At 33.7% G+C, this 57,671-nt stretch carries 56 protein-coding genes (2 of these 56 only partly in view); 26 read left to right on the top strand and 30 right to left on the bottom strand.

The genetic code is table 11. The features are described from left to right. The 6 genes from GIY83_RS22190 to GIY83_RS22165 form a co-directional block, all read right to left on the bottom strand. On the bottom strand, window positions 1-114 hold the 5' portion of the coding sequence (locus GIY83_RS22190) for a DUF1800 domain-containing protein (RefSeq protein WP_208683487.1). It extends 1,284 nt beyond the left edge of the window; the window shows 114 of its 1,398 coding nt (coding positions 1-114); the start codon lies at window positions 112-114; its stop codon lies off the left edge, out of view. Between the two features lie 173 nt (window positions 115-287). Next, entirely contained in the window at window positions 288-560 is a 273-nt protein-coding gene (locus GIY83_RS22185; RefSeq protein WP_194617772.1) for a hypothetical protein, read from the bottom strand. A gap of 394 nt (window positions 561-954) precedes the next feature. Next, a complete protein-coding gene (locus GIY83_RS22180; protein ID WP_208683485.1) occupies window positions 955-1,449 on the bottom strand; it encodes a hypothetical protein in 495 nt (164 codons plus the stop codon). Window positions 1,450-1,653: 204 nt separating this feature from the next. After that, window positions 1,654-4,050, bottom strand: coding sequence for a ribonucleoside-diphosphate reductase subunit alpha (locus GIY83_RS22175; protein WP_194617769.1), 2,397 nt, complete (start codon window positions 4,048-4,050; stop codon window positions 1,654-1,656). Window positions 4,051-4,316: 266 nt separating this feature from the next. After that, window positions 4,317-5,294, bottom strand: a complete 978-nt coding sequence (locus GIY83_RS22170; protein ID WP_029270611.1) for a ribonucleotide-diphosphate reductase subunit beta — start codon at window positions 5,292-5,294, stop codon at window positions 4,317-4,319. A 336-nt stretch (window positions 5,295-5,630) separates the two neighbouring features. After that, a complete protein-coding gene (locus GIY83_RS22165; protein WP_208683483.1) occupies window positions 5,631-6,200 on the bottom strand; it encodes a DUF3109 family protein in 570 nt (189 codons plus the stop codon). 307 nt (window positions 6,201-6,507) lie between these two features. On the opposite strand from GIY83_RS22165, the gene GIY83_RS22160 reads away from it, so the two are divergent. From GIY83_RS22160 to GIY83_RS22150, 3 genes are all read left to right on the top strand, one after another. Next, window positions 6,508-7,086 carry a MarC family protein gene (locus GIY83_RS22160; protein WP_194617767.1) on the top strand — a complete coding sequence of 193 codons (579 nt, stop codon included), beginning with the start codon at window positions 6,508-6,510 and terminating at the stop codon, window positions 7,084-7,086. Between the two features lie 107 nt (window positions 7,087-7,193). After that, window positions 7,194-7,394: a hypothetical protein gene (locus GIY83_RS22155; protein WP_017496183.1), complete on the top strand. Its 201-nt coding sequence runs from the start codon at window positions 7,194-7,196 to the stop codon at window positions 7,392-7,394. A 1-nt stretch (window position 7,395) separates the two neighbouring features. Then, window positions 7,396-8,001 carry an FAD-dependent oxidoreductase gene (locus tag GIY83_RS22150; protein WP_194617766.1) on the top strand — a complete coding sequence of 202 codons (606 nt, stop codon included), beginning with the start codon at window positions 7,396-7,398 and terminating at the stop codon, window positions 7,999-8,001. Between the two features lie 274 nt (window positions 8,002-8,275). Here the strand turns inward: GIY83_RS22150 and GIY83_RS22145 are convergent, their stop codons facing one another. The 5 genes from GIY83_RS22145 to GIY83_RS22125 form a co-directional block, all read right to left on the bottom strand. Continuing rightward, entirely contained in the window at window positions 8,276-8,587 is a 312-nt protein-coding gene (locus GIY83_RS22145) for a hypothetical protein (RefSeq protein WP_194617765.1), read from the bottom strand. Between the two features lie 76 nt (window positions 8,588-8,663). Further along, window positions 8,664-9,029 (bottom strand): nuclear transport factor 2 family protein, encoded by a 366-nt coding sequence (locus tag GIY83_RS22140; protein WP_194617764.1) that lies wholly within the window; start codon window positions 9,027-9,029, stop codon window positions 8,664-8,666. A gap of 19 nt (window positions 9,030-9,048) precedes the next feature. Then, window positions 9,049-10,626 (bottom strand): S41 family peptidase, encoded by a 1,578-nt coding sequence (locus GIY83_RS22135; RefSeq protein WP_194617763.1) that lies wholly within the window; start codon window positions 10,624-10,626, stop codon window positions 9,049-9,051. Then, window positions 10,626-11,057 (bottom strand): dCMP deaminase family protein, encoded by a 432-nt coding sequence (locus tag GIY83_RS22130; RefSeq protein ID WP_065448582.1) that lies wholly within the window; start codon window positions 11,055-11,057, stop codon window positions 10,626-10,628. Before GIY83_RS22130 ends, GIY83_RS22135 begins: the two co-directional genes overlap by 1 nt. Window positions 11,058-11,062: 5 nt before the next feature. Then, window positions 11,063-11,656, bottom strand: coding sequence for a HupE/UreJ family protein (locus GIY83_RS22125; RefSeq protein ID WP_208683482.1), 594 nt, complete (start codon window positions 11,654-11,656; stop codon window positions 11,063-11,065). Between the two features lie 169 nt (window positions 11,657-11,825). Between GIY83_RS22125 and GIY83_RS22120 the strand changes: the two genes are divergently transcribed. Next, window positions 11,826-12,257 carry a TerB family tellurite resistance protein gene (locus GIY83_RS22120; protein ID WP_173971414.1) on the top strand — a complete coding sequence of 144 codons (432 nt, stop codon included), beginning with the start codon at window positions 11,826-11,828 and terminating at the stop codon, window positions 12,255-12,257. Between the two features lie 131 nt (window positions 12,258-12,388). Here the strand turns inward: GIY83_RS22120 and fbp are convergent, their stop codons facing one another. Further along, window positions 12,389-13,396, bottom strand: coding sequence for a class 1 fructose-bisphosphatase (gene fbp / locus GIY83_RS22115; protein ID WP_194617761.1), 1,008 nt, complete (start codon window positions 13,394-13,396; stop codon window positions 12,389-12,391). Between the two features lie 263 nt (window positions 13,397-13,659). Between fbp and GIY83_RS22110 the strand changes: the two genes are divergently transcribed. Together GIY83_RS22110 and GIY83_RS22105 are read left to right on the top strand one after the other, a co-directional pair. Then, the gene (locus GIY83_RS22110) at window positions 13,660-14,148 is read left to right on the top strand and encodes a GNAT family N-acetyltransferase (RefSeq protein ID WP_208683480.1); all 489 of its coding nucleotides are present in this window, start codon (window positions 13,660-13,662) and stop codon (window positions 14,146-14,148) included. A 197-nt stretch (window positions 14,149-14,345) separates the two neighbouring features. Continuing rightward, on the top strand, window positions 14,346-15,608 hold the full coding sequence (locus tag GIY83_RS22105) for an aspartate kinase (protein ID WP_194617759.1): 1,263 nt from the start codon (window positions 14,346-14,348) through the stop codon (window positions 15,606-15,608). Between the two features lie 76 nt (window positions 15,609-15,684). On the opposite strand, the gene GIY83_RS22100 is transcribed toward GIY83_RS22105, so the two are convergent. From GIY83_RS22100 to GIY83_RS22090, 3 genes are all read right to left on the bottom strand, one after another. Then, complete coding sequence (locus GIY83_RS22100) at window positions 15,685-17,862, bottom strand: TonB-dependent receptor domain-containing protein (RefSeq protein WP_208683478.1); 2,178 nt, start codon at window positions 17,860-17,862, stop codon at window positions 15,685-15,687. A 113-nt stretch (window positions 17,863-17,975) separates the two neighbouring features. After that, the gene (locus GIY83_RS22095) at window positions 17,976-19,037 is read right to left on the bottom strand and encodes an AraC family transcriptional regulator (RefSeq protein ID WP_208683476.1); all 1,062 of its coding nucleotides are present in this window, start codon (window positions 19,035-19,037) and stop codon (window positions 17,976-17,978) included. A 38-nt stretch (window positions 19,038-19,075) separates the two neighbouring features. After that, on the bottom strand, window positions 19,076-19,366 hold the full coding sequence (locus GIY83_RS22090) for a helix-turn-helix domain-containing protein (protein ID WP_229029153.1): 291 nt from the start codon (window positions 19,364-19,366) through the stop codon (window positions 19,076-19,078). Between the two features lie 420 nt (window positions 19,367-19,786). Here GIY83_RS22090 and GIY83_RS22085 point away from each other — a divergent pair, with 420 nt between their 5' ends. The 5 genes from GIY83_RS22085 (at window position 19,787) to GIY83_RS22065 (ending at window position 25,663) form a co-directional block, all read left to right on the top strand. Beyond that, window positions 19,787-20,017, top strand: a complete 231-nt coding sequence (locus tag GIY83_RS22085) for a DUF5808 domain-containing protein (protein WP_194617755.1) — start codon at window positions 19,787-19,789, stop codon at window positions 20,015-20,017. Window positions 20,018-20,062: 45 nt separating this feature from the next. Next, window positions 20,063-20,233 carry a hypothetical protein gene (locus tag GIY83_RS22080; protein ID WP_194617754.1) on the top strand — a complete coding sequence of 57 codons (171 nt, stop codon included), beginning with the start codon at window positions 20,063-20,065 and terminating at the stop codon, window positions 20,231-20,233. 90 nt (window positions 20,234-20,323) lie between these two features. Next, window positions 20,324-23,755, top strand: coding sequence for a hypothetical protein (locus GIY83_RS22075; protein WP_208683474.1), 3,432 nt, complete (start codon window positions 20,324-20,326; stop codon window positions 23,753-23,755). A gap of 64 nt (window positions 23,756-23,819) precedes the next feature. Then, window positions 23,820-24,365, top strand: coding sequence for a hypothetical protein (locus GIY83_RS22070; protein WP_194617752.1), 546 nt, complete (start codon window positions 23,820-23,822; stop codon window positions 24,363-24,365). Window positions 24,366-24,592: 227 nt separating this feature from the next. Continuing rightward, a complete protein-coding gene (locus GIY83_RS22065; protein WP_194617751.1) occupies window positions 24,593-25,663 on the top strand; it encodes a glycosyltransferase in 1,071 nt (356 codons plus the stop codon). Between the two features lies 1 nt (window position 25,664). On the opposite strand, the gene GIY83_RS22060 is transcribed toward GIY83_RS22065, so the two are convergent. From GIY83_RS22060 to GIY83_RS22050, 3 genes are all read right to left on the bottom strand, one after another. Further along, a complete protein-coding gene (locus GIY83_RS22060) occupies window positions 25,665-26,960 on the bottom strand; it encodes a porin (protein ID WP_194617750.1) in 1,296 nt (431 codons plus the stop codon). Window positions 26,961-27,130: 170 nt separating this feature from the next. Beyond that, complete coding sequence (locus GIY83_RS22055; RefSeq protein ID WP_194617749.1) at window positions 27,131-28,210, bottom strand: cell wall metabolism sensor histidine kinase WalK; 1,080 nt, start codon at window positions 28,208-28,210, stop codon at window positions 27,131-27,133. Between the two features lie 277 nt (window positions 28,211-28,487). Continuing rightward, entirely contained in the window at window positions 28,488-29,171 is a 684-nt protein-coding gene (locus tag GIY83_RS22050) for a response regulator transcription factor (protein ID WP_041518469.1), read from the bottom strand. Between the two features lie 233 nt (window positions 29,172-29,404). Between GIY83_RS22050 and GIY83_RS22045 the strand changes: the two genes are divergently transcribed. From GIY83_RS22045 to GIY83_RS22030, 4 genes are all read left to right on the top strand, one after another. Beyond that, the gene (locus tag GIY83_RS22045; RefSeq protein WP_194617748.1) at window positions 29,405-32,179 is read left to right on the top strand and encodes a TonB-dependent receptor; all 2,775 of its coding nucleotides are present in this window, start codon (window positions 29,405-29,407) and stop codon (window positions 32,177-32,179) included. A gap of 203 nt (window positions 32,180-32,382) precedes the next feature. Further along, a complete protein-coding gene (locus tag GIY83_RS22040; RefSeq protein WP_194617747.1) occupies window positions 32,383-33,516 on the top strand; it encodes a hypothetical protein in 1,134 nt (377 codons plus the stop codon). Window positions 33,517-33,676: 160 nt separating this feature from the next. Beyond that, complete coding sequence (locus GIY83_RS22035) at window positions 33,677-34,015, top strand: T9SS type A sorting domain-containing protein (RefSeq protein WP_194617746.1); 339 nt, start codon at window positions 33,677-33,679, stop codon at window positions 34,013-34,015. 140 nt (window positions 34,016-34,155) lie between these two features. After that, window positions 34,156-35,136, top strand: a complete 981-nt coding sequence (locus GIY83_RS22030; protein ID WP_194617745.1) for an acyl transferase — start codon at window positions 34,156-34,158, stop codon at window positions 35,134-35,136. Between the two features lie 79 nt (window positions 35,137-35,215). On the opposite strand, the gene tyrS is transcribed toward GIY83_RS22030, so the two are convergent. Then, window positions 35,216-36,511 (bottom strand): tyrosine--tRNA ligase, encoded by a 1,296-nt coding sequence (gene tyrS, locus GIY83_RS22025; RefSeq protein WP_194617744.1) that lies wholly within the window; start codon window positions 36,509-36,511, stop codon window positions 35,216-35,218. A gap of 221 nt (window positions 36,512-36,732) precedes the next feature. On the opposite strand from tyrS, the gene GIY83_RS22020 reads away from it, so the two are divergent. Beyond that, window positions 36,733-37,725, top strand: a complete 993-nt coding sequence (locus tag GIY83_RS22020) for an NAD-dependent epimerase/dehydratase family protein (RefSeq protein ID WP_194617743.1) — start codon at window positions 36,733-36,735, stop codon at window positions 37,723-37,725. 8 nt (window positions 37,726-37,733) lie between these two features. Here GIY83_RS22020 and GIY83_RS22015 read toward each other — a convergent pair whose 3' ends face one another. Genes GIY83_RS22015 through GIY83_RS22005 form a run of 3 tightly spaced genes read right to left on the bottom strand, consistent with a single transcriptional unit; the run spans window position 37,734 to window position 40,302 of the window. After that, a complete protein-coding gene (locus GIY83_RS22015; RefSeq protein WP_194617742.1) occupies window positions 37,734-38,213 on the bottom strand; it encodes a DUF4296 domain-containing protein in 480 nt (159 codons plus the stop codon). 9 nt (window positions 38,214-38,222) lie between these two features. Beyond that, entirely contained in the window at window positions 38,223-39,563 is a 1,341-nt protein-coding gene (locus tag GIY83_RS22010; protein WP_194617741.1) for a dihydroorotase, read from the bottom strand. A 13-nt stretch (window positions 39,564-39,576) separates the two neighbouring features. Continuing rightward, entirely contained in the window at window positions 39,577-40,302 is a 726-nt protein-coding gene (locus tag GIY83_RS22005; RefSeq protein WP_194617740.1) for a polyprenol monophosphomannose synthase, read from the bottom strand. A gap of 106 nt (window positions 40,303-40,408) precedes the next feature. Here GIY83_RS22005 and GIY83_RS22000 point away from each other — a divergent pair, with 106 nt between their 5' ends. The 3 genes from GIY83_RS22000 to GIY83_RS21990 all read left to right on the top strand — a co-directional run bounded on the left by GIY83_RS22000 (window position 40,409) and on the right by GIY83_RS21990 (window position 42,793). Next, window positions 40,409-41,101: a DUF4271 domain-containing protein gene (locus GIY83_RS22000; protein ID WP_194617739.1), complete on the top strand. Its 693-nt coding sequence runs from the start codon at window positions 40,409-40,411 to the stop codon at window positions 41,099-41,101. A gap of 14 nt (window positions 41,102-41,115) precedes the next feature. Next, window positions 41,116-41,865, top strand: coding sequence for a uroporphyrinogen-III synthase (locus GIY83_RS21995; RefSeq protein ID WP_194617738.1), 750 nt, complete (start codon window positions 41,116-41,118; stop codon window positions 41,863-41,865). Between the two features lie 457 nt (window positions 41,866-42,322). Then, window positions 42,323-42,793 (top strand): Lrp/AsnC family transcriptional regulator, encoded by a 471-nt coding sequence (locus GIY83_RS21990; protein ID WP_035681816.1) that lies wholly within the window; start codon window positions 42,323-42,325, stop codon window positions 42,791-42,793. A gap of 401 nt (window positions 42,794-43,194) precedes the next feature. Here GIY83_RS21990 and GIY83_RS21985 read toward each other — a convergent pair whose 3' ends face one another. The 3 genes from GIY83_RS21985 to GIY83_RS21975 all read right to left on the bottom strand — a co-directional run bounded on the left by GIY83_RS21985 (window position 43,195) and on the right by GIY83_RS21975 (window position 46,626). Then, window positions 43,195-43,881, bottom strand: a complete 687-nt coding sequence (locus GIY83_RS21985; protein WP_194617737.1) for a zinc metallopeptidase — start codon at window positions 43,879-43,881, stop codon at window positions 43,195-43,197. A gap of 104 nt (window positions 43,882-43,985) precedes the next feature. Continuing rightward, window positions 43,986-44,621 (bottom strand): response regulator transcription factor, encoded by a 636-nt coding sequence (locus tag GIY83_RS21980; protein WP_194617736.1) that lies wholly within the window; start codon window positions 44,619-44,621, stop codon window positions 43,986-43,988. Further along, on the bottom strand, window positions 44,614-46,626 hold the full coding sequence (locus GIY83_RS21975; RefSeq protein ID WP_194617735.1) for a sensor histidine kinase: 2,013 nt from the start codon (window positions 46,624-46,626) through the stop codon (window positions 44,614-44,616). The genes GIY83_RS21980 and GIY83_RS21975 overlap by 8 nt, the downstream gene beginning before the upstream one ends. 167 nt (window positions 46,627-46,793) lie before the next feature. Here GIY83_RS21975 and GIY83_RS21970 point away from each other — a divergent pair, with 167 nt between their 5' ends. Next, entirely contained in the window at window positions 46,794-47,192 is a 399-nt protein-coding gene (locus GIY83_RS21970) for an MmpS family transport accessory protein (RefSeq protein ID WP_208683473.1), read from the top strand. A 70-nt stretch (window positions 47,193-47,262) separates the two neighbouring features. On the opposite strand, the gene GIY83_RS21965 is transcribed toward GIY83_RS21970, so the two are convergent. The 4 genes from GIY83_RS21965 to leuS all read right to left on the bottom strand — a co-directional run bounded on the left by GIY83_RS21965 (window position 47,263) and on the right by leuS (window position 52,418). Beyond that, window positions 47,263-47,856: a hypothetical protein gene (locus GIY83_RS21965; protein ID WP_208683471.1), complete on the bottom strand. Its 594-nt coding sequence runs from the start codon at window positions 47,854-47,856 to the stop codon at window positions 47,263-47,265. Then, a complete protein-coding gene (locus tag GIY83_RS21960; RefSeq protein ID WP_208683468.1) occupies window positions 47,843-48,316 on the bottom strand; it encodes an RNA polymerase sigma factor in 474 nt (157 codons plus the stop codon). Before GIY83_RS21960 ends, GIY83_RS21965 begins: the two co-directional genes overlap by 14 nt. A gap of 3 nt (window positions 48,317-48,319) precedes the next feature. Further along, entirely contained in the window at window positions 48,320-49,168 is an 849-nt protein-coding gene (locus tag GIY83_RS21955; RefSeq protein ID WP_208683466.1) for an alpha/beta fold hydrolase, read from the bottom strand. Window positions 49,169-49,550: 382 nt separating this feature from the next. Further along, the gene (gene leuS / locus GIY83_RS21950; RefSeq protein WP_208683464.1) at window positions 49,551-52,418 is read right to left on the bottom strand and encodes a leucine--tRNA ligase; all 2,868 of its coding nucleotides are present in this window, start codon (window positions 52,416-52,418) and stop codon (window positions 49,551-49,553) included. 315 nt (window positions 52,419-52,733) lie between these two features. Between leuS and GIY83_RS21945 the strand changes: the two genes are divergently transcribed. The 5 genes from GIY83_RS21945 to truB all read left to right on the top strand — a co-directional run bounded on the left by GIY83_RS21945 (window position 52,734) and on the right by truB (window position 56,246). Next, window positions 52,734-52,988: a winged helix-turn-helix domain-containing protein gene (locus GIY83_RS21945; protein WP_229029152.1), complete on the top strand. Its 255-nt coding sequence runs from the start codon at window positions 52,734-52,736 to the stop codon at window positions 52,986-52,988. A 466-nt stretch (window positions 52,989-53,454) separates the two neighbouring features. Further along, window positions 53,455-54,330: an ABC transporter permease gene (locus GIY83_RS21940; RefSeq protein ID WP_194617729.1), complete on the top strand. Its 876-nt coding sequence runs from the start codon at window positions 53,455-53,457 to the stop codon at window positions 54,328-54,330. A gap of 77 nt (window positions 54,331-54,407) precedes the next feature. Further along, entirely contained in the window at window positions 54,408-54,665 is a 258-nt protein-coding gene (locus tag GIY83_RS21935; RefSeq protein ID WP_194617728.1) for a DUF3098 domain-containing protein, read from the top strand. Between the two features lie 88 nt (window positions 54,666-54,753). Next, window positions 54,754-55,551, top strand: a complete 798-nt coding sequence (locus GIY83_RS21930; protein WP_194617727.1) for an undecaprenyl-diphosphate phosphatase — start codon at window positions 54,754-54,756, stop codon at window positions 55,549-55,551. Then, on the top strand, window positions 55,551-56,246 hold the full coding sequence (gene truB / locus GIY83_RS21925) for a tRNA pseudouridine(55) synthase TruB (RefSeq protein WP_194617726.1): 696 nt from the start codon (window positions 55,551-55,553) through the stop codon (window positions 56,244-56,246). The genes GIY83_RS21930 and truB overlap by 1 nt, the downstream gene beginning before the upstream one ends. 366 nt (window positions 56,247-56,612) lie before the next feature. On the opposite strand, the gene GIY83_RS21920 is transcribed toward truB, so the two are convergent. Further along, window positions 56,613-57,230 (bottom strand): thioredoxin family protein, encoded by a 618-nt coding sequence (locus GIY83_RS21920; protein WP_194617725.1) that lies wholly within the window; start codon window positions 57,228-57,230, stop codon window positions 56,613-56,615. A 189-nt stretch (window positions 57,231-57,419) separates the two neighbouring features. Here GIY83_RS21920 and pyrH point away from each other — a divergent pair, with 189 nt between their 5' ends. Continuing rightward, a protein-coding gene (gene pyrH / locus GIY83_RS21915) for a UMP kinase (RefSeq protein WP_194617724.1) crosses the window boundary here: on the top strand, window positions 57,420-57,671 show its 5' portion. 456 nt of this gene lie beyond the right edge of the window; the window shows 252 of its 708 coding nt (coding positions 1-252); its start codon is at window positions 57,420-57,422; its stop codon lies beyond the right edge, outside the window.

Raw genomic sequence — 57,671 nt, 5'->3', positions numbered from 1 at the left:
GAATTTTGAATCATAGGAGTGTTTTAGAAATTTTTCTAATCCTAGTTTTTCAATTTTATCGGATTCTTTTCCGGAAAAACCCAACCGTAACGACCAAAGATTGCTTTTTTTCATAACACAGGAATCTGTTTAGCAATAAGACTCTAGTTTCTCTTAAAGGTTTAATTGAGAAAGGCTCTGAGTTATTTAGATGCTAAGGTGCTAAGTTTTAAAAATCTTTGGTAATAATTAGAACGGGGAATTTTTGGGGATATTGTTCTATTTATATTAACACGAAACGGACGGAATTAATATATTATAAGAAATTCATCAATAAATTCCTTTTCCTCGTTGATGTATAAAAAATAGTCTCCAACTTCTTTTTGATTTTGAAGAATATTCAATTTAATTTCAATACATTGAGTTGGAATAAAATCGTGATCTATTACAATAGAAATAGACTTTGGAAAGATTATAGAAAGATCATTAATCTCTAATTCATCAGAATCTAGTTGATTAAAATAATCATTAGCCAAATTATAATAATCATCTTTATTCTTGTAAATAATATTTAAGTCCATAAAATATTTCAATTTTCTATTTTTCTCCAATAATATTTGGACTGATCTACATTATCAAACAAAAAAGTAATTTTCTCATCACTTAGAATTATATACCTACTTTCTCTCTTATTCTGATCTTCGATAAGCTTTAATGTATCCTTGATAATAGTCCAATTTCCATATTCTTTTGAAGTTCTTAATGGAATATTTTTTCTCGCCATTTTTCTTGACGAAAATTTTTGATTTATTAAGCAATATCTCGAATCTTCTTCTAACATTAAAACATTAATATCATAAGAATAACCAACTGCGGATAAGAATCATAAGTAATTCTATAAATAATATCCTTTTTTTGAGCATAAAGAGAGCCAACCATCAAAAGCAAAAATAACACAATCTTCTTCATTCGAAACTATCTTTTTATTGCATCAAAATCTTTTTTTGTCATCATCTTTTTATCAAGCATAAGTTTTAACCAATTTTCAATTGGCTTCTTAGAAACTTTGTCTAGCTTGCTAATATCATTTTTTGAGGAATTAGAATAATCGACACCATACTTCTCGTACAATGCTTGAAGATAATCATAATATCCTCTTTCATTATTGTGTTTTAAAGCCATGATTTTGGCGTAAGTCATCAAAGTATCTGTACGTACTTCTATACTACATTCTTTAAAATTATAAAAAAGCTCTAAGTAAGCATCTTCATCGCCCTTCTTTTTAACTCTATTAACCAAGGTATCATAATTAGTCCTTATAGCATTCATCGTAACAACCTCGTCCTGATCAACATCACTAGAATCGTTTTCCTGCTTTGCAATCTTGACTTCTTTTATATCTTTAGTTTCTTTCTTTTTGCATGAAACAAAAAAGAGCACTAACAATATAAAGATAATTCTACTTTTCATAAATTTCTATTGAATAATGATTAGCCCGCGATTGAAGTGGAAATCCTTTTTATTTTTTTCTTTAAAAAATAAAAAGATTGCAACGAAAAGCGGGAAATAGCTCCTAAAAAAAAAGCAGCTATCATTACAATAACTGCTTTCTATAAATTTAAAGATATAAATCTTTCTTCTTTATTCTATTTTCTTTATTCTAATAAAAAAAATTTAAGACCCACACATTTCACAATCATCAGGCTCTGCTGCTTGTGCTTTCAAAAGCATTGCTTTGTAATCCTCAACGCTGATTGCTTCTGTTTCCGGAACTAAAGTTACCGGTGCATCTTCTTCTTTTTTATCGTTGTTTAATGTGAATTTAATCGCATCAACCGCAGATTTTGTTCTTAAGTAATACATTCCTGTTTTCAAACCTGATTGCCAAGCGTAGAAGTGCATTGACGTCAATTTAGAATAGTTGGCATCTTGCATGAACAAGTTCAATGATTGCGATTGGTCAATAAAATAACCTCTCTGACGTGACATATCGATAATGTCTTTCATCGACATTTCCCAAACTGTTTTGTATAATTCTTTCAGGTCTTGCGGAATCACATCAATATTTTGAACTGATCCGTTATGACGCATGATTTCTTGTTTCAATGTTTCGTTCCATAAACCTCTGTCTACTAAATCGTGAAGTAAATGTTTGTTTACTACGATGAATTCTCCAGACAATACACGACGTGTATAAATGTTTGATGTATAGGGTTCGAAAGCTTCGTTGTTTCCAAGAATTTGCGAAGTCGAAGCAGTTGGCATTGGCGCAACTAATAGTGAGTTACGAACTCCGTGTTCCATTACTTCTTTTCTTAATGAAGCCCAGTCCCAACGTCCTGATAATTCTTCATCTTTCATTCCCCACATATTGTATTGGAATTCTCCTTGTGACATTGGAGATCCTGCAAATGTAGAATATGGCCCTTCTTCTTTCGCCATTTCCATAGAAGCAGTTACAGCTGCGAAGTATAATGTTTCGAAAATTTCCTGGTTTAATGCTTTTGCTTCATCGCTTGTAAACGGCATACGCAACATGATAAAAGCGTCTGCTAATCCCTGAACTCCTAATCCTACCGGACGGTGGCGTAAGTTAGAATTTTCAGCTTCTTTTACCGGATAGTAGTTTCTGTCGATTACTTTGTTCAGGTTACGGGTTACACGTTTTGTAACATTGTAAAGCGCTTCGTGATCGAATTTCCCGTTTTCAATGAACATTGGTAACGAGATAGAAGCTAAGTTACAAACTGCAATTTCATCTTTAGAGGTAAACTCCATAATCTCTGTACACAAGTTGGATGAACGGATAGTTCCTAAATTCTTGTGGTTCGATTTACGGTTTGCCGCATCTTTGTACAACATATAAGGCGTTCCTGTTTCGATTTGTGACTCAAGGATTTTCTCCCATAATTCACGTGCACGAATGGTTTTTCTACCTTTTCCTCTAAATTCATAATCAAGGTACATGGTTTCGAATTCTTCTCCGTAAACATCGTATAATCCAGGGCATTCGTTTGGACACATTAAAGTCCAGGACGCATCTTCCTGTACACGTTTCATGAATAAATCCGATGTCCACATGGCGAAGAATAAATCTCTTGCACGCATTTCTTCTTTTCCGGTATTTTTCTTTAAATCCAAAAAATCGAAGATATCCGCATGCCATGTTTCGATGTAAATCGCAAAACTTCCTTTACGTTTTCCACCACCCTGATCTACATAACGAGCCGTATCGTTGAAAACCCTCAACATTGGTACGATTCCGTTTGAAGTTCCGTTTGTACCACGAATGTAAGATCCTGTCGCACGAACGTTATGAATAGAAAGACCAATCCCTCCCGCTGATTGCGAGATTTTAGCCGTTTGTTTTAATGTATCATAAATACCATCGATACTATCATCCTGCATTGCCAAAAGGAAACAAGAAGACATTTGTGGTTTTGGAGTTCCTGCATTAAACAACGTTGGCGTTGCATGCGTGAAGAACTTTTTAGACATTAAATCGTAAGTTTCGATTACCGATTTTAAATCGTCAAGGTGAATACCAACCGAAACACGCATCAACATATGTTGTGGTCTTTCGACGATTTTTCCGTTTATCTTTAACAAATACGAACGCTCTAAGGTTTTGAACCCAAAGTAATCGTAATTAAAATCTCTTGTATAAATGATATGTGAATCTAAGAATTCTGAATTTTCCTGAATTACCTTGAATACTTCATCCGAAAGTAACGGAGCATCTTGCCCGTTTCTTGGATTTACGTAATGGTACATATCTTTCATCGTTTCTGAGAACGATTTTTTTGTATTTGAATGTAGGTTCGAAATTGCCACACGCGCTGCTAATTGTGCATAATCAGGATGCGCAATTGTCATAGAAGCCGCCGTTTCTGCCGCAAGATTATCCAGTTCAGAAGTTGAAACCCCATCATACAATCCTTCGATAACTCTCATGGCTACCTTAACAGGATCTACAAGTTCATTTAAACCGTAACACAATTTTTTGATTCTTTCTGTAATCTTATCAAACATTACGGGCTCTCTGTGGCCATCTCTTTTTACTACATACATAAGCTTACTAATTTTAGTTATTGAAAAAATGAAAGACACTGGAATAACGATTCCCAGTGCTTAAACATTGCGTGTTTTTAAATTATTTTTTGAGAATTGCAGGATTCTCAATAGTTATCTGTTCCAGCCTAAAAAATAGACCGAAAAGGCATTAAAAATTGTTATTGAATCTGCGATTTGGGAAAGAGATTCAATCGAAAAATGTTCTGTTATAAAATTTTATTCTTTTTAGCGTTTCGAGGTAACGCCAAAATTATTTTTGTTGTCTAAAAATCTGCATCGAATGAAATTTTCTGAGCATCACTATCGGTGTTCATCACACCTGATTTTTGATACTCGGCAACACGTTTTTCAAAGAAATTGGTTTTTCCCTGAAGTGAGATCATGTCCATGAAGTCAAACGGATTCGCTGACCCATATACACGCTCGCAACCTAATTCTACTAATAATCTATCGGCAACAAATTCTAAGTATTGCGTCATTAAAGCAGCATTCATACCTATTAAACTCACCGGAAGTGATTCTGTAACAAATTCTCTTTCGATATCTAAGGCATCAACAATGATTTCTTTAATTCTGTCTTTTGGCACTTTGTTGATCAGGTGATGATTGTGTAAGTGCACTGCAAAGTCACAGTGTACACCTTCGTCACGGGAAATCAACTCGTTAGAAAAAGTTAAACCTGGCATTAAACCACGTTTTTTCAACCAATAAATAGAACAGAAAGCACCTGAAAAGAAAATTCCTTCAACTGCGGCAAAAGCAATTAGTCTTTCGGCGAACGAATCAGATTCAATCCACTTTAAAGCCCAGTCTGCTTTTTTCTTAATTGCAGGAAAAACTTCTAATGCATTAAACAATTCTGCTTTCTCCGCTTCATCTTTCACGTAAGTGTCAATTAATAAAGAGTAAGTTTCGCTGTGAATGTTTTCCATCATGATCTGGAAACCATAGAAAAACTTCGCCTCAGCATACTGCACTTCGTTTACAAAGTTCTCAGCAAGGTTTTCATTTACAATTCCGTCAGAGGCAGCAAAGAATGCCAATATGTGTTTAATGAAATATCTTTCGTCGTCACTAAGTTTATTGTTCCAATCTGTCAAGTCCTGGTGTAAATCGATTTCTTCAGCAGTCCAGAAACTAGCCTCCATTTTCTTATACCATTCCCAAATATCATGATGTTTGATAGGAAAAATAACGAAACGATTTTTATTTTCTTGTAATATTGGCTCGACTTGTGACATGGTAATTTTTATTTAATTTTTGTACTGAATTTTTACTAATTCAATAGACTACAAAGATTGTCAATTATCGCTAAAAAAGAAAGCCAAACTTATTCACAATTCGACGTAGTTTTTAACAAAGGGAAAAAAATGAGATATTTTTCAGACAATAATTAATTTACTGTAAATGAATGTTTTAAAAACGAATAAACGACCTAAAAGCCCGTAAAATATAGACTTTTTATCATAAAAAGCAAGAAATTTTGAATTGTTTTTAAAAGTTTTTTTTTGAGTTAAAACTATATTTTTTGAGTTAAAATATATCACCCAAAAGCAGTAACTAGAGCGCTTGGATTTTTAAGATTTTTTAAGCTCTTCGGCCACTTTTTCAAGCTCCAAATACCAATCTTGACCAAAACGGCGAATTAATGCTTCTTTGACAAATTTATAAACAGGAACTTCGAGTTCTTTACCTAAAGAACAGGCATCATCGCAAATATCCCATTTATCATAATTGACTGCAGCAAATTCCGTAAAGTCTTTTACACGAATTGGGTATAAATGACAAGAAACCGGTTTTTTCCAGTCTACGATTCCTTGGTTATAGGCTTGCTCGATTCCGCAAAGAGCTGTTTTTCCGTCAAAAATAACGTAAGCACAATCTTTTTCATCGATTAATGGTGTTTCAAGATCTCCATCTGTTCCCTTTACCCAAGTCCCTTGCGCTTCGATAGCAGCAATTCCTTCTTTGCGTAAAAATGGTTTAACTCTAGGGTAAATCTCTTCCATGATTTTAGTTTCAGCTTCACTCAAAGGCGCACCGGCATCTCCGTCAACACAGCAAGCTCCTTTACAAGCTGACAAGTTGCACACAAATTCTTTTTCAAGAATATCTTCTGAAATAATTGTTTTTCCTAATTGAAACATGATACTAAAATACTGAAATTTATAAAGTGCAAAGATAGACAAAGAAAACAGATAAAACACTCTTAATATTTAACCGCAAGGCACGCAAAGATTTACGCAAAGATTCGCAAAGCTTTATCACTTTTTATCCCTTGCGTACTTTACGTAAATCTTTGCGAATCTTTACGGTTAAATTATCTTTTGTTACAAATATCACTTTTTCAACAATCAAAACGTGTTTTTATAACAAAAATACATCGTATTAAAAAAACACCTACCTTTATTATCTACCTTTGCAAAAATTTTAAACGCTTAAAATCAAAGTAATATGCTAGAAATCGACTTTAAAGAAATAATTACTGTTGGGATGGTACTTTTTGCGGTTATCGATATCGTGGGATCAATTCCTATTATTGTGAATTTAAGATCTAAAGTTGGACATATCGAATCTGAGAAAGCTTCGATTGTTGCAGGACTTATTATGATTGTGTTTCTTTTTGTTGGAGAAGGTTTCCTGAGTCTTATAGGTATCGATGTGCATTCGTTTGCCGTTGCGGGTTCTTTTGTATTATTCTTCCTGGCTTTAGAGATGATTTTAGGAATCAGAATCTATCGTGACGAAGAACCGGGATCGGCTTCTATTGTTCCATTGGCGTTTCCGTTAATTGCCGGAGCAGGAACAATGACCACTTTATTATCGTTACGATCTCAATTTCACACCATTAATATTATTATTGCTATTTTACTCAATATCATATTGGTTTACATCGTTTTAAAATCTTCTAAGAAAATAGAAACTTTATTAGGAGAAAACGGACTTGGCGTGGTTCGTAAGACATTTGGAGTGATACTTTTAGCGATTGCTGTTAAATTATTTGCTGCTAATGTTAAAGGTTTGTTCGTCTAACAATTATTTTTATAAATTTACCCCATAAAATTTCTAAAATACAACTTTAGGACATTTTTTAGGTCAAAGAGTTTTACTTTATTATTTTAGGCAAACAAACAACCATTATGAAAATTTTCACTTCAATCTTAGTGCTTTTAGCATTAGCTTTAATTGTATTTAATATTACGTTGCTAGACTTTAAAAATCCTTTTCAGGGAGACAGTGTAGTTGCTTTTATTGGAATTGCAGCTTCATTTTGTGCCGTTTTGATTCTTTTAATCTTTAGAATTTCTAAAAGAATCGAAGAGAAAACAAACGGACGATAATATGTTTGACGTTTTAATTATTGGCGGAGGAGTGTCAGGCATGTCTTGTGCCCTTGTTTTAGGCTCAGCCAAAAACAAAGCTTTTGTTACCGATAAAAAAATCGGAATTTTTACACATCAAAAAAATTCTTCGTTACAAGAAGCAATTTTCTACAATGCTTACGGCATAACACCAGGCAAACTAGGTTCTGAGTTACTAGAAGAAAGTACACAGGATTTAGCGACAACGTATCCGCATATTACCCAGATTGCAAATGAAAAGGTAATTAAAGTAGAAGGCTCATATCCTGAATTCACGGTTACTACAAACAAAAACTCATACCAAACAAAAAATATCGTTGTTGGGATTGGTTCTGCCAATACTTTTGACATCGAAGGTTTGACACAATATGTAGAATCTCACAAAAAAGCATTACCCGAAAAACAACGTATTCAGCTTAAAAACGACGATCATAAAGTAACCGACGGTATTTATGTCATTGGAACTTTAGCAGGCTGGAGAAGTCAATTGGCAATTGCTGCCGGAAGTGGCGCTGCTGTCGCCACAGATATTCTTACTTTATGGAATAACGGCGTGCAAACTCATTCGCACGATAGCATTCGATAGTTTTTTTTTATTTTTACCATTAAGATATTAAGAAAATTAAGTTTTGGCTGAAATAAATTTAGTCCTTTACAAACGAAATCTAAAACATAAGTTTTTATATATTGAACCATTAAGAGATTACCAAAATTAAGCTTTGAGACTTAATAAACTTAATATCTTAATGGTTTAAAAATTTTATCATTTCAAGTCTTACGTTCTAAAAAAGAAAAACCATCAAGAATCAAGCTTAATAACTTAATATCTTAATGGTTTAAAAATTTTAATGTTTCAGATCTTACTTAACCGAAACAATTTCTTTTACTGTGATATGTTTTTCAGTATCTGTTTTCCAGATTTCTCCTTTTACTGATACCTCATCGCCTTCTTTAAACCTTTTGTAGTTTTGTGGCCCTCCAACATTTACAATGCTTACAGTCGCAAAATAAACCTCATTTTTATCAGTATTGATTTTGGCTGTGTAGCCGTCTTTTCCGTTTTCTATAGATTCGACTTTTCCTGAAATGGTATTTTTATCTTTCATACACGCGCAAGAAATTACAAAAGTCGTTAGTAATATTAAGAAACTTATTCTTTTTAGATTTTTCATGTTTATATTTTAAATGTAAATCTCGCTCTTTATAAGTGAAACTTATTACATTATATTTTAAAAAATTATTATTATTTTATTGTAGCGCAACGCAACTTCCTGCTATTACTTTTAGGCTTTCGCCGAATTGTTTCCAGACTCTTATATAACGAAACGAATTAGCAATGGGATTATTATCATAAGTGCCTTTTAATAAAATGATGACGCTAACTACTGCCGTATCCTCAATTATATTAATAATTTGATCTGCAGCTTCTAATGTTTCGATTTTCACTTTGCCTGAGCGATACGTTTCTAAATCAAATTCTTTTGTGATGGTTTGTCCGTCCGATAAATTAAAAAGTAAATCATCGTGCAATAATTTATCCAACGCTGCAACATCGGCAGTTTTAATTACCGTTAAAAGTTCGATTTCAGCATTTACAATAGTTTCTATTTTCATCTGATACAAAATTTAAGGATTACTTTTTCGGATTCAAAACGGCTTTTATCATGGCATCGTCTTTTAAAATAACATCATAATAATACAATTCGCCGTACAATTGTCGGGCAAACTCTGCGGTAATGTAACGGTTTACCAAAGCTTTAGTTTTATCTAATTTCAGATCTAAGCCTGTCATTAAAATATAATTTCTGAACTTTCTAAAATAAGCATCAGAGCTTTTCATCTTAGCCAAAAATTCATTAAAATGAAGTCCGGCAAAAGCATCTCTGTTTTTGTCTAATTCTTCAAAAACAAAGTGCCCCACGATTCCGGTTTGCATTAAATACGCCACATTTTCATTTCCGTGTTCGGCTTCAATTGGTACAAAAACGTCGGGAACAATTCCGCCGCCGCCATAAACAATTTTACCTTTTGGAGTTTTAAATTTTAGAGAATCCGCTACTTTTATGCTGTCTTTTGCATAAAGTTCACCTGATTTTATACGCGATTCTGATTCTTTATAATATTCTTCGTTTCCTTTTTTATACGGTTTCTGAATCGATCTTCCCGTTGGTGTATAATATCTCGCCACGGTTAATCTTACAGCAGATCCGTCGTTGAAATCCATTTCACGCTGCACCAATCCTTTACCAAAAGAACGACGACCTACAATCGTTCCTCGATCACTATCCTGAATTGCTCCGGCCAGGATTTCGCTTGCTGAGGCGCTATTTTCATTAATTAAAACATAAACTTTTCCGGTTTCAAAACTTCCTGCTTTTGTAGCAAAAGTTTTTTCGGTGGTTCCGTTTTTATTTTTTGTAAAAACAATCAGCTGTTTGTCTTTTAGGAATTCATCCGCAATTGCAATCGCTTCTTCCATATAACCACCGCCATTATCACGAAGGTCAATGATAAGTGATTCAATCCCGTTTTGTTTTAATCTGGTTAAACCGGTTTTGAATTCGTTAAAAGTAGTTTCGGCAAAACGGTTAATTTTTATATAACCTGTTTTATTATCCAACAATAAAGAAGCATCAACACTTTTTATAGGGATAATATCTCTTTTTACTTTAAATTTAAGTTTCTTTTGTTCTGATTTTCTAAAAACGGTCAATTCAATTTCAGAACCTTTTATTCCTTTTAATTTCGAAAACAAACTGTCTGATGGCAATCTTCTGCCATATAATTTCGTTTTTCCTGCAAATAGAATTCTATCTCCCGATTTTAATCCGGCTTTTGCCGAAGGTCCGTTTTCGACAGGCTTTATAATCGCAACAGAATCTTTATACATATAAAAATTAATCCCGATTCCCACGAAATCACCTTTCATACTTTCAGCCACTTCAGCTTGCTCAGTTGGCGGAATATAAACAGAATGCGGATCTAATTTTGAAAGAATATTATCTACGGTAAGATTGACAATAGAATCTGTATTGATGCTGTCAACATATTCGTTATTGATAAAATCAATGAGTTTATTCAGCTTGGTTTTCGAGTAATTTTTAGCCAAAAGCTGATCATCAACGGGAGCACTTGTAAGGCTTCCGATGACTATACCAAGAGCAAAAGTTGCTCCGATAATGATTGGCAAATATTTTGAGTTAAGTTTCATTACTCTTCTAAAACAGGAATATGTTCGACTTCGACACCTGCTTTTATTAAAAACTGAATTCCGGAATCATCGCGATATCCGTTATGATATACCACTCTTTTTATTCCTGACTGATGTATCAGTTTGCTACATTCTTTGCAAGGCGAAAGCGTAATATACAAAGTGGCTCCTTCGCATGATTGTGTAGATCTTGCTACTTTCAAAATTGCATTTGCTTCGGCATGCAGAACATCCCAACGGGTTAATCCGTCTTCGTCTTCGCAACAATTTTCAAAACCGGATGGTGTTCCGTTGTATCCATCAGAAATAATCATTCGGTCTTTTACGATAATGGCGCCTACTTGTTTTCGTTTGCAATAGGAAAGTGCTCCCCATTCTGTCGCAATTCGCAAATAAGCTTTATCGTATTTATTTAATTTTTTTTCTTCCATTTATTTTATCTGTTCCAAATAGGGCTTTCGATAATCATTGGAACTACTACCCCAATGATAAAAGCCGACATTACCAGCGCCCAATCGCGTTTTGAAAAACGAAATACGGTTTGCACAATATAGGATATAATTAGTACCACAAACACTACAACTAACTGAGCTGCTTCGATTCCTAACGCAAACTCGCCTAAAGGTAGTAATTTTGAACTAGGTGATCCTCCTAAAATGGTCTTGAAATAATTTGAGAATCCAAGTCCGTGTATAATCCCGAAAAACAAGGTTACAAAAAACACTAAATTCAATCCATCGCTCTTTGAGGTTTTCCCTGCTGTAAAAAGATTAAAAACCGCCGTTATTAAAATGGTTATCGGAATTAAAAATTCGACTGTATTTACTTTTATGGCAATGATTCCGTAAACCGAAAGCAATAAAGCCAATGTGTGACCAATTGTAAAAACAGAAACCAGAAGCAAAATGCGTTTCCAGTCTTTGAATAAATAAGGGGTTGTTAATGCGATTAAAAAAAGAACGTGATCGTAAGCGTGAACATCTAAAACGTGCTTTAATCCTATTTGAAAATAAATCCAAAATTCTGACATACGGGTAATACTATTAAATGATTAGGGGTTGTAAACTTACGATTTATTTTGAAAATTTAAAGACGTCTCATATTAAATCAATGAATATTGAAAAGTTAAAATTTATGAGAAAATTAAAATTAATAAATTAAAATAAAATTTATCTTTGCCTTATAAAAATCAACAAATTATGCCATTTTCAGAATTATTTGATAACGAATTCAAAGAAAGAAACAGAGGCCATTTCTCTGCAATTGTTCGTGTAGCTTTCGCTGACGGAAAAATTAATGAAGAAGAACAAACGTTTTTAGATAAAATAGCTTCAACATTACAAATTTCAGAAGAAGAATACAACGAAATCCTTAAAGATCCGTGGAAACACCCAATAAACCCACCTTACTTATACACACAACGTTTAGAGCGTTTGTATGATTTGGCAAGAATGGTTCACGTAGACCACCATTTAGGAGACCAGCAAGAAGTGATGTTAGGCCGTATGGGATTAGCTCTGGGATTTACACCAGGAAACGTAAATTACATTGTTAGAAAAGCATTGTCTTTAGTAGATAAAAAAGTAGATTTAGATACTTTCCTTTTCGAGATGGAAAACATGAACAAATAAGGAAGTATTCAGTTTACAGTCACAGTATACAGTACTAACGTAAATAAATAAACCCGACAGATTTTAAAAATCTGTCGGGTTTTCTATTTATACTTCAATCTGAGACTGAAAACTGAGACTGAGACTGTAAACTAGAGCGCTTCTGCCATAAACTGCTCAGCTTTTTCTACCATATTATAACTTCCGCAGAAAAAAGGAACTCTTTGATGCAGTTCTGTTGGCTGGATTTCCATAATTCTTCCAAAACCATCTGTTGCTTTTCCTCCTGCCTGTTCTGCTATAAACGCCATTGGATTGCATTCGTATAATAAACGCAACTTTCCTTTTGGTGCTTTTGAACTTGTGGGATACAGGTAAATTCCGCCTTTGATCATATTTCGATGAAAATCAGAAACTAAACTTCCAATATATCGGGAAGTATAAGGTCTGTCTTCTTCTTCTCTTTGACAATACTTAATATAGTTTTTTACTCCTTGGGGAAAATGAACATAGTTACCTTCATTTACCGAATAGATATTTCCGTTTTGAGGAAATTTCATATTTGGATGTGAAAGATAAAATGTACCAATTGCCGGATTCAGTGTAAAACCATTTACGCCATGACCTGTTGTGTAAACCAACATGGTCGAAGTTCCATAAATTACATAACCTGCTGCAACTTGATTGATTCCCGGTTGTAAAAAATCCTCGCTTGTTACCGGGGTTCCTATTGGAGTTATTCTTCTAAAAACAGAAAAAATAGTCCCTACAGAAACATTTACATCAATGTTTGAAGATCCGTCAAGCGGATCCATTAAGATCACGTACTTATTATTATGACTGTTGTCGCTCCCCTGAACAGTAATAAAATCGTCGTTTTCTTCTGAAGCAATACCACAGACAATCTCACGGTTTATTAACGTCTGGATAAATACTTCGTTTGCATACACATCTAATTTTTGTTGGTCTTCGCCTTGCACATTTTGTTCGCCTGCAGCGCCAATAATGTCTACCAGTCCGGCTTTGTTTACTTTATAGTTTACGACCTTGGCCGCCAAACGTATAGAGTTGATAATTCGGGAAAGCTCCCCCGACGAATACTGAAATGCTTTTTGGTTCTCAATAATAAACTCTCCTAGTGTTTTATTGCGTTCTTCCATTACTATATCGTTATAGATTTTGATTATAAGTCACAAATATCGCTTTTTTTGTGAGAATGATTCAAAAATTATTTTGTTAGTTTGCCACTATTGTATATTTGCTAATTAAAAGCGAGAAGTATCAAATAAAAAAATGCATTTTTAGCTAATAAACGCTTAACAATAAGAATATATGAATTGCCCCTACAAAAAATTCGTACAAGGAAATTTTAAAATATAAAGAGGTAATAGTATATTTAGGAAGAAAATAAAATTTACAGAATATGAATATTAGAAAAGGAAATCCTGAAGACATGGAATCGGTTTTGGGATTAATACAGGAGTTGGCAATATTCGAAAAAGAACCGGAGGCCGTTGTAATTACTGTAGATGATTTAGTGCGTGATGGCTTTGGTGAAAAACCACTATTTAATGTTTTTGTGGCAGAAATTCAAGATGAATCAGGCAATAAGGAAATAGTTGGAATCGCGCTTTACTATTATCGTTACTCTACCTGGAAAGGTAAAACCATACATCTTGAGGATTTGATTGTAAAGGAAAAAATGCGTGGGACAGGTTTAGGATCTGCACTTTATGCCGAAATCATGAAACAAGGTAAAAAAGATAATGTTCGAAGAATAGAATGGAATGTTCTGGCCTGGAATACACCAGCGGTAAAGTTCTACCAAAATTCAGGAGCTAAAATTCTTGAAGACTGGCAAGTGGTTCAAATGGACGAAAACGGAATTAATTCGTTCCTGGAAAAATTGTAAAGAAAATATTACGACACCGATTAAAAGGATTAAAATGATTTTTAAAATCTGTGTCAATTCGCCACGAATTTCACGAATTTTCACTAATTAATTAACTAAAAAAATCAGTGAAAATCATTTTAATCTGTGGCAGAAAATAAAAAAATACTAGATTTCATTTCAATCTGAAATCTAAAATTAAAAATCTAAAATTAAAAATGAGAGTATTTAAATTTGGTGGAGCATCAGTTAAAGATGCTGATGGAATTAAAAACGTGTATGACGTTTTACAAAAAGTAGGTTATGAAGATGTGATTTTGGTCGTTTCGGCGATGGGAAAAACAACAAATGCTCTTGAAGTTGTCATCAAAAATTATTTTGAGAAATCGGCAGAGTTAAATTCATCTGTACAGGAAATAAAAAAATATCACAATCAAATATTATTAGATTTATTTGAGGATGAAAAACAGGAGGTTTTTACGGCTGTAAAAGCGCAGTTTTCTGAATTAGAATATTTCCTTGCACATAATAAGTCTCCTAATTACAACTTTGTTTACGATCAGGTGGTAAGTTTTGGAGAATTGATTTCGACTACTATTTTAAGTCATTATATGAATTACAGAGGTATTCAGACACAATGGCTGGATGTTCGTAATTTCATTAAAACGAATGCTAATTACAGAGATGCCGAAGTGGATTGGGAAACGACTCAACAATTGATCAGCAAAAATGTAAAACGCAAAATATTAAACATCACGCAAGGATTTTTAGGTGCTGATGAGAATAACTTCACCACTACTCTTGGCCGTGAAGGTTCTGATTATACTGCGGGAATTTTTGCTTATTGTTTAAATGCCGAAAGTGTAACGATCTGGAAAGATGTTCCGGGAGTTATGAATGCGGATCCTCGTTATTTTGAGAACGCGAGTTTATTGAACCAAATCTCGTATCGTGAAGCGATCGAGTTGGCTTTTTACGGTGCAACGGTTATTCACCCAAAAACTTTGCAGCCCTTACAGAAAAAAGAAATTCCGTTATATGTAAAATCGTTTATCAACCCGTTATTAAAAGGAACCTGCGTTTCTAAAGGTGTTGATTTAGAGCCACAATATCCTTGTTTTATTGTAAAAAGAAACCAGCTTTTGATCTCGCTTTCATCAATTGATTTCTCTTTTATTATGGAAGAAAATATCAGCGAAATTTTTGCTTTGTTTCATGAATTTAAAATTAAAGTGAATCTGATTCAGAATTCAGCAATTAGTTTTTCTGTTTGTGTGGAAGATAAATTCGAAAACTTTAATGAATTGAATGCGATTCTTTCGAAAAAATTCAAAGTTGATTATAATGATAATGTAACTTTATATACGATTCGTCACTTTACAGAAAATGCGGCCGAAACTGTTGAAGCAAACAAAACTGTTTTACTAAAACAAGTAAGCCGTGAAACAATGCAAATTGTTACTAAAGAGATTAATAACTAAATCTTTTTTATTTACGTTAATTATATAAATTCAACATATTAAGAAAGGCTTCACATAACTGTGAAGCCTTTCTTATTTACCTCGCTCTATTATTTTCGCTTTGTTCAATCTCTGTTTTCTTAAAAGCCTGTTTCTTTGAATTGCCGAAACTAAAAGTGGCAATCAATTTAAAATAATTGGTTGTATAGGTTCTGTGATAATAGATTTCGGTTTGTCCTACGTCATAATTACCAGAAACCATAAAGTCATGAAAGATATCATTTGCGGTAAAATTGAGTTTTAGGGCCTCTTTAAAAAAGTTTCTTTCGATTCCTACAGTCACTGTCGATCTGCTATTTTCACTTCGTAATCCGTAGCTTTTATCGCCAAGATACCAGGCAAGCAATTGAACTTTAAAAAGATTCGGAATGGTAAATGTATTATTCGAATACAGATAGATTTGAGGTTTGACCGGACCCAAAGCATATTCATAAAAATTATCGATCGATTTACTTAAATTCATACTAATTGTATTTGTTGAATTCCACCATTTGTTTGTAAATGATCTTGAAAGCGAAGTGAAAAAAGTATGTTCTTTTTCTATATTTAATGATCTCAAAATATAACTGTTAGATGTATCGCCACGCAAAGCAGCTCCAGAAATTGGATCGATTTTATAGGAATATCCTATTCTAAAATCGAACTTTTTGTACATCGCACCAATTTCAAAGGCATGAACTTTTTCAGGTAATAAATTAGGATTTCCTTCTATAGTGGTAAACGGATCCTGATAAATAACATACGGATTCAACCCCTGATATCTGGGCCTTGTTATTCTGGAAACATACGAGATATGCGCTTTCAAATCATCCGAAACATCCATATTTAGTAACACATTAGGGAAAAAATTGCCATAACTTTTTTTGAATTGCTGAATCCCGTTTGCTGTAGTATACAAATTATAACTCGTCCATTCGCCTCGGGCACCAAAAGAAAAATTAAACTTCTTTCCTAATGAACTTCCATAATTAAAATAAACAGCACTGATTTTTTCAACGTATTTAAAATCACTCGAAAGTTGATTATCAGGTTCAAAATCGCCATTTTCTGTATCAGAAATCAGGAAATCTGTTGCTGATTGTACTTTCGCATTGCTGTATTTTGCTCCGGTTTCGAGCTTTGTATTTTCATTTATCTTTTTAGAATAATCTGCCTGAATGCTTAAAATATCAATTGTATTGTCAACATTATTCTTCAAATACTTTTCAGCATTTCGTTCATCAACCAAACTATTTTCATCAATAAAATCTTTTGTAGTTCCGTTATAATTAGAGTATTGCGTTCCTATAAATAACGACGAACCCTTACTATCTGTTATGGCATTATAATTTAGATTAATGAACTGATTCAGCAATACATCATTTTTAGCAATATCCGTGGCATAAAAACTATTCCCAACATTATTACTGATGGAATTTCGGCTTTCTACGACTCCACCCAAATCTTCAATATTTCCGCTATAGGCCAATGAAATATAATTCTTCTCAGAGAACGTGTATTGCAATCCAAAACCAAAATTCGAATAATTATTAAACTGTCTTTTCCAGTCTGTAGTTAGTTCAGATCGCATGTAATCCTCTGGATCAGGTCGCGTTCTGGTTGTGTATAACAATTCGCGGCCTTTGCCTAATTGCAATCCGTAATTAGTAATAAACGAAAATTTGCCTTTTGTATAATTAAAATCCAGAAGTGTATTGGTACTCGTTCCAGCAAACTCAGAAATGGTCATTTGCTGACTCGCCGTTCCCATCATACCGTTTTCGATATTTTTTTTGGTAATAATATTGATAACCGCTTTTCCTTCGGCGTCGTATTTTGAAGATGGATTTGAAATGACTTCGATTTTTAAAATTTGAGAAACCGCAATTGCGGCAAAACGTTCGTAATTAATCAAAATTCCGTTAAGGTAAATAATCGCTTCTCCTTTTCCGAGAACACTTATTTGTCCCTCGGCTACAATAACATTCGGAACCCTGCCCAATAATTCATTGACAGAACTACTTGTCGAAAGCAACGTGTTAGCGACATTGACATCAAGATTTCCGTTGGCAGAATACTTTACCAATGAAGTTTGTTTTTTGATCACAACTTCATTTAACTCATTATTTTGATTTGTAATTTTCTCGGGAATTGTTGGCTTGGATTGTGCTTTTATTTCTAAGGCATAAAAAAGAAAGCAATAAGTGTAAATGAAAACAGAAACTGGGAATCTCATAGATTTGGCAATTTAAAATTTGACTTTGTTGAGACAAAAATCTATTCTAAATTGCAGGGTGAAGTAATCGAAACAGAAATCAGGAGTACGAATTTATAAATTCACACTAAGCTTTAAGCCTGTAACGCCTGAAGTTGATAATTTAAAGGTGTAGTTCCGGTATGTTTTTTAAAGGCGGCAAAAAATGTCGATTTAGAATTAAAACCTACATCATAACCAATAGATTCTAACGTTAGCTTATCATTTGAGGTGATGATTTTGCAAGCTTCGTTTATCCTGAACTCATTTACAAAACTGGTGAAATTCTTATTCAGATTACTATTTAAAAACTGCGACAATTGATGACTTGAAATGTTGAGTTCCTGAGATAAATCCAGCAAACTTAGATTGGAGTTTTTATACCATTCTTTTTCGATCATTATTTTTTCCAGTTTTGCGGATAAAATTTTGGCCTCAACTGAATCTATTTTTTTGCCCGAAGTTTTAGGACCATTTAATAAAAACAAATCATCCGTTTTTTTTCTGTGTAAAAGAATCGAAATAATTAAATAAAGAATAAACGAAAAAACTATTGCTCCACTAATATAAGTAGCTGCCGGACCACGTACTATAGCAAGAAAATAAAAAAAGAACAACAGAAAATTACCCCAAAAAATCGTCCCGAACCACATTTCTGCCGGAGTTGTTTTGTGCTTTCTATTTACGATTTTTGCCAATATTTCTCTGATCGCAAAACCGGAGAAAACAATATAAGCAAACCATTGAAAATAAATAATCCAAATAAAAATTTGGTTCCAAAGCAAAGGATAATATTCATACGGATAAACAATTCCTACCGATACAATCAATATTGCCCAGAATAAAAGTGTGCCTTTCCAGGATTTCGGCATTATATTAATTTGGGCAACAGCCGATTTCAGGAAATAATACAAACATGGACCAATAAAAAAACAAGCGGTTAACCCAATTTGTAAATATAATCTAGGTAATGTGGGATGAAAATACACAAACACTGATTTTCCAATTCTGATGCTTAGGGCAAATAAAAGAGCCCCCAGAAAATAATTGGTCAGGTATTTTTTCTTTGTAAAGAAAAAAAAATAAATACTTAAAATAATTCCGTTGAAAACTCCTAATGCGCTAAAAAAGAATAAGAGTTCTTTGCTGGTATCCATAATTTAAGTTTGTTTTATTCTCACAAAGCTAAAAAAAATTATGACTTTAACGATTTTTTATCCTCCTTCAAATCTTTAATCATTTTTTTCAGCTCTTTGATACGTTCCTCGTATTGCTCGATGATCTGATCTGACAATTGATCTGCATTATTAATAGAAGATATTCCCTTATTATTCAGATCTACTTTTAATAAGTCTTCAGGAGTGATCCCAAAAATTTTACAGATGGTTAAAATATGATTTGACCATGAACTGCTCTCGCCACTTTCCATCCTTGCATATGCTGATTGGGATATATGAAGACAGTCTGCCACTTCTTCTTGCGACATGTTTTTGTTCTTTCGAAGTATTTTAAGTTTATTACCTACAACAATATTCATATTTTATGGTATTTTTCCTTATAATCAAATAGAGGACGGTTTTATAAAAATATACTCACAAAAGATCAATTATTTTTAAATAAAAAAATATGTATAAATTACTTATTAAAATACCCGATAATCACATAATAAAAAACCTTACAAAACAGTAATTTAGACTTTCCAAAAAACAAGTACATATTACCTGAAATCAGGTAATATGTATTAAAAATTTAAACCCTAAAATCTAAAGAATATGAGTAATCCAACATTGTTTTTATGTCTTCTAATAATAATTATTGCGCTGGGCTATCGGTTTTCAAAAAAGCATCGTTAAAAATATATCTGCAAAATTGGTTAGTAGTAATAATTTTAAAGCGCTAAAAAATCATGGGGATTAACAATAAACCTGATCAGGAAAACCAAAACGAATGGAACAACGATCCCGATAACTGGATTTGGGGAATGTTTTATTATAATCCAAAAGACAATAGATTATTTCCTCCCAAAAAAATAAAAGAATTGGGCTGGACGATTAATTTTGCCAATCCAAATTCTGTTTTTATAGCCTTGATTATAATTGCAATTCTTCTTATTCTGGCAGAACACGCCAATAATTAAATTCAAAAAACCGGGTAATTACTCCTGATTAATATTCATTACAACATGAAATTCTTTATATTCAAATATAGCATGGCTATTGTAAGCTGTCTGTATTTAGCTTACTTTTTTTTTAGCCCGGATCATACCGGCAATATGATAAAAGCCGGAACCTCTATTGTATTAGCATTATTAATTTCTATCTCGATGTTCAGTCAGATAAAAAGCGGAAAATAGCTCAAAACACACACATTCAAACAACAAATTAGAGACCCGGAATTTCCCAATTATAAATACTACTTTTGATTTTTTAGAGTTAAAGTATTTATGTTGAAAAAATTACTGTTTTTAACGGTTTTTATCTGGTATTCCGGGCTTCAGGCACAGGAAACGGAATCATCGTACAAAACGAAAAAAGTAATTGTAAGCCGGGATACCATTCATCTTGAGCAATTCAGTATTAATTCGGGCTTTTTTGAAATTCTAAACACTAAAAATCAACCTATAGATAGTACTTTTTATAAAGTTAATTTTCAAAAAGGAACTTTGATTTTAAATGAAAAAGCAGGTTCAGTTTTGGATACTTTAGTTGTAAATTATTTAAAATATCCCGATTTCCTGACCAAAGAATACAGTCTTTACAAATCAGATCAGGTGGTAACCAATGATGTTGGTTCTGAGAGATTGTACCGAATTGATAATATCAGCACCAAAAAAGTCACTCCGTTTGATGGCTTAGTAACATCAGGAAGCATTACCCGCGGCGTTACGGTTGGAAATAATCAAAATACGGTTTTAAACTCTAATTTAGATCTTCAGATTACGGGAAAAATATCCGATAAAATTAGTCTTCGGGCGTCGCTGCAGGACAATAACATTCCGCTTCAGGATGGCGGCTATTCGCAAAAGCTGGATCAATTTGACAATATTTTTATCGAACTTTTTAGCGACGACTGGAACATTCGGGCCGGCGATGTTTTTTTAGAAAATAGAAAAACCCAATTTCTAAACTTTAATAAAAAAGTACAGGGACTTTCGACCAGTTTTAATTTTGGAGATGAAGAAAGCAAAACCAATATTTTTGCATCAGTCGCTTTTGTTAAAGGTCAATATGCTAAAAGCACTTTTACAGGGCAGGAAGGAAATCAGGGACCTTATAAATTAAAAGGGCAAAATGGCGAATTGTATGTTTTGGTAATTTCAGGATCAGAACGTGTTTATGTCAATGGTATTTTGCTAAAACGTGGCGAAAACAACGATTATGTTATTGATTATAATGCCGGAGAAATTACTTTTACTTCTCTTTTTACGATTACATCAGAAATGCGTATTAATGTAGAATATCAATATTCTGAAAGAAACTATAATCGTTTGGTTACTTACGCCGGTGCAACGCACGAAAATAAAAACTGGAGTTTTGCCGGTTATATTTATTCTGAAAATGACATGAAAAATCAGCCTTTGCAACAAAATCTTTCTACCGGGCAGGTTGAGATTTTAAGTCAGGCGGGTGATGATCCTAATTTAATGAAAGCGCCTTCTGCTTACGAAGATTCCTATGCAGATAATAAAATTTTATATAAAAAAATATTGGTCAATTCGGTAGAAGCATACGAATACTCAAATGATCCGAGCAATGTTTTATACAATGTAAAGTTTAGCCTTATGGGTAATAATCTCGGAAATTATATCATTCAAAACAACAACTCGGTAGAACGCATTTATCAATATGTTGCTCCGGTAAGCGGCGTTTTACAAGGAAATTACGAACCTATCGTACAATTAGTTGCTCCAATAAAATTGCAAGTGGCTACTTTTTTAGGAAAATACAATCCTGATGAAAAAACTCTTGTAGACTTTGAAATTGCCATAAGCAACAACGATAAAAATTTATTTTCGAAAATTGACGATGGAGACAATAGCGGAATTGCGCTTAAAACTAATATTAAAAAACGTCTTTTTACCCGCGAATGGACTTTAGATGCTTTTGCAAATTACCAGCTTGTTCAGGAAGATTTTAGATCTGTCGAGCGATTGTATAATATAGAATTCAACAGGGACTGGAACTTGAATGAAACACTTTATGGCAATCAGAGTTTATTGGTGACGGGATTCAATTTTGATTTATTTGCTAAAAAACAAACCTCAAATATTGGTCTGTTTACTTATCAGTTCGAAAAATTAGATTATACCGAAAGTTATTCCGGAGCAAGACATACCACGACTGCTTTATTCAAATTAAAGAACTGGACGATAGAAAATCAGGGGAGTTTTATGAAGAGTGATGCAACAAGTTCTACTTCAAAATTTATCAGAAATCAAACCAGAACCAAATATCATTTTGGCAAAAACTGGATTGGTGCCAGCATGCAACTTGAGGACAATCAGCAACGGGATAAAGTTAGCAGTCAGTTTTCGGCTTTAAGCCAAAGATTCACAGAATACGGAGCATTTATTGGGCGTGGTGACAGTACCAGAGTTTTTGTAGAATTAGGTTATTTGCAACGCCGAAACGATAGTTTGCAAAACGGATTCTTGCAGCACGTAAACAATTCGCAAACTTATTATTTGAAATCGAAATTGATCCAGAATAAAACAACAGATTTAGCCGTTTATGCCAGTTACCGTAATTTAGATTTCACCAATTCATCCCGAAAAAACGAACCATCCTTAAATTCAAGAATCCTTTACAACGATCGATTCTTTAACCAATTCATGCAAATTGGTACGGCTTACGAAACAAGCTCAGGGACCATTGCGCAGCAGGAATTTACGTATGTTGAAGTGCCAACGGGTCAGGGTGTTTATGCCTGGAACGACTATAATGGCAACGGAATTCAGGAATTGGAAGAGTTTGAGATTGCCGCGTTCCCAGATCAGGCCAAATATGTTCGAATCTTTCTGCCCAACCAGGTTTACATCAAAACCAATCAGAATAAATTTTCACAATCTGTTGCTCTTAATCCGCTGCAATGGCAAAACGAAACGGGTTTTAAAAAAATCGCTTCTTATTTTTACAATCAAACTTCCTTTATTATGGATCGAAAGGTAAAAAGCCAGGGCGAACGTTTAGAACTCAATCCGTTTGATTCATCTGAAGAAAACATACTAGGATTAAATTCGAGTTTTAGGAATAGTTTGTATTATAATCGCGGAAAGCAAAAGCATTCTGTAACCTATACCTACCTTATTAATAAAGGAAAAAATTTACTTTCGATAGGATCACAAAATGTTAGAAACAGTTCAAATCAATTGCAGTATACGCATTTGTATAAAAAAAGCTGGTTATTTAATTTCTTCACCAAAACGATTAGTACCAACCTGGTTTCTGAAGATTTTGTCGAAAAAAACTATGACCTAAAAGGTTATCAGGTCGCACCAAAAATTAGTTATTTGTTTTCTAAAAATACCAGTTTAGATTTCTTTTACGAATTTCAGAACAAAGAAAATCAAATTGGAGATTTAGAAACTCTTGTTCAAAACAGACTCGGAACTTCGTTTTCATTTGCTGGCGAGAAAAAAGTCACTCTGAATGGAGAGTTTTCTTTTTACCAGAATAAGTTTAACGGAAATGAATTTTCATCGGTAGGATTTCAGATGCTTGAAGGACTTCAGGAAGGGCAAAATTTAGTCTGGAAATTGCTTTTACAGAAGAACTTAACTCAGTTTCTGGATGTAAATTTAAACTATCAGGGAAGAAAAAGTGAGACGGGATCCGTTGTTCATAACGGCAACATACAGCTTCGCGCTTATTTTTAACACTTTACGAAAAACGTATTAATAAATTGATTAATTTTAATTTGAAATTTAAATACGTAACCCTATGAAAAAATTATTATTACTTTGTTTAATGGTGGTTTTATCTACCAATTTCTACGCTCAGGAAACTGCCACTAAAGCTGCTAAAAGCAAAACTGAAGCTACGGCTAAAAAAGCTAAATCTGAGGCAGACAAAGCAAAAGCCGATGCGAAAAAAGAAGCTGCAAAATCAAAAAAAGCAGCTAAAGATGCTACCGATGCTTCGGCAGCAGCCAAAAAAGAAAGTGCCGCAGCAACAAAAAAAGCAGCTGACAAAGAAGCCGCTAAAGCTAAAAGCGATGCTACAAAAGCCGCAAAAAAAGCAACTGCAGCAGGAGAAAGTGCTAAAGCCGATGCAAAAAAAGCTGAAACTAAAGCAACTGTAGCCAAGAAAGATGCCACGGCAACTAAAAAAACAGCTACTAAAACACTAAAAGAAACTACAGAGAAAGCTCCTAAAGTAGCTGATAAAGTTACAGGGGAATACAACGGGAAAAAAGTATATACGGGACCAAAAGGCGGCAAATACTACATTAATAAAAACGGAAACAAAACATACATTCAGGATTAGTTAAAGATACTGAGATACTAAGCTACTAAGCTACTAAGTTTCTAAGGCGCTAAGATTAATAAAAAACCGAACTATAGTTCGGTTTTTTTTATTTAACAAGCAAAAAACTTAGCATCTTAGAGGCTTAGAAACTTAGAAGCTTAAATCAGAGTTAATAATTTAGTAATATGTACGAAATAACATAAAAAGCTTATTTCTTTATCTTCGTTTTTAAAAAGCGTTAAACTATGAGCATTGACTATTCTGCGAACAAAACAATTTTAGTTGCTCCATTAAACTGGGGATTAGGCCATGCCACAAGATGTATCCCTATTATAAAAGCGCTTCAGGAAAAAAATTTCATCCCAATTATAGCTTCTGATGGGATTGCCTTGGCGTTATTACGCAAGGAGTTTCCATACATACAAACGCTTGAATTGCCTTCTTATCATATTGAATATGCTAAAAATGGCAAAAACTTTAAATGGAAATTGATCAAAAGCCTTCCTAAAATGATCGTTGCTATCCTGGACGAGAAAAAAATGGTCAACCGCTGGATCAAAAAACATGGAATTGACGGTATTATTTCGGATAATCGATTGGGAGTTTTCAGTAAAAAAATCCCATCTGTTTTTATGACCCATCAATTGAATGTGATGACAGGAAATACAACCTGGTTTACCAGTAAATGCCATCAATACATTATAAAAAAATATAACGAATGCTGGGTTCCTGATACTAATGAAAAGGTAAATTTAACCGGCGATTTAGGTCACCTTAAAACAAATCACCTTAACTTAAAATACATTGGTCCTTTGAGCCGAATGCGCAAAAAGGAAACACCAAAATTATATGATTTGATGGTGATTTTGTCCGGGCCTGAACCTCAGCGCACTTATTTGGACGAAAAATTACAAAAAGAAGTAGCTAATTACCAGGGTAAAGTAGTTTTTGTACAAGGTATTATTGATAAAACCCAAACCAAATGGCAGGTAGGAAATGTAACGTATTACAATTTCATGAACTCAAAACAACTGGAACAAACTTTTAACGAAAGTGATTTTGTTTTATGCCGTTCTGGTTATACTACCGTAATGGATTTGGCAAAATTGGGCAAGAAAGCTTTTTTTATTCCAACTCCGGGGCAATATGAGCAGGAATATCTGGCGATAAAACTTCAGGAAGAAAATCTGGTACCGTACGCATTACAAAACGACTTTACCATTGAAGATCTTTCAAAAGTAAAGTCGTTTAAAGGTTTAACTCAGTTCAACGAAGATATCGATTGGGATTCTTTGTTTACCGTTTTCGAAGATTAGTTTAGAAATTAAACTGCGCTTGCAAGCGTAATAAATTTCCTTGCTGACGGTTGATTGGCAGCACACTGTCTTCGAAAGTTCTATCAGCAATGACATATTCTGCTGTAAACTCAAAAGCTTTAATTGGCTGCCATTCTATACCAATTTCATAATCTCTAACGACATAACTTCTGGCGTCTTTTTCGTATTTTTTTCCTCCATCATAATATTGAAATTTGGCAAAAGGATATATGTGTTGCTTTTTGATATCTAATTTATAATTTAGTAAAACATAACCTCCGTTTAAGTCTGTTTCGTCAACAGCATTAGTTACCGTATTGTATCGCGGTCCTGTACCAATATTATATTCTGTCTGGATTCCGAAAGGTCTTGGATATAAAACAAAAGTCGCTCCTACCCTTTGATCCTTTACATATTGCGGATCATTTACTTTTACTCCCGGTGAAATTTCGCCGGTAAAAGCCCATTTTCCTGTATAAGCCTGAATTCCGGGTTCGATAATCTGACTGCCTATTACAAAAGGATACGTTGCTCTTGCGACAACATTCAAATCTCTGTTACCATCAAGTTTATTGGCAATTTGTCCGTTGTAAACTCCAAAGGCAAAAACACCATAATCGCCTGAACCTTTAAAACCGTCTTTTACCAACATGGCAAAACGCTCTCTGATTTCGGCTGGAGCCCAATAAAAGAATATTCCTAAATCACGTTCGTTTAATATCGCACTATTCATTGCATCATTACGGTCTAACGCTAAGCGTACAGAACTTGACTGCATGTTTTCGAAACCATACGGAATCTTACTTTGCCCAACACGAACGCGATATTCTCTTTTCTTATCAAAAGAAAGATCAAAATACAAATCACGAATCTGAACAAAATTCTGGATTCCCGTACTTGGCGAACTGGCAAAATCAGGCTGAAAATAAAAAAACACATTAGGATGTACTTGTCCTGAAAACACTAAACGTGCACGTCGAATAAATAATCCGTTGTTTGCTTTTGCATCCGGATCTGTTGATGTTGTTCCCCAGGATTTATCACACTGATCGCAGGAAACTTTATCATTTGTTGAGAAAAGACCATTGTAGCGTATTTGTGCATAACCTCTTAAAGAGATTCTGTCATACCAGTGTTCTTCAACTCCTCCGCCAGATTTAGTATCCGGAAGTTTCGCTTTGTTGATAGAATCTAAAATACGCATTACTTCGTTTTTTACATCCTGTTTATTCAAATCCTGAGCATTTGCTGCAAAATTTAACAGCAATAAAACGGCAACCAATTTTCTTTTTATCATCCTTTCTCTAATATCCCTTAATTTCAGGGTACAAAGATGTAGCATCAATGTTAAGAAATCATTAACAGGATGTTACTATAATAAAAATTTAATGTTACGAAGTTTTTCCGTAGTTTGATTAATTGTTAAAACGCCATGTTTTACAGCAGTTCGCCGCAATCAGCTTACAATTATTTAACTTCTGCTTTTATGGTTTTATGCGCTTTTTCAAGTGTAAAAGAAAACTCAGATCCAATACCAAATTCACTTTCTACATATACTTTCTCTTTATGAGCTTCGATAATATGTTTTACAATGGCCAATCCCAGACCAGAACCACCTTCTGAACGGGTTCCGCTTTTATCGACTCTGTAAAAACGTTCGAAAAGTCTTGGAATATTTTGTTTTTCAACACCTTCTCCGTTATCACTAATGCGGATTAAAACTTTTTTCTTGGTTAAGTTTACAACACCAACTTCTGTTAAACCTCCGTCTTTACCATACTTAATAGAATTAACAATCAGGTTCTCTAAAACTTGCTGAATCCTGTCCTGATCTCCACGAATGATAACCGACTGCACATTTTTACTTTCAAAAGCGAGTTTAATTTTCTTTTTGTCGGCTTTCATTTCCAACAAATCAAACACATTCTGAATCAGTTCGACAATATTAAAATCAGTCATATTCAAATCCAGGTCTCCTGATTCTAATTTGGTAATCATATCCAGATCTTCTACTATATATATAAGACGCTCCACTCCTTTTTCGGCACGTTTTAAATATTTTTTTCGAATGGTTTTATCATCCATTGCACCATCAAGCAAAGTCGAAACATAACCCTGAACGGTAAACAAAGGCGTTTTAAGTTCATGCGAAACGTTCCCTAAAAACTCCCTGCGATATTGTTCACGAATTTCAAGCATTTCGATTTCCAGCTTTTTATCGGTAGCAAACTTTTTCACTTCACGTGAAAGGGTTTCCATATCTGTAGTTATGGGCTGATTGATAAGTGTTGTTGATTCTAATAAGGAAACCTCATCGTAGATTTTTTTTACTCTTCGATAAATAAAGCGTTCTACACGATATTGTAACACCAGAAATGAGAAAATATAAATCGAAATAATAAAGATTGTCCCAAATGCAACCTGATGTTTCAGCTGATTTTTATAGAATAAATTCATCAGGATCAGCACAAATCCTGTCCCAAAAAGACTTATATATAATGCCGACTTTACAGCAAATTTGTATGTTTTTTTAAAATTAATTTTCATTTGAAACAGCTAGGCTTTTTAAATAATGAACCATTAAGAAATTAAGAAAAATTAAGTTTCTCTTGGGTTTAATGCATTTTTATAAAGAATTAATATTTGAACTCAAAAACCATATAAGAAATAGAAGATCACAGGAACTTCAATTTCTTATATGGTTTAAATTTATTATTATGTTTCTGTTTCAAACAATCAAAATCAGCTTAAGTCTTATTTAACTTAATCTCTTTATGGTTTAGAAACATTTTTAAAGATTTATTTAATGTTTAAAAATCAAATTTTAAACTTCAAATTTATAACCAACACCTTTGATGGTTTTAAAAAGGTCTTCTCCTATTTTTTCGCGTAGTTTTCTGATGTGAACATCTATTGTTCTTCCGCCCACTACAACTTCATTACCCCAAACTTTATCCAGGATTTCGTCTCTTTTAAAAACTTTCCCCGGTTTTGAAGCCAATAAATAAAATAATTCGAATTCTTTTCTTGGTAAAGCAATTTCTACATTGCCTTTTATGATCTTGTATTCCTCTCGGTTAATCTCGATTCCGCCTACATTTAAGGTATCGCTAACAACTTCTTGTTCTTTTAACCTTCTTAACAAAGCCTTTACTTTGCTTACCAATAATTTTGGTTTTATTGGTTTGGTGATATAGTCATCTGCACCTGCATCAAAACCAGCAACTTGTGAATAATCTTCGCTTCTGGCTGTTAAGAATGTTATGATAACATTATTTAATTCCGGGATTTTTCTGATGTGTTCGCAAGCTTCCATTCCATCCATTTCGGCCATCATTACATCCATAATAATTAGGTCCGGCAATTCTTTCTGAGCCTTTGCTATTGCTTCTTTTCCGTTTGAAGCAGTAACAATCTGGTAGCCTTCCTGAGCAAGGTTATAGCCAACGATTTCTAAGATATCTGGTTCATCGTCAACTAATAAAATCTTGGTTTGTGTTTTTTTCATAAATAGCAAAAATTGAGATTTTTACATCAAATTTTCTTGATTATACATTCGATGTTTTTTATTTCACAGCGTAAATATACTAACAAAATAACCGTTAAAAATTGCGGTTAACGGTAATTTAATCTGGTAACAATTTGATAATCTACAAGACACAAAAACATAACAAGTGCCTAACATGAACTTTACACAGCATTTCTTTCTTTGCACAAAAATAAATCAAACACAACACAAAAATGAAATTCAATTTAAAATTTCTATTTATCACATTCTTTATTTGTACGATTTCGATCGCTCAAAACAAAGGTACGATTTCTGGTGTATTAACCGACAAAGAAACCAACAATCAACCTTTACCTTTCGCAAATGTTTTAGTAAAAGGGACTAACACAAGCGCGAACACTGACATTGACGGAAAATATTCGTTAAGCGTAAATCCGGGAAATTATATTATTATTTTTAGTTTCGTTGGATATGAATCTGTAGAACAACCAGTAATTGTTAAAGCAAATGAGACTATTACTGTAAATCAGGTGCTTTCATCAGGAGGTTATACTCTAAAAGATGTCGTTGTAAAATCATCTGCGATAAACAAACAAAAAGAATCAGCTTTATTATTAGACCAAAAAAATGCAGTGTCTTTTAAAGCTGCAATTGGTGCTGAGGAAATTTCCAGAAAAGGAATCAATGATGTCGCTAATGCAGTAGCTAAAGTAAGTGGGGTTTCTAAAAATGACGACTCAGGAAATGTTTTCGTAAGAGGATTAGGGGATCGTTATAATGTTACTACTTTAAACGGGCTTCCATTACCATCAAATAATCCGGCAAACAAAAATATTCTTTTAGATATTTTTACAACAAATATTGTAGATAATATTGGAGTAAGCAAAACATTTGAGGCTCAAAATTATGCTGATTTTGGTGGAGCAAATATTGATATCACCGCAAAAAAATTCAGCGGAAAACCATTCGTAAGTTTTTCAATAGGATCAGGCGCTAACACAAACGTATTAGGCCAGGATCATTTCTATCTGCAAGACGGACCTAACTATACCGGATTCAAAAAAGTAGGCGTTCCTAATGCTCCACTTCAGCCATATAGCTATGCAACAAGCTGGGACAGACAGGAAAACAAAAATGTACTTAACGCTTTCTACACTGTATCTGCCGGCAAAAGATTTACTATAAATGATGAGAGTTCAATTGGCACTTTTGTTACTGGTTCATTTAGCGCAAAAAATAAATACACAGAAGGATACAGCAGAGGAGGAATTACGTCTGACGGAGATATTTTTTCTGACTTTATCAGAACGTCATACAAGCACAGTACTACTACAACCGTTATGGGTACTGCCGATTATAAAATCAACAACAAGAATTCGATCGTCTTTACTTCTTTATTCTTAAATTCAAGTGATCAGGATTACAGTGAGTACGAAGGAACAAACCAGAATTTTGACGGTGGTGGAGACGCGCTTCAACAAATTACAGGCTTCATAAAACGTGGGACTTTTGAAAGAACTCAATTAATTGTAAATCAATTAACAGGGAAAAACAAATTCAACGATCAGTGGAATTTAAACTGGGGAGTAGGATATAGTATGTCTAACAGTGCAATCCCGGATCGTATGCAAAACTCTTTTGTTTATGCTCCAAATGCTATAGATTATACATTCTTTACCAATTCAAACATAAACAACCACCGATTTTTTCAGGATTTAAAGGAAAATGAAATCGCTGCAAATATTGCATTATCGTATAATTTCAACAAAAAGACCGACGACACATACAGAGGAAAAATAACTATTGGATATTCAGGAAAGTTCAAGGATGTAGACTATAACATGGAACAATATTCATTCTTTCCGAACAGATCTACAATTTCTTTTCCTAAAGAAGACATACACCATGTAGATAATTATTTAGATCCTGCACATTGGGGTTCATCATACTCAAACAGAATTAACCAGTTGTATAATGGAAATTTAGATATTAATGCTGGATTTGTTAATGTTCAATACTCATTAACTGAGAGATTGAGCGTGATATTAGGTGCGAGAGTGGAACAATTAACTCAAAATGTTTTCTACATCACAACTACAGTTCCTGGTGGCGATAGTTCTAATGATTCAAAGTTTAACATCTTACCAAGTTTAATTTCGAAGTATACTTTGAATGAAAAGCAAAATTTAAAATTCTCAGCAAGTAAAACATATACTCTTCCTCAGTTTAAAGAAAAAGTGCCAATTATTTATGAAGATGTTGCACAAGCATACGAAGGAAACCCTAATTTATATGCTTCAACAAATTACAACTTCGATTTAGGATGGGAATATTTCCCGAAAGCAGGGGAGTTAATTTCTGTAACTGCATTTGGAAAAATTATTCAAAACCCAATCAACGAGATGTTCCTTAATTCTTCTTCAAATGACATTTCTTATGCAAATACAGGAGATAAGGGAACTGTAGCTGGGGTTGAAGTAGAATTTAGAAAAGACATTTTTGAAATTGAAAACAACAACAATCTAAAGACAAAACTTTCTTTTGATGCAAACGGATCATATTTATACACAAACCAAGATCTAAGCAACGATAAAGTAAACGACGAAAATGATTTTGGAGCAAACTTTACATTTACAGAAAGTAAATTAACAGGGGCTTCCAATTTCCTTGCCAACGCTAACTTATCATTTTTAAATGAATTCAGAGAAGGACAGGATTTCAGTGCAACAATATCTTATTCTTATTTTTCAGATAAATTAGCTGTTATTGGAACCTCAAGAGTTGGAAACTTGGTTGATAAAGCGGTAAATAAATTAGACTTTATTGCTAATACAAGTTTGACTAAAAACTTAAAATTAGGCGTTATTTACAATAACATCCTGAATCCAACTTTCAAACGTGTACAAGAACAAGGAAAAGTACCAGGTAAAGAATCTGTTGGTGATATTACTGCGGTTTCGTACAAAGCAGGTTCAGATTTCAGAATTACTTTAAACTACACATTCTAAAAGTAAAACCATAAAAGCACAAAAGGTGATTAGTATTAACTAATCACCTTTTTTATTTTTAACAACTCAATGTAAATTTTACATTAAGCGGATTATTTTTTACACGACATACTTAATATATTGTTAATACGGCCTTAACTCAGCAAAAACATATGTTCGTTTACTTTGCCATAAATAAATAAAACAATAAAAAACACAACACAATGAAAAAATCATTATTTGCAATGGCTGCAATATTAGGACTTGCCTTAACAAGCTGTAGTTCTGACGACAATAACAAAAGCGACGATAACAAAAGCACTTTTGTTGTAAAAGTTGACGATTTAAAAGGAGAAATTACTAATGGAACTGTAACTTTAGATCCTACTCAAACTTACACTTTAACTGGAGGATTAGTTGTTAAAGGCGGAGCAAGCTTAGTTATTCCTGCCGGAACAGTAATTAAAACTTCTCCTTCTGCACAAGCTACTTCTTTATTTATTGCTGTAGAAAGAAATGCAAAAATCCACATTAACGGTACTGCTGCTAAACCAGTAGTTATGACATCTGGAAAAGCAACTCCTGCTCAAAGTGACTGGGGTGGTTTGATTATCGCTGGTAATGGTAAAGTAAACACTGGAGACAATGGTACTTCTGAAGTAGGTGCTTTAAGCTATGGTGGTAATGATAATACAGATTCTTCTGGAAACATTAACTTCTTAAGAATTTCTTACACAGGTTCTAAATATACTGCTGATAAAGAATACAATGGAGTTTCTTTCTTCGGAGTAGGTTCAGGAACGGTAGTATCTGATATCTATGCTTTCGAAAGTGGTGATGACGGAATTGAGTTCTTCGGAGGAGCAGTAAATGCTTCTAACTTAGTGATCATAAACTCTTATGATGATTCATTAGATTTTGCTGACGGATGGCAAGGTACTGTTACAAACGTTTACATTAAAGGTGTTACTAAAGCTGGTGTTGAAGGATCTAACAACTTAAAAGACCCAAGTACAGCTGTTCCAATGACTAACGGTAAAATTACTAACATCTCTATCATCAAAGGTGATGCTGCATTTTTAGCTGACGAAAAAGCAATCAATTACAAAGAAGGTGGTGGAAAACAAACTTACACAAATTTATATGTTGCTGACGGAATGCCTAAAGACCTTGCAAAATTATCTACAGATGCTGGTGCAGTTGCAAATATCGCTGCTGGAAACTTCACTATCACAAACTATACTTTTGGAGCTTCTGTAACTGCTTTTGATGGTCCTAAATTATCAGGAACAACTACTGGTGCAACTGGTGCTGGTGCTGGTGCTGAATTACCATCTTGGGCTAGCTGGACTAAGTAATTACATAAAGTTGTAGAAAAAACGCAATCACCTATTGATCAGTAGATTTCTAATAACTTCGAAATAAATTGTTAAAAACATCCTAAAAATTTAGGATGTTTTTTTTTGGCGTGCTTTTTGTAATTTTTTTTTGTATATTTACGGTAATCAAAAAAATGCGATGGCAAAAAACTACTTTTATATTACATTCTTATTGGCTTTTTTCTTTACTATAAGTGTCTCGGCACAAGATAGTAAGCAATTACCAAAACCTCAAAGTGCAAGCAACATTGAGGGTTTAAGCTTGTACCCTAATCCCGTTAATAACGGAAAAGTATATATCTCTTCTAAAAATGATTTAGAAAAGGAGATTATAATTTTTGACGTTTTAGGTAAAAAAGTCCTTCAGGCACATTTAAGCTCAAAAGAATTAAATGTCTCAGAGCTTGTTCCAGGTGTTTATATCATCAAAATAAGCGAAGAAAATGCTTCTGCAACAAGAAAGCTCATCATTCGATAAATTATAAAAAAAGCTCCTTTTTCAGGAGCTTTTTTAGTTTTCAGTCACAGTCACAGTTTTCAGGCTCACAGAAAACCGAAAACTGCCGCTGAAAAACTGCTACTAAAAACTAAAAACAATATCTTTGCACAAAAAAAGTTTTGATTATAGCCAACGATATGTTTACGATTTCGAGTCAGAAACAATTTGAAAAGATAGCTTTAAAAGTATTTCGTTTTCAACATGAAAACAACGTTGTATATCGTGATTTCTGCGATTTCCTGAAAGTCAATCCACAACAGGTAAAATCGCTGGAGCAAATTCCATTTTTACCCATTCAGTTTTTCAAAAGCCATGATGTAGTTTCTACTAACGATCCGGCTCAGGTTACTTTTACCAGCAGCGGAACAACCGGAATGATTACAAGCCGACATATAGTGACCAATGTTTCCCTATATGAGGAAAGTTACCGCAATGGATTTTCGCAGTTTTACGGCAATATCGAAGATTACGTTGTTTTAGCCCTTTTACCGTCTTATCTCGAACGCGACGGCTCTTCGTTAATTTATATGGTCGAAGACCTTATAAAACTATCCAATCAGCCTGAAAGCGGGTTTTATTTACACAATCACGACGACTTGATAAAAAAACTAACTGCTCTTGACGAATCAGGTCAAAATGTTATTTTAATTGGCGTTACTTATGCCTTATTGGATTTAATTGAAAAACATCAATTCAACCTTCAGAACACCATCATTATGGAAACCGGAGGAATGAAAGGCAGACGTAAAGAAATGATTCGCGAAGAATTGCACGAGATTCTTTGCAAAGGTTTTGGTGTTTCGGCAATTCATTCAGAATACGGTATGACCGAACTTTTAGGACAAGCCTATTCTCTGGGCGAAGGTGTATTTGAATGTCCGTCATGGATGCACATTTTAGTTCGTGATCCCGAAGATGCTCTCACTTACGTGAAAGATGGAAAAACAGGTGGAATAAACGTTATTGATTTAGCCAACATCAACTCTTGCTCTTTTATAGCTACGCAGGATTTGGGCAAAAAAAATCCCAACAACTCTTTCGAGGTATTGGGACGTTTTGATAATTCTGATATTCGTGGTTGTAATTTGATGATGCTTTAGCGTTTAATCGTGGATTTGCTAAATCGTTTAATCGTTTTGCACTCGATTAAACAGTTAACCAATTAAACAGTTAAACCTTTTAAACCACTCTAATCACAAAATAATTCTTCTTCCCACTTTGTAACAACACAAACTGATTGTTAATCAAATCATTTGCAGTCAATACAAAATCTTCTTTTATTTTTTCTCTGTTTACCGAGATTGAGTTAGCTGTTAATGCACGTCTCGCCTCTCCGTTTGACTTAAAGAAACCTGTTTTTTCATTTAAAACCGAAATAATATCCAATCCATTTTCTAAATCTGCTTTTGCGATTTCGGCTTGAGGAACTCCGTCAAAAACTTCTAAAAAAGTAGTTTCATCTAATTTCTTCAAATCATCTGCAGTAGAATTTCCAAACAAAATATTCGAAGCCTGGATTGCTTTTTCTAATTCTTCTTCAGAGTGAACAAAAATCGTGATTTCTTCAGCCAGTTTCTTTTGTAATACTCTTAAATGCGGAGCCGTTTTGTGCTCTTCGATCAAAGCATCAATCGTTTCTTTATCTAAGAAAGTAAAGATTTTAATGTATTTCTCAGCATCAACATCAGTTGAATTTACCCAAAATTGGTAAAATTTATATACCGAAGTTTTATCAGCATCCAGCCAAACATTTCCACCTTCAGATTTCCCGAATTTAGAACCGTCTGCTTTTGTAATTAATGGCGTTGTCAAAGCAAAAGCTTTTGCATTCTCTCCGCCCATTCTGCGCACTAATTCTGTACCTGTGGTAATATTACCCCATTGGTCAGAACCGCCCATTTGCAAAACGCAATTATTGTTTTTATATAAATGATAAAAATCGTATCCCTGAATTAATTGATAAGTAAACTCTGTAAAAGACATTCCTTCGCCTTCTCCGGCAAATCTCTTTTTTACCGAATCCTTCGCCATCATATAATTTACCGTGATACGTTTTCCAACTTCACGTGCAAAATCAATAAACGAGAATTCTTTCATCCAGTCATAGTTGTTTACCATAACCGGAGCATTTGCTTCTTTTGAATTAAAGTCTAAGAAACGAGACAAAACACTTTTTATTCCCGCAACATTTTTAGCCAAAGTTTCTTCGTTCAACAAATTTCTTTCGTCAGATTTTCCAGATGGATCACCAATCATTCCGGTTGCACCACCTACCAGGGCGATAGCTTTATGACCGGTCCTATTTAAGTGAACCAATAAAATAATCTGAACCATACTACCAATATGTAGCGAATCTGCCGTTGGATCAAAACCTATATATGCCGTTGTTACCTCTTTAAGCAATTGTTCTTCCGTTCCTGGCATGCTATCATGATATAACCCTCGCCACTTTAATTCTTCAACTAGATTCTTCATTTTTAAAATAATTTGTGCAAATGTAATCAATGTCAATATCAAAATCAAAAAGCAATGCCACAAAGACGTTAAGACTCAAAGGAAATAATAAAAAAACAGAGATCACCTTCTTTCAATTAAAGCAAATAACAATTATAAGCTTTGTGTCTTTGCAGTAAAAAATAACAAACAAAAAACTTTGTGGCTTTGTGGCTTTGTGGCAAAATCGGTATATTTACAAAATGGTATTAGTAACTGGAGGAACAGGTTTAGTAGGCTCGCATTTATTGCTTCATTTAATTGAAAATGGAGAAAATGTCCGGGCTATTTATCGAAACCAGAACAACATTCAAAAAACTAAATCGGTTTTTGAATTGTATAAAAAAGGAGATTTATTCGAAAAAATCAATTGGCTTGAAACCGATATTCTTGATGTTCCCTCACTAGAAACTGCTTTTATCGATATTGACTACGTTTATCATTGCGCTGCTTTCATTTCTTTTGATCCTAAAGACGAAGAATCTCTTCGAAAAACTAATATCGAAGGAACTGCCAATATGGTTAATTTTTCTATTGCCAAAGGAATAAAGAAATTCTGTTTTGTAAGTTCTATTGCCGCTCTGGGCGATATAGCACCACACGAAACTTATATTACCGAAGAAACCGACTGGAATCCTGAGAAACCCCACAGCGATTATGCGATTTCTAAATATGGTGCCGAGATGGAAGTTTGGCGCGGACTTCAGGAAGGTCTTGATGTTATTATTATAAATCCCGGGGTAATTTTAGGTCCAATTTCAGCAACAAAAATCTTCGATGAGGGAAGTGTCGAATTGTACCGAAAAGTAGCCAACGGACTCTCATTTTACACGCTGGGAAGTACTGGTTTTATCGCCATAAATGATGTGATTGGAATTGCACATGAATTAATGAAAAGCGACATCAAAAACGAGCGTTTTACTTTAATTGCCGACAATATTGTTTTTAAAGATATACTGGACACAATTGCTGAAGCTTTAAAAGTAAAAAAACCAGGCACTCATGCGAAGCCTTTATTGATGAATTTTCTTTGGATAGCGGATGCAGCATTTTCAACTTTGTTTTTTCAAAAGAGGCGTCTTACAAAAGCAACTGCAAAAGCTTCTTATTCTAAGAATCTGTACTCGAATGAAAAAATAAAAACCGCTCTGGGAACGGTTTTTCTAGATGTACATCAATATATAAAAGGCGTTTAGTTCTAAAACTATCTCTTTTTTCTTAATTGTATTAATTGTTTTATCGAATCGATAGTAGCTTGCTGTTTCAAAGGTTTCTTAACCGCTTCTTTTATTGAATCTGTTTCTTTCTTTTTCTTTTCTTTAGCTGCTTTTTTATCTTCGATTTTCATGATCGAATCTGTAGCTCTTTGGTTTACCGCCAATCGTTTGCTCACTTCGTCGAACATTTCTTTATAAGCTTCATAATCGGTTGCGTAATACATATTGCTTTGGGCAAATTGCAGGCTATCAACCTTAAACTTTCTTAAAATAAATTTTACAGGATCTGTTTCAACTGAGTCCAGCGAGATTGGATTTTGATATTTCATTGCATCCAAAAGAGACAAATCATACATAATATCAATCATCTTTTCTTTCTCGATAAGTTTTGCAGGTTGTTTGACCAACTCTTTTTTACAACTTACAGAAAGAAACAAAACCAATATTATTACTATACAATTTTTCATTTCAGCTTTTTATCTATCAAACAATAATCTTTTTCCGTTGCGAAGGTCTTTTACTTTAAAATTATTATAAACCAGTTCCCCATTCACGAAAGTGTGGGTGATTCTTGATTTAAAAGTATAATTTTCAAAAGGTGACCATCCGCATTTTGCCAGGATATTTTCCGGTTTTACACTCCATGGCAAACTTGGATTTACAATAACCAAATCGGCAAAATAACCTTCTTTTATAAAACCTCTTTTTTCGATTTTGAAAATTTTAGCCGGATTGTGGCACATTTTCTCTACGATTTTCTCTACAGTAATTTTTCCCTGGTGATGCGCTTCGAACATTGCCACAACAGCATGTTGTACAAGCGGCCCTCCCGAGGGTGCATTTAGATAAGATTGCATTTTTTCTTCTTTGGTATGAGGCGCATGATCTGTAGCAATTACATCAATACGACCATCGTTTAAAGCTTTCCAAAGTTCTGCTCTGTCCTGAGCAGTTTTTACAGCAGGATTCCATTTGATGAAATTTCCTTTTGTTTTATAATCTTCATCGGTAAACCAAAGATGATGCACACAAACCTCTGCGGTAATTTTTTTATCTTCTAATGGAATTTTATTTGTAAACAACTCCATCTCTTTCGCAGTCGAAAGGTGAAAGATATGCAAACGTGCTCCGGTTTTCTTTGCCAAAGCCACAGCTTTTGATGATGAAATATAACAAGCCTCAGCACTACGAATCAAATGGTGCGCCGTTACGGGAACATCATCGCCATATTGCTCTTTAAAAGCGGCAAGATTATTCTGGATCGTAGTTTCGTCTTCGCAATGCACAGCAATTAACATGGGTGTACTTGAGAATATTTTCTCTAAAGTCGCTTCGTTATCTACCAACATGTTTCCGGTAGATGAACCTAAGAAAATCTTGACTCCGGCAACATTTTTCGGGTTGGTTTTTAGAACTTCTTCCAGATTATCATTGGTTGCACCCATCATAAAAGAATAATTCGCAAATGATTTTACGGCAGCAATTTGATATTTATCTTCTAAAATTTCCTGAGTTACCGCATTAGGAACCGTATTAGGCTGCTCGATAAAAGAAGTAATTCCTCCCGCAACCGCAGCTCTCGATTCTGATTCTATATCACCTTTATGTGTTAATCCCGGCTCTCTAAAATGTACCTGATCATCGATTGCACCAGGAATCAAATAACTTCCTTCGGCATCTATCACTTTACAATCGGATGATTTTAGACTGATACTGTCTGCTACCTCAACGATCAAGTCGTTTTCGATCAGGACATCACCTTCAAAAATAGATCCTTCGTTTACAATTTTAGCATTCTTTATTAAAATCCTGTTCATCGCCATTGTGGTATTATAAGGTATTGAATAATTTTTTTAATCTTAGTGAAATTACACCAAGAATAGCTTCTTTGATAATGGCATTGCTCATTTTCGAAACTCCTTTTGTTCTGTCTGTAAAGATAATAGGAACCTCAGTAATTTCAAATTTAGCACAATAGGTTCTGTATTTCATTTCGATCTGAAAAGCATAACCCACAAATTTTATTTTGTTAAGATTGATTTTTTCCAAAACTTCTCTTTTGTAACAAACAAAACCTGCTGTGGCATCATGAATTTTCATTCCGGTAATAAACTTCACGTAAACAGAAGCAAAATAAGACATTAAAACACGGCTCAATGGCCAGTTTACCACATTTACGCCTGTTACATAACGAGAACCAATAGCTAGATCTGCTCCGCCAAAATGGCAAGCATCAAATAATTTTTCAAGATCATTGGGGTTGTGAGAAAAATCAGCGTCCATCTCAAAAATGTAGTTGTATTTGCGCTCTAAAGCCCATTTGAAACCGTGAACATAAGCAGTTCCTAAACCTGATTTTTTGGATCTTTTTTCTAAAAACAGCCTGTCAGGAAATTCTTCCTGCAACGCAATTACCTTATTGGCCGTAAAATCGGGCGAATTATCATCAATAATCAAAAGATGAAAGGGTTTGTGTTGTGAGAGTACAGCTCTAACTATACTTTCAATATTTTCGATTTCGTTGTAAGTGGGGATTATGACAATACAATCATTCATTTTTCTGCGTAAATTTCCTCGCAAAAGTAAACTTTTTATAGCATTTGATTCATAATAAATATATAATAAAAGCATTGAGACAAAAAATCACTAATTTTGTGTCGTTATGATTGAACAACTTCACCCTCGAATTATCGAAAACAAAGACTGGGCGACACTTTTATTTGTGTTAACCTTTGCTGTTGTTGCTATGACTAAATCAGCTTATGAAACTAGATTTAGCGAATTCAGCAAGCTTATTTTCTCAGACAAATACGCGAAGATCTATCGCGACAACAACCACCTGAAGAGTAGTTTTACCGTTGGTTTGTTTTTCGTTCAGGTTATTTCGTATGCATTTTTCATTCAGTTGACGATGCATATTTTTTCAGAAGATACCAAAACGGGAACTTATAGCATTTTAAAAACCGACTGGATACTGTTTATTCAGATCGCTACATTTTTACTTTATTTTATTCTGGCGAAGTTTTTAATCGAAAAAATTGTTGCAACTTCATTCAACATCGAGGAGTTTGCCGACCTTTTTAACTTACAAAAAGTTACTTACAGAACTTATATTGGCGTTTTGGTGCTTCCTATTAATGCTATTTTGTTTTATTATGACAATATTCCTAAAATTATACCACTGGCAATCATAGGTATTTCGCTATGTATCAGCCTCTACTCATATTTTATTTCAATAAAAACGTATCAAAACGTAATAATCAGCAAGTTATTTTATTTTATTTTATATCTTTGCGCTCTTGAAATAGCACCTTATTATTTTCTCTATTATTGGATTACAAAAGTAAGTGCTTAGAAAAAGTTTACAATATGAAAGTGAAAACAATTTTGGTGTCACAGCCTGAACCTAAAGTGGAAAATTCTCCTTACTTTGAGCTCCAACAAAAACACAAAATAAAAATTGATTTCAGACCATTTATTCATGTGGAAGGGGTTAATGCAAAAGAGATCCGATTACAAAAAATCGATCTTAATCATTATACTGCTATAATTTTGACAAGCCGTAATGCGGTGGATCACTTTTTTAGAGTAGCAGATGAAATGCGTTATAAAGTTCCTGAAGGATTGAAATATTTCTGCCAATCTGAAGCTGTTGCATTTTACCTGCAAAAGTATGTTGTGTATAGAAAACGTAAGATTTACGTTGGAGCAAAAGATTTTGCAGACTTATCACCTCTTATCAAAAAGTACAAAGACGAAAAGTTCTTGTTACCAGCATCCGATCAATTGAATGCTGATGCTCCTATAACGTTAAACAATCTAAAAGTAGACTGGGCACAAGCTGTTTTTTATAAAACAGTAATGAGCGACTTATCCGATCTTGCAGATGTTTATTATGATGTTTTGGCATTTTTCAGTCCAACCGGAATTAAATCATTATTTAAAAACTTCCCGGACTTTAAGCAAAACGAGACCAGAATCGCTGTTTTTGGAAGCACAACTCAAAAAGAAGCTCTTGATCATGGTTTAAGAATAGATATTCTTGCTCCAACTCCTGAAACTCCTTCTATGACCATGGCTTTAGAAAAATACATCGCAGAAGCAAATAAAGGAAAATAATCCTTCTTTAAAATATTCAATTTTTAAAATTCCAAATTCCAACTTTAATGCTGGGATTTGGAATTTTTTCTTTTTAAATCACTTTGGATTTTAAGTATCTAAACACAATCATTGTCATCCACGAACGAGGGATCTCCGCAAGAAACTCCGTAAAGTAAGTTACCTATCTTTGTCGAGCTATCCGCGGAGATCCCTCGTTCGTGATGACAAAAATGCGCATAATAACTTTGAACGTAGCCATTTGTCAAAGTTCCTTTCGGTCTTTATTTAAATTTCACATTTTAAGAACTTCTCTTTACTTCCTTAATCCTTAATGGTAAAAAAAAAAAAAAAAAAAAACTCAACGCTGAGAAAAATAATTCAAACCTTTATTTTTTAAATATTTTAAAGTTTTATTCCTAAATTTGATTTCTAACTAAAACCAAATAACTAAAATTAGTTTCAAATTACAACTCTCATGAAAATCAACTCCCTTTTAATCGAAATTGATGGTATCGACAAAGAAATCCTTCGTTACTTAATGGATGATGCCAGAAAACCTATTTTGCAAATCGCCAATAAAATAGGCATTTCAGGAGCTGCGATTCATCAGCGTTTAAAAAAACTGGAACAATCGGGCGTTATTTCAGGTTCGAAATTTACCGTAAACCCTAAAGTTTTAGGATATAACACTATGGCGTTTGTTGGTGTTTATCTGGACAAAGCTTCCCGAAACTCCGAAGCTGTAAAAGATCTCAAAAAAATCCCCGAAGTTCTCGAGTGTCATTATACCACAGGAAACTGGTCTGTATTAATCAAAATCATTTGTCGCGACAACGAACATTTGATGCAGCTTTTAAACACTAAAATTCAAGCCATAGAAGGTGTTTCAAGAACTGAAACGTTTATATCGCTGGATCAGCAGATCGATAGGCAGATACAATTGTAAATGAGATAATGTGTCAATTTGATAATTAGATAATTTTTTAAAATCTTTATGACGAATATTAGACCTGAGATTAAAACCATTCTATTTTTTATATTTTACTTTGTAATAGCATTCATAGGAGAAAAAACAAGTCCGAGTGGCGTATGCACGACGGGTGCAGGCTTTTTATTATTTTTACTTTCAATTCCGGTGAGTATAATTTATTCTTCAATTCTTTATTACAAATATTATAAATCAGAGAACAAACAATACTTAAACTCCATTTATATTATATCCGGAATTTGGGTTTTCCTATTTATCTCTTTAAGTTTCAGCAATTCATAAAAAAACCCGATTAGCGTTAAAACTAATCGGGTTTTCTATAAATCGTCTAATTATCAAATTGACACATTATCTCATTTTTAATTCCTCCTGCTTCCGGAATAAATCGAGATATAGTACAGCAGCGTTGCAATAGATCCTATAGCCGCTACAACATAAGTTCTTGCAGCCCATTTTAAAGCATCTTTTGCTCCTGCCTGTTCTTCTTGTGTCAGCATGTGTTTATTTTCCAACCAGGCAAGCGCTCTGTTACTCGCATCGTATTCTACAGGCAAAGTTATAATGGTAAACAATGTTGTTGCAGCAAAAATCACGATTCCTACCAGTAGTAATTGCGGAAAAGTCCTGATCATTAAAATTCCGGCCAGCAAAATCCATTGTACATAATTTGAGGCAATACTTACAATTGGCACCAGTTTAGAGCGTAAAGTCAGCCATTCATAACCTATAGAATGCTGCACAGCATGGCCGCATTCGTGCGCCGCAACAGCAGCTGCAGCCGCATTACGATGATTGTAAACTGCTTCGCTTAAATTTACTGTTTTATCTGAAGGATTATAATGATCTGTTAATTGTCCCGGAGTCGAGATTACTCTAACATCAGTAATTCCGTTATCAGCCAACATTTTTTCGGCAATTTCCGCACCACTCATTCCGTTTCTTAACTGTATTTTCGAATATAATTCAAACTTACTTTTGAGTTTTGAACTCACTAACCAGCTGAGCAACATAATTGCTCCTGCAATAATTAAATATCCACTTCCCATATTTTTTTACTTTTATTTGATTGATTACTAAAGTTACAAAAGAAACTGCAATTTCTGAACCAATTTAAAAAAATGTCATTTTGGCATTTTACAGGACATTTTTTTCAATCTAAAAGATTGTTTTTCAACAGTAGTGTTATTAATTCTGCGACATTTTTGGTTTTGTATTTCTGAAGGATATTTCGTCTGTGGGTCTGTACCGTTAAAAAGCTCAAAAAAAGTTCATCGGCAATTTCCTGGGTTTGTTTTCCTTTTGAAAGTAAAATAGCGATATCTTTTTCTCTTCGGCTTAAACTCGGAATAGTATCCAGATCTTCAGATAATGGCTGACTTACAATTATTTTAACCTCATCGCTAAAAACAATTTCACCCTCAATTGCTTTATTGATACAGTTTTTAAATTCGTCAAATGAAGCACTTTTCAAAATATAACCATTTCCTCCATTCTGAATAAATTGCATCACTAAACTTCGTTCAGACTGGCTGCTCATTCCAATAACAACTACCTGCGGAAATTTCTGTTTAATAGCTTTACACAAATCGATACCCGTTATCACTGGAAGAAAAATATCCAATAAAACCAAATCTACTTCGTTGCACTCCATATAATCAAGAAGCGCAACTCCGGACTGCATTTTTTCGATAATTTCAACATTTTCTAAATCAGATAAAAGTCCTGAAATACCCGAAATTACAATAGGATGATCATCAACCACCACCATTTTATATTTTTTACTCATTTTCCTGATTTTCGTTGATTACATTTAATTCAATATATGCCGATGTTCCCTGATTAGGTTTACTGTCAATTTCTAATTTTCCGTTTAGGAATTCCACACGGTTTTTGATGTTTTTCAATCCCATTCCGTTTTTATTTTTTGGGTCGAAAACATCAAAACCAACCCCATTATCTTCAACCGTAATAAAAAACACATCTTTATTTTGAGAGCACGAAACCAAAACCTGACTGGCCTTTGCATATTTTAAGGCATTATTTAATAACTCCTGAATAATCCTGTAAATCATGATTTCGGAATTTTTAGGAAGCCTTGATTTTTTTATCAAATACTGAAATTCAACTTTGGTAACAGCATTTGAATTTGCAGCGCATAAATCTCTTAAAGCATGTTCTAAACTTAGCTCCAGCAAACTTTCGGGCATTAGATTCTGTGATATGTTTCGAAGCTCTTTTATCGAATTATCAAGCAGGGCATCTACTCCGTTTACAGTTTCAGCATTTTCTTTTTTTGCCAGATTTAAATGAATTTTTACACTCGAAAGCATACTTCCCAGACCATCATGCAGATCTCTGGCGATTCTTCTGCGTTCCATTTCTTCTCCCTGAATCAAGGCTTTAGAAACCGAAAGTTTATGACGATTTTCAAAAGCAGACAGTTCTTGCTTAAGGTTGATTTCTTTTTGAATGCTTAATTTCTTTTGGTTTTTATTAAAAATCCACAAAAACAAGACAATCACAAGTAACAGAAAAGACAAACCTGCAAAAAGGAGTGAATTCAAACGGTTGCTGTACACCATTAAGGCGGCTTTATCATTTAGCGATTGCAGCATCGTTATTTTTTTCTCGCTTTCGGCTTTTTTGTATTTTGCTTCAAGTTCTACAATTTCACTTTTAAACTTAGTATTGTTTAAACTATCGTTTACTGCATTGTGTTTATTAGAATAATAATAAGCTTTGTCATACTCTTTTGTAGCATTGTATACCTTGGCCAATTCGTTGTAATAATTCTTTTTATCTATAACAAAAGGAGTATTCTTTAAAAGGTATTCTAAATTCTTTTTTGCTTTTTCATAATTCCTCAACTTAAAAAGCACTTCATACTCAGCAAATTTTAATCGGTTTACCGCAATTGCATTCTGATGTTTTTCGGCAGACTTTATTCCTTTCTCGTAACTTTCTAAAGCAATTGTATTTTTATTTTGTTTCGCATAATACAATCCTTCAGCATAAAAATAGGAATCGTTTAAGTTTGATTCAGGAAAGTTTTTTAAAGTCAAAAATGCCTTATCAAGTATTTTTTTGGCGTCATAAAAATGCTTTAGTTCTATTAGGTTTTCGGCATTTATGATATAAGTTTCCATTCTTGACTCTGCAAGTGTTGGCGATTTTTTAATCGCCCTTTCGATATATTTCAGGGCCTCGCTTAAATATTCGCTTGCTTTTTCACGCTCGTTATTATTCATAAAAATAATTGCAACCGCTTTATACAAACCACTTATAAGCTCATAATCACGACTTTTTTTGGCAGCAGGAATGGCTTCATTAATCAGCAGTTTCATATAAAGCTTTTCATTATTCTTTCGTTGCTGCATGATACCGTAATTCTGCAGGATAATTGCCCTGAGTCGAAATGCTTCGGTATTGTAATACTTTTTTAGTTTGTTGTTTCCTTCAAGCAGTGCTTTTTCGAAACCATCAACATCTCCTTTTTCTAAAAAACTATAGGAATTGTAAAATACTCCCGCATCGTTTAAAAACGGAAATTTGCTTTTTAGTTTATTGGCCTGCTCTAAATATTCTTTTGATTTTTTAGCATCCTGAACCATCAAATATAGTTTAGACAACTTAAAGCTATACAAACATTTAACACTATCTGACTTTGTATTTTTAGTGATTTTAGCAATACTGTCTATATAAACCGAATCATCATCAAGAGAAAGAATTACCTGGGAATGCGAAACGACAGATAAAAAAAGGGATAATATTAATAAGTAGATTTTCTTCATAAAGTGGTATTTATTCAAAAATATCAAATAAAAAAATGTTTGAAAAGGAATTCTACCACTTTTACCTGATATCAGGTAATGCAAAATGCATTTTATCAGGTATTGCCACCTCTTGAATAAGTGCCTAATTTTGTTTTAAAGAAATGTTAATTATTAAAAAAAATAGTATGAAATCAATTTTTAAAACTTTAGCGATTGTATTAACTCTGGCTTTTACAGCAGGATCTTGCAGCAGCGATGACGATAATGACTCACAACCAGTTTCTAGAGATGTAAAATATGAGCTAACCGGAAATTTTACCGGAGAACTTAGTACAATTTATTTTGACAAAGGCGGAAATCCGTTAAATGAGGACGTTACCAAATTGCCTTGGACTAAAGAGATTACCGTTGATGCAGATGTTAATGGTGTAACAGCTAGCGCAAGTGGTCATGGTGGCCTTAAAGATCAAACTTTAACTGCCAAAATTTATGTTGGCGGTAAAGTAGTAAAAGAATCTACCGCAAAAGCAAACAGTGACGGAATCATTGTAGTAACTCTTGTGCCTTACGTTTTTCCCCTATAATTTTTTAGGAGTAGAATTTTTATTTTAATTTTGGAAAAAAGAAGCTCTGCATTATTGCAGAGCTTCTTTTTTATTCCGCAAATTGATTGTTGATCACTTCAAACTTCTCAATTAGTCCATTAATTTTAGTTTGCTGTTTTTTAATTTGTTTCGGACGAATGTAAAACCAGTTCAATGCAATCCAAAGCAATGTAATTCCATAGGTGAAAATTGCCCAAAAAGCAGTCATCCTCACTGTGTATTCATACATATACAAACCAATTCCCACTCCAAGTAGTACAAAATACAAACTCAAAATGGTCGATTGCATGCATTGTTGTTTTTTTCTAATCGAAATTAACTGCTGTAAATATTCCTGATTGGTTTGTGTCGAATCGATATTTTTATAAGTCCCCAACAATCTGTTATAAACACCCACATACATTATCATGGCCAAAATCACTAAAATGATTCCAATTTTGGTCGAAATAAATTCGGGCTGATAATGGTACCATACAAAAATTACAAAAGCAGTTGTTGCTGCAAGTAAGATATTAGTTCTCCACAAAGATCTTAAACTTGATCTTTTAAACTGTTTTAATCTCAGTAACAAATCTTCGATATTGTGCTGATTTACGGTTTGTTTTTTCCATAAATCTTTAAAGTCTATATTATTGTTGTCCATTTTCTTTAAATTTTTGAGTCAGTTTTTCTTTTATCCTGTAAATTTTAACTCTCACATTTGCTTCGGAAAGTCCCACAATTTTGGCTATTTCTGCTTGCTTTACATCTTCTAATTCCAGCGAAATAATGATACGGTCTGTTTCCGCTAATTCTGCAATACACTTGTACAAAAACTGGATTTGAGGTTCTATTGAAGCCTGTTTTTCCTCCGTAAGATGATTGGGCAAATCCGATTTCAGGAAACGTCTCTCTTTTTCAATCTGCCTTAAACAATTATTAGATGCGATTCTAAAAATCCAGGTTCCTATACCGGATTCATTTCGAAAAGTTTCCAGCTGCTGCCAAACAATAATGAAAGTTTCCTGTGCCAAATCCTGCGCAATATCATAATTGTTTACAAACCCCATACAAAGCCTGAAGATCCTGTCCCAATATGTTTTATAAATAGTCTCAAATTCCATTTACTACGATTTTATAAAATTGCTGATCTGAGTTAAATACCACGCTTTATCATCATACATTATAAAGTGTAAACCTTTATTGGCATATTGAAAATTAGCTGTTTTCAAGTTTTTATATTGCCCCTCAATTGCAGGTTTTAAATTTACAAAATAAGATTCCAGTAAAATTAATGACGGACATTTTATAGCTGCAATTTTATCTCTTAAATCGGTATTATAAAAATCACAATACATTTCGGCAAAAGTCTTTCGATCTGATTTTACGCTCCAATCTACTACCATTTTCAGTTTCGAAGTATCTTCAAGAAGTATTGGCATTGTTTTTTTCTGCATATCATAAAACTGATTATCTGACATTCCTGTCATTTGAGTCACCATAGCAGAACAATCATTATTTTCTTTTGATGCAAAAGAAGGATCCATCAATGCAGCTAAACAAGGTAATCCATCAACCACAACAATTTTACTGATTAATTCCGGATAATCTGCGGCGATTGCAAGAGCCAATCCTCCGCCCATACTATGACCAACAACAATTGGTTTTTCTATTTTATTTGCTTTTATATAATGAGCAATTTCATCTTCCCAATTTTTAAACGAAGGATTTGGCTGGGGCTTTACCCCTGCAAAACCAGCCATTGTAAAAGTATAACAGGTAAAATCTTTTTCGAAAGTTGTTTTGGTTTCATTCCAGACATCTCCTGAAGAAGCAAACCCGGGAATGAATATCATAGCTTGTTTTCCTTTTCCGGTTTTAAGAACCTCAAACGGATATTGTTTTGCTTGTGCAAATACATTTAAACATAATGCTGAAAACAATAGGGCGATAATTAAGATGATATACTTTTTCATTTTTAATAGTTTTAAGTTGTTAAATGATTTAATTCGCCTTTTGGATACGAGAAGTTTTAAAATGTTACAGATTTTTTACAAAAAAAAAAAAAAAATCCAATTGAAGTAGGGCGAATTTTTGCCACGAATTTTCGCGAATTTAATTTGTGTAAATTCGTGAATTCGTGTCGGAAAAATTATGGGCAAAAAAAAATTCCAAACCCCAATTATAAGGAAGGAAATTCCAATTTAAAAATTTCAGACTCCAATTGAAGCATGGTGAAGTTTTACCACGAATTTAATTCGTGTAATTCGTAGCAAAAAAAAACTATGTGCAAAAAAAAATTCCAAATCCCAATCATAAAACTGGAATTTGGAATTTAAAAAAATGGAATTTATTTATTTACCCCACAAGGTTAATAATCTTCCCGGGAACAATAATCACCTTATTTGGTGTTTTACCATCTAACTGACGTAATGTTCTTTCATCTTTCATGATGATTTCTTCGATTTGTTCTTTGGTTAAATCCAAAGGTAATTCGATAGTGAAACGCATTTTTCCGTTGAAAGAAACTGGATATTCCTTATTAGTCTCTACTAAATGTTTGGCTTCAAAAACCGGAAAATCAACTGTTGCAATAGAAGTTGTATGTCCTAATTGTGACCATAACTCTTCAGCGATATGCGGTGCATACGGCGAAACCAAAATCGCTAATGGTTCTAAGATTGCTCTGGAATGACAATTTTGAGTAGACAATTCATTCACACAAATCATAAATTGAGAAACCGAAGTATTAAAAGAGAAACTCTCGATATCTTCTGCTACTTTTTTGATGGTTTTATGTAATGATTTTAAGTTGTCTTTGGTTGGTTCGTCGTTGTTTACGATTAAACCATTATTCTCATCAAAATACAATCTCCATAATTTTTTAAGGAATCCAAATACTCCCGAAATTCCGGCAGTATTCCAAGGCTTTGCTTGTTCTAATGGCCCTAAGAACATTTCGTACAAACGTAATGTATCAGCACCATATTCATTACAAATATCATCCGGAGTAACTACGTTATAATATGATTTCGACATTTTTTCGACTTCACGACCCACAATATATTTTCCGTTTTCATCCAAAATAAATTCGGCAGTATTAAAATCTTCTCTCCATGCTTTGAACTTTTCTAGATTCAATTCATCAGAAGAATTTACGAAATGAACATCAACACGAATTGGCTGAACATTCTGGCCTTCAATTTTATTTTTAGATACAAATGTATTTGTTCCTTCTAACCTGTAAACATAAGCCGTTGTTCCCAAAATCATTCCCTGATTGATCAGTTTTTTGAATGGTTCTTCGGTTGGAGCAAAACCTTTGTCTTTTAAGAATTTATTCCAGAAACGAGAATACAATAAATGTCCGGTCGCGTGTTCGCTTCCTCCAATATATAAATCTACGCTTTCCCAATACCCCAAAGCTTCTTTGCTTGCAAATTCAGTTTCGTTATGCGCATCCATATAACGCATCCAATACCATGAACTTCCTGCCCAACCTGGCATAGTGTTCAATTCTAATGGAAAAATAGTTGCATGATCTACTAAATCAGTATTGACAACTTTATTATTTGTTGTATCCCAAGCCCAAACTGCTGCGTTTCCTAACGGAGGCAAACCATCTTCGGTTGGTAAATATTTCTCTACTTCAGGCAAAATAATTGGCAAATGCTGCGCATCGATCATCTTTGGCAAACCATTTACATAATACACCGGGAAAGGTTCTCCCCAATAACGCTGACGAGAGAAAACAGCATCACGCAAACGGTAATTTGTTTTTCCTTTGCCTTGTCCTATTTTTTCTAATTCGGTAATTGCTTTTTGAGTTGCTGCTTTATAATTTAATCCGTTTAAGAAATCAGAATTAGCGATTTCAACATTGTCTTTAGATCCGTAAGCTGCTTCAGAAATATCAACATTTGCGAAGATATTCTTGATTTCCTGCATTCCGTTTTGACCTTTAAAGAAATTCGCAAAAGCATAATCTCTTTCGTCTCCGCAAGGAACCGCCATTACAGCACCTGTTCCGTAACCTGCTAAAACGTAATCCCCAATCCAAACCGGAATTGGTTCTTTTGTAAAAGGATGTTCCGCATAAGCGCCGGTAAATACTCCCGAAATGGTTTTTACATCAGCCATACGCTCACGCTCTGAACGTTTTGCTGTTTTTTCGATATAAGCCTCAACTACTGCTTTTTGTTCCGGAGTTGTGATTTTAGCTACCAAATCATGTTCTGGCGCTAAAGTCATAAAAGTAACTCCAAAAATAGTATCAGGACGAGTTGTGAATACTTCGATAACTTCGTTATGATCTTTTACATTAAAAGTAACCAAAGCACCAACCGATTTTCCGATCCAGTTTCTTTGCGATTCTTTTATCGATTCGCTCCAGTCAATATCATTTAAACCTTGCAACAAACGTTCTGCATAAGCAGAAATTCGCATGCTCCATTGAGTCATTTTTTTACGAATAACCGGATATCCTCCACGCTCTGAAACTCCGTTTACAATTTCGTCATTTGCCAAAACAGTTCCTAAACCAGGACACCAGTTTACTTCGGTTTCAGCCAAATAGGTCATTCTGTATTGCAAAAGGATTTTTTCTTTCTGATCGTCAGAATATGAATTCCAATCTTCTCTTGTGAAAATCGCAACATTGTCATCGCAAACTGCCTCGACCAAAACATTTCCTTCTTCTTCAAAAACTTTTACAAGCTCTGAAATATCAAATGCTTTTCCTTGTTTTCTGCAATACCACGAATTGAACAATTGGATAAAAATCCATTGTGTATGTTTATAATAATCAGGATTTGATGTACGCACTTCTCGACTCCAGTCAAACGAAAAACCAATTTTATCCAATTGTTTTCTATATCCTGCAATTTGTTTTCCTTCTTTATCTACTCCACCGTCGATATTTACGCGCGTTGTATCTTCCGGACGTTGTCCTGTTTGTATCGCATATTGTTCCGCCGGCAAACCAAAACTGTCATAACCCATTGGGTGCAAAACATTGAAACCCTGATGTCTTTTGAAACGAGAATAAACATCTGAAGCAATATAACCAAGCGGATGTCCTACGTGTAATCCTGCCCCAGATGGGTAAGGAAACATGTCCAGCACATAATGCTTTGGTTTTTCAGAATTGTTTGATGCAGCAAAAGTTTGGTTTTCAGCCCAATATTTCTGCCATTTTTCTTCGATTTCGTTTGGATTGTATTTCATTTCTTTGAGTTGCTGAGTTACTGAGTAACTGAGTTGCTAAGTTTTAGTATATTGTATAATAAGTTTGCAAATTTACGTTTATTGTGGATTGTACCAAAGTAATTTTTTTAGATTAAAAAATGTGATAAAAATCATTATTTCAAAACCCACAAATACTCAAATTTGCACTGATATTTAGAGAAGAAAATGGTCTTTTTAAACACTTTTCGAATTAGGAGAGTCATTTTACTGAAAATAGTCTATTTTTAAAGATGTTTTTTAAAGTGCAAAAATGGAAAATAATAAAAAATACATTATTTTAAGTACGACTTTGGATTGAAGAAGCCGAAGGTCCTTTTTTTAGGAATTGGAAAAATCTGGTTATTAGAAAATATTCGAAAAACCGGATCTATAACCAACGCCGCTAAAGAAATGAAAATGGCCTATCGTCAGGCGTGGCAATTGGTTGAAGAAATGAATCAACGGGCAGAAAGTCCGTTGGTAGAAAAACTTTTTGGCAGAAAAGGTGGCGGCGGCGCAAGATTAACTCCTGCCGCAGAAAAAGCAAAAACCGTATTTTATGAAATCTAAAAACGAATTGAAGGATTTTACCCACAAAGAAACCCTAAACCTAAAATTCTAAAACCCTAAATTATTTATTTATAAAAATTGCAGCGAAAAATATTCTTTTAAATACTTCAGTATTCATTTTTAAACACACTGAATAATAACCCAAATCATGAAAATTCAATTTTATCTTTTTCTGTTTTTAATCAGCTTTAATTGTTTTTTCAAGTAGAAAATTAAAAACAAACCAGGATAGCATCAAAAAAAGAAGAGTTGAACGAAATTGCCATTACAGCTTCCCGTCGTTCAGGAAAATAATTCGTTCTTTGCGAGACAAAAAAAAAATAAAGCTTTGCGCACTTTGCAGTTAAATAAACTTTTTATTCAACATCTAATTGTACATTTATGGTACTAAAGTCAAAACTTTGATCGTTATTAACTTCAAATAAAGAAATTCTTTATTATTTTTACCACATAATTTAAGCAAACTATGAGTTCTAACTTTGATAAATTTCAAAAGCGCAGGTTAATTTCCTCTTATTTTTCGGTTGTACTAAGTGTATTTCTGGTTTTATTCCTTTTAGGAGTACTGGGATTATTCATTATCAATTCTAAAAAACTGGCCAATGATTTTAAAGAAAAAATTGCCATGACGGTTTTCTTTAAAAATGAAGCTAATGATAGTGTGATAAAAGCATTCGATACTGAATTGAAAAGAGCTCCTTTCGCAAGATCTTATGTTTATGTTACCAAAGACAAAGCAGCAAAAGAACATACTGATATTATTGGAGAAGATTTCCTTACTTTTTTAGGAGAAAATCCTTTATTAAACTCCTACGACATTCACTTAAAAGCTGATTATGTTGAGAGAGACAGCATCGTGCAAATCGAAAGTAAATTGCGTAAAAACACTATGATCGAAGATATTGTTTACGATAAACAATTGGTAAATCTGGTAAACGACAACATCAAAAAAGTAAGTATGTGGATTTTGATTATTAGCGGTTTCCTTGCCGTAATTGCCGTTTTATTAATCAACAGTTCCTTACGTTTATCGATACATTCTAATCGATTTATTATTAAAACCATGCAAATGGTGGGCGCAACAAAATCGTTTATTCGTAAACCATTTGTAACGCGTAGTGTAAAATTAGGAATGTTAGGCGCAGGATTAGCTATAATTGCCTTAATTGGAGTTTTATTTTATGTAGAAACCAATTTCCCTGGCTTAGGAATTTTAGAAGATAAAGTACTAATAGGATTGGTGTTATTAGGCGTTTTCGGACTAGGAGTTTTAATAACCTGGGTAAGCACACATTTTGCAACTCAACGTTTCCTTAATTTAAGAACAGACGATCTTTACTAAAAAGTATTCAGTCCCGGTTTTTTAGTGTACAGTAAAAAATAGCCTTCGACTTCGCTCAGGCTGACAAAAAAATAAAAATGAAAAACAATAACAATACAGAACCACAACAGCCACAAAAACAAGAATTCCTTTTTGAAGGTATTAACTACAAAATCTTATTAATTGGAATTGGAGTTATCGCATTAGGCTTTATCTTAATGTCTGGCGGAGGAAGTAAAGATCCTAATATATTTAATGAAGATGTTTTTAATTTTAGACGTATTCGTTTAGCTCCAACAACTGTTTTAATTGGTTTTGGAATTACTGTTTATTCTATTTTTAAAAAATCAAAATAAATAGATTCTGTAGATTTCTAATTGTAAGGCTTTGACTTAGTTCAGGGTGACAAATCTGAAATCTGAAATCTGAAATCTAAAATTCTCAATGGATACATTACAAGCTATTGTTCTTGCCATAATTGAAGGAATAACAGAATTTTTACCTGTTTCTTCAACTGGCCACATGATTATTGCCTCTTCCTTTTTTGGAATTGCCCACGAAGATTTTACTAAACTTTTTACCATTGTTATTCAGCTTGGTGCTATACTTTCTGTGGTTGTTTTATATTTCAAACGTTTCTTTCAAACACTTGATTTTTATTTTAAACTTTTGGTTGCGTTTATTCCGGCCGTAGTTTTAGGATTATTGCTAAGTGATTTTATTGATGGTTTATTAGAAAATCCCGTTACCGTTGCTGTTTCACTTTTAATAGGAGGACTAATTTTATTAAAAGTCGACGAATGGTTCAACAACCCAAATACTGCCGAGACTTCACAAGAAATCACATATTTGCAAGCTTTCAAAATCGGAATGTTTCAATGTTTGGCTATGATTCCGGGAGTTTCACGAAGCGGAGCCAGTATTGTTGGTGGTATGTCTCAAAAATTATCCAGAACAACAGCTGCTGAATTCTCATTCTTTTTGGCTGTACCAACGATGTTGGGTGCAACAGCAAAAAAATGTTACGATTATTACAAAGCAGGATTCGAATTATCTCAGGATCAGGTTAATTTATTAGTTATTGGTAATGTAGTTGCTTTTATTGTGGCGCTTTTAGCCATTAAAACTTTCATAGGCTTTTTGACTAAAAATGGCTTTAAAGTTTTTGGCTATTATAGAATAATCGCCGGAATCGTTTTATTACTGATTCACTTTTTCATTCATCCTCTTACCATTATATAATGACACCTGAAGATTATTTAAACGGACAAGTTTTATTGATAGACAAACCTTTAAAATGGAGTTCGTTTCAAGCTGTCAATAAATTAAAATACCTTTTGATCAATAAAGTTGGACTTCCCAGAAAGTTCAAAATTGGCCATGCCGGAACATTAGATCCTTTGGCAACAGGCTTATTGTTGATTTGCACCGGAAAATTCACTAAAAGAATTACCGAATTACAGGGGCAGGCAAAAGAATACACAGGAACTTTTTATATAGGAGCCACTACTCCATCGTATGATCTTGAAACCGAAATCGACGAAACATTTCCAACCTCACATATCGATGAAGCTTTGATTCATGAAACCGTAAAACAGTTTTTAGGAGAAATCGATCAAAAACCACCTATTTTTTCGGCTATTAAAAAAGATGGCGTTCGTTTATATGAACACGCACGTGCCGGTGAAACTATAGAAATTGCCAGCAGAAAAACTACTATTAACGAATTTGAGATTACCAGAGTTGCTTTGCCTGAAATCGATTTTAGAATCGTTTGCAGCAAAGGAACCTACATTCGATCTATAGCATATGATTTTGGAAAAGCTATGAATTCAGGATCACATTTAACCGTTTTACGCAGAACCAAAATTGGTGATTATGACGTAAAAAATGCGATCGATGTTACTTTATTTGAGGAAAGCCTTAACTTAGAATAAAACAGAAAGCACATTACGAATTAAAAAATTGCAATGTGCCAACTCCTAAAGTAATTCTATTTCATAAGGTATTTTTTGGAGTTAATAATTGCAAACATTTTTCCCTCCAAACAATACACCTGAAATAAAATCATAAAATCTTTCGAATAACTTTTTCATAATAGTGCATTTTTTAATTGTTAAACATTAAATAAACACCAATAAAAAGAGTAAATCAGAAAGTAAATAATAGAAGTGGGATGATGTTACTAAGTTACATTTTTTTTAAATCAAAAAAAACATTTTAATAAACTTTTAAGGTCTATTAAATTAAACCTCAACAATTTAAAAAACAAAATCCCTTTTTAATATCTTAACTAAACAAAACTACAAACGATTATATTTGATATCTTGTATAATTTGCATGAGTTCTTCCTGAACCGAAACACCTTTATCTGCCAGATACCATAATTGCAAATCTGTTTTTATTTTTTCATCCAGTACACCAAATTCCTTTTTATAATTCGTTATTAATTCAGATGCTCCTTTTGGTCGCGGTCCCCAATCAGCACGAACAATTCCTGCTTCTTTACAAATTACAATCACTTTCGGAATTGCTTTTCCGCCATTTGTAAGATATTGGCTCATTAATTCCTCGTTTTCATCGCGCAGTACAATTCTAAGATCGATTTTTTTATTCGATGCCAAAGCCATTTTATTAATAATAGGAAGTATTTGAGCAGCGTCACCGCACCAGCCTTCAGAAATTACAAGCCAAATATATCCATGATCCAGATTTTCTAATTTAAAAACAATTTCATCTGTAAGTTTTATCGTTTTATCTAATCGACTCATTCTGGCATCGTTCAGCTTACTATAATTAGTTAAACTTTCAGATTGTTCGCTACCGGTTGATTGTCCGTCTACTAATAAATCAGCAACCAATTTGCGATATTCAGGATAGGAATGACTTTTAAATAATGCTTTAGCGATAATATTTTTCATGTTTATTTACTTTTTGAATTGGATAAAATTACAAATTTCAGGAAGACCCAAAGAATGACTTTTATCACATTCAAAAAAATCCTGAAAATTCCTTATAAATTTAAAAATAAAAGAACTATTAATTTTTTTAAAACATTATTTTTAAAAATAAGAATATGTCTATATTTGCACAAATTAACGCAACAACACATGAAATATAAAAGAATTCTTCTAAAACTGAGCGGCGAAGCCTTGATGGGTGATTTACAATACGGTATTGACCCTAAAAGATTAGCCGAATATGCTGAAGAAATTAAGCAAATTCACAGTAAAGGAGTAGAAATTGCTATTGTTATTGGAGGAGGAAATATTTTTAGAGGCGTTGCAGGTGCAAGTGCTGGTATGGATAGAGTACAAGGCGATTATATGGGAATGCTCGCTACCGTGATCAACGGAATGGCA

Origin of the sequence: Flavobacterium sp. SLB02, assembly GCF_009664855.1 — a bacterium.
In the GTDB taxonomy this organism is placed as follows: Bacteria; Bacteroidota; Bacteroidia; order Flavobacteriales; family Flavobacteriaceae; genus Flavobacterium.
The sequence above is the reverse complement of the archived record's forward strand: the minus strand, read 5'-3'. Positions and strand labels throughout refer to the sequence as shown.

Excerpts from the sequence above, each read along its gene's own strand:
- GIY83_RS22160 (WP_194617767.1), top strand. The coding sequence starts at position 6,508 with ATGCTAGAAATCGACTTTAAAGAAATAATTACTGTTGGGATGGTACTT.
- GIY83_RS21970 (WP_208683473.1), top strand. The coding sequence starts at position 46,794 with ATGAAATCAATTTTTAAAACTTTAGCGATTGTATTAACTCTGGCTTTT.
- GIY83_RS22085 (WP_194617755.1), top strand. The coding sequence starts at position 19,787 with ATGGGGATTAACAATAAACCTGATCAGGAAAACCAAAACGAATGGAAC.
- GIY83_RS22050 (WP_041518469.1), bottom strand. The coding sequence starts at position 29,171 with ATGAAAAAAACACAAACCAAGATTTTATTAGTTGACGATGAACCAGAT.
- fbp (WP_194617761.1), bottom strand. The coding sequence starts at position 13,396 with ATGGAAGAACGCAATAAAACACTAGGAGAGTTTATTATTGAGAACCAA.
- GIY83_RS21935 (WP_194617728.1), top strand. The coding sequence starts at position 54,408 with ATGAAAAACAATAACAATACAGAACCACAACAGCCACAAAAACAAGAA.
- GIY83_RS22040 (WP_194617747.1), top strand. The coding sequence starts at position 32,383 with ATGAAAAAATCATTATTTGCAATGGCTGCAATATTAGGACTTGCCTTA.
- GIY83_RS22060 (WP_194617750.1), bottom strand. The coding sequence starts at position 26,960 with ATGATAAAAAGAAAATTGGTTGCCGTTTTATTGCTGTTAAATTTTGCA.
- GIY83_RS22130 (WP_065448582.1), bottom strand. The coding sequence starts at position 11,057 with ATGGAAGAAAAAAAATTAAATAAATACGATAAAGCTTATTTGCGAATT.
- GIY83_RS21985 (WP_194617737.1), bottom strand. The coding sequence starts at position 43,881 with ATGGGAAGTGGATATTTAATTATTGCAGGAGCAATTATGTTGCTCAGC.
- GIY83_RS22105 (WP_194617759.1), top strand. The coding sequence starts at position 14,346 with ATGAGAGTATTTAAATTTGGTGGAGCATCAGTTAAAGATGCTGATGGA.
- GIY83_RS22180 (WP_208683485.1), bottom strand. The coding sequence starts at position 1,449 with ATGAAAAGTAGAATTATCTTTATATTGTTAGTGCTCTTTTTTGTTTCA.
- GIY83_RS22065 (WP_194617751.1), top strand. The coding sequence starts at position 24,593 with ATGAGCATTGACTATTCTGCGAACAAAACAATTTTAGTTGCTCCATTA.
- GIY83_RS21940 (WP_194617729.1), top strand. The coding sequence starts at position 53,455 with ATGAGTTCTAACTTTGATAAATTTCAAAAGCGCAGGTTAATTTCCTCT.
- GIY83_RS21975 (WP_194617735.1), bottom strand. The coding sequence starts at position 46,626 with ATGAAGAAAATCTACTTATTAATATTATCCCTTTTTTTATCTGTCGTT.
- GIY83_RS22170 (WP_029270611.1), bottom strand. The coding sequence starts at position 5,294 with ATGTCACAAGTCGAGCCAATATTACAAGAAAATAAAAATCGTTTCGTT.
- tyrS (WP_194617744.1), bottom strand. The coding sequence starts at position 36,511 with ATGAAGAATCTAGTTGAAGAATTAAAGTGGCGAGGGTTATATCATGAT.
- GIY83_RS22100 (WP_208683478.1), bottom strand. The coding sequence starts at position 17,862 with ATGAGATTCCCAGTTTCTGTTTTCATTTACACTTATTGCTTTCTTTTT.
- GIY83_RS22090 (WP_229029153.1), bottom strand. The coding sequence starts at position 19,366 with ATGTCGCAAGAAGAAGTGGCAGACTGTCTTCATATATCCCAATCAGCA.
- GIY83_RS22010 (WP_194617741.1), bottom strand. The coding sequence starts at position 39,563 with ATGAACAGGATTTTAATAAAGAATGCTAAAATTGTAAACGAAGGATCT.
- GIY83_RS22110 (WP_208683480.1), top strand. The coding sequence starts at position 13,660 with ATGAATATTAGAAAAGGAAATCCTGAAGACATGGAATCGGTTTTGGGA.
- GIY83_RS22145 (WP_194617765.1), bottom strand. The coding sequence starts at position 8,587 with ATGAAAAATCTAAAAAGAATAAGTTTCTTAATATTACTAACGACTTTT.
- GIY83_RS22155 (WP_017496183.1), top strand. The coding sequence starts at position 7,194 with ATGAAAATTTTCACTTCAATCTTAGTGCTTTTAGCATTAGCTTTAATT.
- GIY83_RS21995 (WP_194617738.1), top strand. The coding sequence starts at position 41,116 with ATGAAAGTGAAAACAATTTTGGTGTCACAGCCTGAACCTAAAGTGGAA.
- truB (WP_194617726.1), top strand. The coding sequence starts at position 55,551 with ATGACACCTGAAGATTATTTAAACGGACAAGTTTTATTGATAGACAAA.
- leuS (WP_208683464.1), bottom strand. The coding sequence starts at position 52,418 with ATGAAATACAATCCAAACGAAATCGAAGAAAAATGGCAGAAATATTGG.
- GIY83_RS22005 (WP_194617740.1), bottom strand. The coding sequence starts at position 40,302 with ATGAATGATTGTATTGTCATAATCCCCACTTACAACGAAATCGAAAAT.
- GIY83_RS22020 (WP_194617743.1), top strand. The coding sequence starts at position 36,733 with ATGGTATTAGTAACTGGAGGAACAGGTTTAGTAGGCTCGCATTTATTG.
- GIY83_RS21920 (WP_194617725.1), bottom strand. The coding sequence starts at position 57,230 with ATGAAAAATATTATCGCTAAAGCATTATTTAAAAGTCATTCCTATCCT.
- GIY83_RS21955 (WP_208683466.1), bottom strand. The coding sequence starts at position 49,168 with ATGAAAAAGTATATCATCTTAATTATCGCCCTATTGTTTTCAGCATTA.
- GIY83_RS22045 (WP_194617748.1), top strand. The coding sequence starts at position 29,405 with ATGAAATTCAATTTAAAATTTCTATTTATCACATTCTTTATTTGTACG.
- GIY83_RS22150 (WP_194617766.1), top strand. The coding sequence starts at position 7,396 with ATGTTTGACGTTTTAATTATTGGCGGAGGAGTGTCAGGCATGTCTTGT.
- GIY83_RS22140 (WP_194617764.1), bottom strand. The coding sequence starts at position 9,029 with ATGAAAATAGAAACTATTGTAAATGCTGAAATCGAACTTTTAACGGTA.
- GIY83_RS21980 (WP_194617736.1), bottom strand. The coding sequence starts at position 44,621 with ATGAGTAAAAAATATAAAATGGTGGTGGTTGATGATCATCCTATTGTA.
- GIY83_RS21965 (WP_208683471.1), bottom strand. The coding sequence starts at position 47,856 with ATGGACAACAATAATATAGACTTTAAAGATTTATGGAAAAAACAAACC.
- GIY83_RS22015 (WP_194617742.1), bottom strand. The coding sequence starts at position 38,213 with ATGAAAAATTGTATAGTAATAATATTGGTTTTGTTTCTTTCTGTAAGT.
- GIY83_RS22120 (WP_173971414.1), top strand. The coding sequence starts at position 11,826 with ATGCCATTTTCAGAATTATTTGATAACGAATTCAAAGAAAGAAACAGA.
- GIY83_RS22075 (WP_208683474.1), top strand. The coding sequence starts at position 20,324 with ATGTTGAAAAAATTACTGTTTTTAACGGTTTTTATCTGGTATTCCGGG.
- GIY83_RS21930 (WP_194617727.1), top strand. The coding sequence starts at position 54,754 with ATGGATACATTACAAGCTATTGTTCTTGCCATAATTGAAGGAATAACA.
- GIY83_RS22165 (WP_208683483.1), bottom strand. The coding sequence starts at position 6,200 with ATGTTTCAATTAGGAAAAACAATTATTTCAGAAGATATTCTTGAAAAA.
- GIY83_RS22070 (WP_194617752.1), top strand. The coding sequence starts at position 23,820 with ATGAAAAAATTATTATTACTTTGTTTAATGGTGGTTTTATCTACCAAT.
- GIY83_RS21990 (WP_035681816.1), top strand. The coding sequence starts at position 42,323 with ATGAAAATCAACTCCCTTTTAATCGAAATTGATGGTATCGACAAAGAA.
- GIY83_RS22035 (WP_194617746.1), top strand. The coding sequence starts at position 33,677 with ATGGCAAAAAACTACTTTTATATTACATTCTTATTGGCTTTTTTCTTT.
- GIY83_RS22000 (WP_194617739.1), top strand. The coding sequence starts at position 40,409 with ATGATTGAACAACTTCACCCTCGAATTATCGAAAACAAAGACTGGGCG.
- GIY83_RS22125 (WP_208683482.1), bottom strand. The coding sequence starts at position 11,656 with ATGTCAGAATTTTGGATTTATTTTCAAATAGGATTAAAGCACGTTTTA.
- GIY83_RS22175 (WP_194617769.1), bottom strand. The coding sequence starts at position 4,050 with ATGTATGTAGTAAAAAGAGATGGCCACAGAGAGCCCGTAATGTTTGAT.
- GIY83_RS22185 (WP_194617772.1), bottom strand. The coding sequence starts at position 560 with ATGGACTTAAATATTATTTACAAGAATAAAGATGATTATTATAATTTG.
- GIY83_RS22135 (WP_194617763.1), bottom strand. The coding sequence starts at position 10,626 with ATGAAACTTAACTCAAAATATTTGCCAATCATTATCGGAGCAACTTTT.
- GIY83_RS22080 (WP_194617754.1), top strand. The coding sequence starts at position 20,063 with ATGAAATTCTTTATATTCAAATATAGCATGGCTATTGTAAGCTGTCTG.
- GIY83_RS22095 (WP_208683476.1), bottom strand. The coding sequence starts at position 19,037 with ATGGATACCAGCAAAGAACTCTTATTCTTTTTTAGCGCATTAGGAGTT.
- GIY83_RS21960 (WP_208683468.1), bottom strand. The coding sequence starts at position 48,316 with ATGGAATTTGAGACTATTTATAAAACATATTGGGACAGGATCTTCAGG.
- GIY83_RS22055 (WP_194617749.1), bottom strand. The coding sequence starts at position 28,210 with ATGAAAATTAATTTTAAAAAAACATACAAATTTGCTGTAAAGTCGGCA.